Origin of the sequence: Anaerofustis butyriciformans (assembly GCF_036289385.1) — a bacterium.
GTDB classification, from domain to species: domain Bacteria; phylum Bacillota; class Clostridia; order Eubacteriales; family Anaerofustaceae; genus Anaerofustis; species Anaerofustis butyriciformans.
Window position 1 is genome coordinate 1 of the sequence record NZ_JAYFFH010000001.1, and the last position, 57671, is coordinate 57671.

The window sequence follows — 57671 nt, forward strand, 5'->3', positions numbered from 1 at the left end:
GTTTTAATACCTGCGTACAGAGACATGGACCCATATGATTTACCAGAAGAATTTTCAAACCTGCAAGCACAAGATATGAGCAAATTAGGTTTTATGCAGGACTTAATAAGAGGAATAGAGAAGATTCTTGGTAAAGAAGATGGGATAGTTGCTGAGACTATCATACTAAATGAAAATGTAAGTGTTGAAAATTTAATAAAAAGAATTAAGATGTTTCTTGAAGATAAGGACTTTGAAAGTGCCAATGAGTACTGCGAAAGAGCTCTCGATATGGATCCTGTAAATGCAAAAGTATATTTTTACAAACTTTTAATTGAATATGGTGTGTCAACATTAGATGAATTAAAAGAATGTAAAGAAGATTTTTCTGTTAGTTCAAACTATAAAAGAGTAATTCGTTTTGGTGATAACGATTTAATAAATAATGTAAATTTATATTTAAATGAAGCTATAAAAAAATTTAAAGAGGAAAAAACTCAAGAAATATATTATTCTGTAATAGAAAAAATAAAGTATGCATTTACCATAGAAGATTACAAAAAAATTATAAACGATTTAAACAAAATAATTGATTATAAAGATTCGAAAATATTATTGGAAAAATATCAAAACATACAAAACAACATGCTTTATGAAAAATCTATAGAATTAATGAAAAATGATTCTATTGAACATCTTTTTTTGGCAAAAGAATATTTGGAAAGAATTCCAAATTGGAAAGATGCGAGTAAAAAATATGAGTATTGTAATAAAAAAATAGAAAGATTACAAAAAGAAGAAGAAGTTTATAATAAAAATATATTTTATAAAGTAAGGGATAAATTTACAGATTGGTTGTTTAAAGGTGATGTATCTGGTCATATTAATACATGTATTTTTATTGTAATTTCTGTAGTTATAGGTATCAATGTTTTTATTAATAGTTATATTGAACCTAGATCATATTATAATGAAGCAGTGGAATATGCTAATAATGATGACTATTATAATGCAATGGAATATTTTGAAATGGCAGGTGAATATAAGGATGCACAAAGCCAATATGAAAAATATTATTCTATTGTGAATTATAATGAAGCTGTAATGTTTGAGGATGAGAAAGATTACGGAGAGGCTGCGGTTTTATATTCAAATGCTGGAGATTATAAAGATGCAAAAGAAAAATCTCTTGAATGTTATAATAAGGTAAAAAAATATTATAATTCAATGAGTTTTTATGATAATAATTTTATAGCTATAAAAGAAAAAAAAGAAAAATATGATAACGAAATTCTTTTTGAAAATAAAGATGATTTTTATGATTCTTATTGTTCATTTAGCAGTTGGGAAAATATAGTTTCTGTATGCATGGGAGAAAGATACTATTTAGGATTAAGATCAGATGGAGTTGTAGAGTTACAAACTCGTTATAATTATAGTGACTACGAATATAACATTGGAGATTGGACCAATGTGGTAGCTATTGATACATATGAAGATACTATAGTCTGTGTACAATCAGATGGAACTGCAAAAATCTTTACTGATAAAACTTCTATCAAAGATGCTGTTGAAGGTTGGATGAATTTAGCAGATGTTAAAGTTAGAGGAGATTGTGTGGTGGCTCTTAAAAAAGATGGAACAGTTGTATCTGACGGGTTAACGGAAAGTATAGAAGAAGAGCTTGCAAAACTAAAAAATATTTCAAAAATAGAATTTTCAAATGGGGTAATTGCTTGCTTAACAAAATCAGGTAAGGTTATTGTAGTAGGAGATAGTAATAAATTTGATGTGTCTAAATGGAAAAATATAAAAGATATTTCTCTTGGAAGCTGTCTTGTTGGATTAAAAACAGATGGAACTGTTGTTCAAACAGGCGGTGTAGGGATATCAAAAATAGATAAATGGGAAAATATTGTGGATGTATATACTTGTAATAATTATATTGCAGGATTGAAGAAAGACGGAAGTGTTGTTTTTGTAGGAAATGATTATCAAAATATGAAAAAAACTTTATCTGATGAAAAAATAAAAATTTCAAATTAGGTTTTAATTTGCGATAGTGATAGAAATTTGAGGTATAAAATGGGGTTATATAAATGTAAGATGTGTGGCGGCACGTTAAGAATAGAAGAAAATCAAGAGGTAGGAGTATGTGAGTATTGCGGTACAAAGCAGACATTACCTCTATTAAATGACGAAAAAAGAGAAAATTTATATAATGCAGCCAGTGAACTAAGAAGGAATAATGAATACGATAGAGCATTAAAGGTATATGAAAGTATCTTAGAAGATGACAGCACAGATGCAGAGGCATATTGGTGTTTAGTATTATGTAAATATGGAATAGAATATGTAGAAGATCCAATAACACAAAAAATAGTACCTACAATAAACAGAACCCATTATACATCAGTATTTGCAGATGGAGACTATAAACTTGCAATAAAATATGCAAGTGAAGAACAAAAGAGAATATATGAAGAGCAAGCAAGAGAAATAGACGAGATACAAAAGGGGATACTTGAAATATCAAAGAAAGAAGAACCTTTTGATGTATTCATATGTTATAAAGAAACGGATAAGAATGGAAGAAGAACAAGGGATTCAGTACTGGCTACAGAACTATATCATGAATTAACAGAAGAAGGATTTAAAGTATTTTTTTCAAGGATAACGTTAGAAGATAAACTTGGAAGCGAATATGAGCCTTATATTTTTGCTGCACTAAATTCAGCGAAGATAATGGTAGTACTGGGAACAAGTGAAGAGAATTTCAAATCAGTATGGGTAAGGAATGAATGGAGCAGGTATTTAAGTTTAATAAAAAACGGAGAAGAAAAAGTTTTAATACCTGCGTACAGAGACATGGACCCATATGATTTACCAGAAGAATTTTCAAACTTGCAAGCACAAGATATGAGCAAATTAGGTTTTATGCAGGACTTAATAAGAGGAATAGAGAAGATTCTTGGTAAAGAAGATGGGATAGTTGCTGAGACTATCATACTAAATGAAAATGTAAGTGTTGAAAATTTAATAAAAAGAATTAAGATGTTTCTTGAAGATAAGGACTTTGAGAGTGCCAGTGAGTACTGCGAAAGAGTTCTTGATATAGATTCCGAAAATGCACAAGTTTATTTATATAAACTTCTTTTAAAGTATGGTTTATCTAAACCTGAAGAGCTTAGTAATTGTAAAGAAGATTTTTCAGTCTGTCATTATTATAAAAAAATCATGCAATTTGGAGATGAAAATTTAAAAAATGAGGTTAGTTCATATTTAGATAATGCAAAGAATTATATAAATAATGAAATGCCAGAACATATATATAATAATGTAATAGAAAAAATAAAATGTGCAAAAGATATAGAGGATTATCAAGAAATTGTAAAAGATTTAAGTAGTATAATTGATTATAAAGATGCTAAAGTTTTGCTTGAAAAATCTCAAGAAGAATTAAATAATAAGATTTATAATAAAGCTGAGGAGCTTATAAATTCAGGTTCTTTAGATGATTACATACTTGCAAGAGATTATTTAAAAACAATTTTAAGTTGGAAAGATTCAAATAATAAATATCAACATTGTAATAAGCAAATTAATAAAATAAAAAAGATTAATATAACAAAGTCTAGATTAAAAAATATTTATGAAAAAGTAAAAGAATTTGCTGTTAATCATGTTTATATAACTATTATTATATTAATAATAATTTTTCTTTTATTTTCAAAAATAATTTTTCCTTTTTTTAATTACCAAATAGCTATGCATTATTATAATTCAAAAAATTATTATAAAGCAATGGAGCATTTTGATGAAGCTGATGGTTTTAAAGATTCATATGAAAAATATGGCATATGTAAAAAAATAATTAATTATAATAATGCTTTAAAAGCTGAAAAAGCAGAAAATTATGGTAATGCTGCATTATTATATTCAATGGCAGATGATTATAGTGATGCAAAAGAAAAATTTTCATATTGTTATAAAAAAATAGATAAGAATTTACAAGTTCTTAGTTTTAATGAGGATGAATTTATAAGTGTAAATACAAAAGGAAAGATTGTTGGTGCAAAAGAAAGTTCTGGTTATTTTTTAAAAGATTCAACAGTAAATATGTGGGAAAATATTATTTCTGTATATTTGAGTGATGATTATATATTTGCAATAAGTAATGATGGAAATTTAAATATTAAAAATTTTGATAGTTCTTCTAATAAATATATATATCCATTTGAAATTGAAGATTGGAAAAGTATTGTTTCTGTGGATATAAATAAAAATACAATTGTTGGCGTACAATCAAACGGAAAAGCAAATATTATTACAGAAAATGATACGCTTAAAGAAATTGTAACCAATTGGGAGAATTTATTAGATGTAAAAGTAGAGGATAATTATATTATAGGTCTTAAAAAAGATGGGACAGTTGTTGCAGGTGGTGTGGATAAAAGTATAAAGAATGATATTGAAGGATTAAAAAATATAGTAAAAATAGAATGCTCAAATGGAATAATTGCATGCTTGACAAAATCAGGTAAGGTTATTGTGATAAGGGATGAAAATAAAAAATTTAATGTGTCAAATTGGAAGAATATCGAAGATATAGCTCTCGGAGATGTTCTTGTTGGATTAAAATCAGATGGAACTGTAGTTCAAACAGGTGGCATAGGTATGTCAGAATTAGATAAATGGAATGATATTGTAGACATATATACTTGTAAAAATGTTGTTATAGGTGTAAAAAAAGATGGAAGTGTTATCTTTGATGGAACTAATTATAAATATATGGAAGATGTTTTAGAAAATGAAACCATATTAGTAAATAAGTAGCAAAATGTTGTATTTAAAATAAGCAATAAAAAAGAGCGTTTTTTTGCTCTTTTTTATATTATAAAATAAAAAAAGTGTACAAACAAATTGTACACTTATAATAATCAATTATGAGGATGGTGGGGGAGAATGGATTCGAACCATTGTAGGCTGAGCCAACGGATTTACAGTCCGCCCCCTTTAGCCACTCGGGCACTCCCCCAGGTAAAATGGCGACTCGGAAGGGACTCGAACCCTCGACCTCTAGCGTGACAGGCTAGCATTCTAACCAGCTGAACTACCGAGCCGTAAAATTAAAAAGACTTTGGTGACCCCTAGGAGAATCGAACTCCTGTTTTCGCCGTGAAAGGGCGACGTCTTAACCGCTTGACCAAGGGGCCTTATTAACAGTCCTTTTATATTATACATGAAAAGTTATTAAATGCAAGCTTTTTTTTCAATTTTTATGAAATTTTTTCATGTTTTTTATTTAGGTGGATTTATTGCCATAAAATTAAAAAATAATCCTTTATTTAATGTTTTATGATAGAATATAAATGTAATTTATTTTATAAACAAAGAGGTAAAAATGAAAGATTACGAACATAAAGCTGAATATTATGAAACAGATCAAATGGGTATTATTCATCATTCAAATTATATAAGATGGTATGAGAGTGCAAGGATATATTTTATGGATAAGCTTGGAATTAGCTATAAAAAAATGGAAGAAAAGGGAATAATTTCTCCTGTTCTTAGTGTAAGCAGTGAATATAAGAATATGGTTTATTTTGATGATGTAGTTTTGGTAAATGTTAAAATAAAGAAATACAACGGTATTAGACTTGAACTTGAATATACTCTTACAAATAAAGAAACCGGAGAGATTGTTAATACTGGAAGCAGCAAACATTGTTTTTTAATGAATAATAAAATTATTAATTTAAAAAAGGTTTCTGAGGAATTTCATGAAATGTTTTTAAATGCCATAGAAGAATAAAAAACGTTTGATATCATAATACAAAATGATATCAAACGTTTTTTTATTTTATATATGGAATCATATCATACGCTTTATCAAATATTAAGTCTGGGGTAGTATCAAACTTAGGTATATCTTCTTTTTTTGTTTCTCCACTTAGAACAAGGATTCCTTTTGCTCCATTATTTACTCCAGTTGCAACGTCAGTATAAATTCTATCACCTATAAATGCAATTTCTTCTCTTTTATATCCGGTACTTTCAACTATCATATCTACAGTTTCTTTAAATGGTTTTCCAAGATATTTAGGTTTTTTCTCTGTAGATTTTGTTATAAGTTCACACATAGCACCGCAGTCAGGCATAAAACCGTTTATTGTAGGACAGTTTATGTCAAGATGTGTTGCAAGAAATAAAGCTCCATTTCTTATATAATGGCATGCTTTATCTAGTTTCTCATAAGTTAAAGTAGTATCGAAAGTCATAACTACTATGTCAGGATCTTCCTCAACAAGATTAATTCCTGCATCTTTAAAACTCTTTGTTACTTTAGGTGTAGCAACTAAGTATACTTTTTTATCTTTATATTTTGTATTTAGATATTTTATTGTTACGTCTCCTGATGTCATTACATCTTTATCGGTAACATTAAATCCCATATTGTTAAGTCTTTCTACATAAGTTTCTCCTGTTCTTGAAGAATTGTTTGTGAAAAATAAAACACCTTTATTGTTCTTTCTTAAATGTTCAATAAAGTCAAGAGAACCTTCTATAAGAGTTGAACTTAAGTAGATTGTTCCGTCCATATCCATAACGAAAAGTTTTATATCTTTTAAATCTTCTTTTTTCATATGCACCTCTATAAAAATTATGTACGTAAATTATGTATGCTAATTATATCATATAAATTTATTTATTAAAAACACTATTTTCCTTTTGGTTAAAAAACATATTGTGATATAATAAACAATACACTATATATGGAGGTTTTATTTTGAGAAGATTTAAAATAGTTACTCTATTGATTGTTCTTGTACTTTTTGTATATTTATATTTTGAAAATACCTCTTTATTTATAGTTCAAAAGAATGAAATTGTTTCAAATAAGATAGACAGTAATTTTAATGGATATAAAATTCTTCAGCTTTCTGACTTACATTCGAGAGAATTTGGAGAAAACAATATAAAACTTATAAATAAAATTTATAAAATCGATCCTGATATTATAGTTTGTACGGGAGATATGATGAATTCCACAGAGGATGATGGTCATGTTTTTATAAATTTGGTAAAAAAAATATCAAAAGATTATCCTGTTTATTATATAGATGGAAATCATGAACAGCTTGTTGAATATAATAATGTTGGTGTTTATGATGAATTTATATCTTCACTAAAAGAGCTTGATGTTAAAGTTGTAAAAAATACCAAGATAAAACTTCAAAAAGGTTCATCATATATAAATATGTACGGGCTTAATGTAGATTTAGTATATTATTCTACAAAGGCAGCTTTAAAAGAATCAAATATAGAATATACTGAAGATAATTTTTCAAAGACTATAAATAAAGAAACATTTGAAAATAATAAATATAATATTTTATTAACTCATAATCCTATTTATTTTGAAGTATATGAAAAAAGCGGTGTCGATTTGATTTTATCCGGACATGTTCATGGGGGGATAATAAGGATACCTTTTAAAGGTGGACTTTTATCTCCTGATCAAGAATGGTTTCCAAAATACTACCATGGATTATATACAATTAATGATACAAATATGATTGTAAGTGCCGGACTCGGAAACGATACTGTTAATTTTAGAATATTTAACCCTTTTGAAATGAATTTAATAACTTTAAGAAGTGAATAAAAAAGACTTAATATATTAAGTCTTTTTTATTTTGTATTGTTTAATTCTTTTAATTGATATTTGGCAAATTTTAAATTCTCTATTAAAAACTTTTGTTCTGCAAATGAGCAGTTTTTAAATATTTCTTCGTATTCTTTTATCATTTCATTTTGTGCCGTTTTTATTATACTTCCTTTTAAAATTTCATCTACGGTTATTTCAAGTGTATTTGCAATGTCAACTATTGTTTGAAGAGATGCTTTGCTTTGACCTTGTTCTATTTTACTTATGTGAGTAACGGATTTATTTATTAACTTAGATAATTCTTTTTGTGTAATATGTTTATTTTTTCTATAACTTTTTATTGTTTGTCCAATATGTATATAATTTAGTTTCATTTTAAAATCCTTTATGTAATTATTAGTGCTATTTAGTATATATAATTAAATTAATACTTTTGGTTGTTATGATAGTATTATACAAAATTTATATTATAAATACAACGTTATACAATTAATTTGCCATTATTTTAAAATATACTATTTTTAATAAAATTAACCTTTATAGTTGTATTTTTCGACAAATTTTGATGTTTAAAAAATATATAATAATGTCAAGAAAAAAGGAAAGAGGTAAAAGAAATGAAAAAGATGAAATTATTTGTTATGTTTTATATGGTAAAAATGTTTGAAAGAATAGGGGATAATATGTATTTAAATATAAGGGTTGAACTAAAAAAGAATGAAAATCAAGTTGTCAATGACAGATTAGTAAATATGTATAAAAGATATTTTAAATTTAGAGCTAAACAGCTTAAAATAAAGAAAAGATATTTAGACTTGGCATTGAATATATAATTGCATATAAAAAAAGCACCTTTTGGTGCTTTTTTATTATTCAGCAGTTGTTGGAGCTGAATATGTTCTACCTAGAAATTCTTGGTCAAGAGAGTATAAACCTTTAGCATCATGACCAAATAATTCAAATTTTCTTATATTATCTTCAGCGCTTTTTTCTTCTTCCATTTGTTCTGATACAAACCAATCTAAGAACTTCATTGTTCTGTAATCTTTGATTTCGTATGCAGCATCATATATATTATTTATTAAACCTGTTACGATTTTTTCATGTTGTAATGTTTTTACAAGTGGATCCATTGGTTTTTCATATGTGTATTCAGGTTTTTCAATAGCTCCACTTGTGATTTTATGTCCGTTATCTTTTAAATATTCTCTGATCATCATTGCATGATCTCTTTCTTCTTGAGCTTGGATATAAAACCAGTTTTCAAATCCATCTAAACCGTAATCAGCATAGAAATTTGCCATATCTAAATAGATATAAGCAGAGTATAATTCTTTATTTATTTGATCGTTTAATAATTCAGCAACTTTTTTATCTAACATTGTTCTTATCTCCTTTTTTGTTTGTATTTAAATTATAATGGTTCTAATTTAAAATGTCAAGTATTTTATTTAAAAAATAATATTTTCTATAATATCATCTTTTGTTATGTTTCTGATTACCTTGCAAGGAACTCCTCCTGCTATAGCTCCTTTTGGTATATCTTTATTTACTACACTTCCGGCAGCAATTACACTTCCTTGTCCTATAGTTACACCTGCACAAATTGTAGAATTTGCACCTATCCATACATCATCTTCTATTGTTATAGGTTTGGATGTTCCAACTCCTTTTGCTCTTTGGGTTTTATCTATTGCATGACCTGAACATGCAATACATACACCCGGAGCAATAAATGCATTTTTACCAATATTTACAGGAGAGGTATCAAGTATTACACAGTTATAGTTTATTACAGCTAGCCCATGCATATGTATATTGAATCCATAATCACAGTGAAAAGAAGGTTCTATAAAAACAAGAGGATTATATGTTCCAAGTAAATTTTTTAGAATTTCTTTTCTTTTGTCTTCTTCTATTGGAGAAGTATTATTATATTCAAAACATAACATTTTAGCTTTTTGTTGAATTTTTGCAAGTTCATTTGAATGGTTTGAATTATAACCTTGTTTATTTTTTAATATTTCCATTAAATCCATATTTTGTACCCCTTAAAATAAAAAAGACCCTAAAATTGCCAAGATTTTGATCCTATCAAAAATGATAGGTGGGTTATCTGCTTACCGCTTCTGCCGTCCACTTATAGAGGCTTGACATCTACTTAAAGACCCGATATCCCTGTGTAAAAGTGTAGGTTCAAAATAATAGCATAATTTTAAGGTCATATATATTATATGATTAAATTATAAAAATATCAACCTAAAAGATATTTTGTGTATATCAAAATTTGGAAACAGAGTAAATATTTTATGCAAAATTTTTAATAAAAATGTATAAAAATAAAAAAATATAAAAAATTTTCCTTTTATTGTTGACTAATTATACATTTTTATGTATAATTAGTCAGTATTTTAAATTAGTGATTTATTTTGGAGGTATATATATAATGAAAGATAAAATAGTATTAGCTTATTCAGGTGGACTAGATACTTCAACAATAGTTCCTTGGCTTAAAAATAATTATGATTGTGAAGTTCATGCGGTATGTGTTGATGTTGGACAAGTAGATCCAAATGAAAAAGAAGATTTAGCAAAAAGAGCCATTGAATATGGTGCAGATAGTATTGATATAATTGACGCAACTGAAGAACTTGTAAATGATTATATTTTCCCAATGTTAAAATCAGGCGGAGTTTATGAAAACAAATATTTACTTGGTACATCTATTGCAAGACCATTAATTTCTAAGATTTTGGTTGATAAAGCAAGAGAACTTGGTGCAAATTGTATTTGTCATGGTGCTACAGGTAAAGGAAACGATCAAGTTCGTTTTGAACTTACAATTATGGCTTTAGCTCCTGATATTAAAATCATTGCTCCTTGGAGACTTTGGAGTATTAAATCAAGACAAGATGCTCTTGATTACTGTATTAAACATGATATTAAACTTAATATGTCAGCAGAAGAAAGTTATTCAAGAGATATGAATATTTGGCATTTATCTCATGAAGGATTGGAACTCGAAGATCCTGCAAACATGCCTGATTACAGAAACCTTCTTCAAAAAACAACATATGTAGAAGATGCTCCAGATGAAGCAGAAGAAATTGAAATTGAATTTGAAAAAGGTATTCCTGTTAAATTAAACGGAGAAGAAATGGATGGTGTTATCCTTCTTGCAAAATTAAACGAACTTGGCGGAAAACATGGTATTGGTGTTGTAGATATGGTTGAAAACAGGGTTGTAGGTATGAAGTCAAGAGGTATATATGAAACTCCGGGCGGAACAATTTTATACTATGCTCACAATGAACTTGAACAACTTGCTTTAGATAGAGAAACTCAAGCATATAAGAGAACAGTAGCAGTTAAATATGCTGATCTTGTATATTCAGGAATGTGGTTTTCTCCACTTAGAGAAGCATTAGATGCTTTTGTTGATAAAACACAAGAAACTGTTACAGGTAAAGTTTCTCTAAGATTATATAAAGGTAATATGATTACAAAAGGTATTGAAAGTCCATATTCATTATACAATGAAGAAATTGCTTCATTTGAAACAGGTGAATTATATGACCATAATGATGCAGCAGGATTTATTAAACTTTATGGACTTCCATTAAAAATCAGAGCTTTTATGAAAAAGAAAAACGAAGATAAATAGTTTATTTTACATTTAGTTTTTATCTTTCATCCTATAGACCTCTCTCTTAAATAAGAGAGAGGTTTTTTGTAGTCAAGATTAAACTTTATATTTAAAATTATTAAAAAAAATATTATCATGTATATATAAAATTATTTGAGGTTATTTTTTAATGAAAATTAGAGATTATAATTACAGAGATATTGACGGAAAATTTGTATCGGTAAATAATGCCGATAAATTTCTTTTAAAAATGGGAATTCATGATATTGAAGAACGTTTTATCGGATATGTTTATACAGATGATAAAAGAGGAATAATGCTTAGGATTTTGGGAGATATGGTTGATAAGTCAAATAGAAAATATATAGAAGAAAAGATAAAACTTGCCAATTATGATTTGATTGAAGATTTAGATATAGATATTTTAAATGAAATAGAACATATAAAGGAAGAGGAAGCAAAAAATCATTTAAAATTTGATGAAAATAACAAAACCATTTATAAAGTGAGAAATAGGAAAGAAATAGATAATCTTAGAAGCAGAATTTTTCCAGATGATATAAATATAGTTATACCTTATAAAGAAGGTTATGTTGAAAAAATTTGGGCAAGGTCTTTTGATTATATACAAAAAGAAAATATTTATATTTTATCTTTATTGAAAGACTCTGTTTATGATGAGAATTTAAAGAAAGATTCTCTTGTTGCTTGTAAATATTTTAATAACGGGAAAAGTGAAGCTTTGATTTTCTTGGGAGTTACAGAAATTTTGTAAAATCATGTATAATATTGTTATTGTCATATATTAAATAATATGTTATTGTAATAAATAGTGAAAAATTGAAAAGTTATGTTTAGGAGTAATTGTTATGAAAATGTGGTCAGGAAGATTTGCTGAGCAAAATGCAAAAGAAGTTGATATTTTTAACAACTCTCTTCATTTTGATAAAGTGCTATATAAATATGATATTAAAGGAAGTATAGCTCATGTAAAAATGCTTAGTAAACAAGGTATAATTACAAAAGAAGATGAAATTAAGCTTGTTGAAGCTTTAGAAAATTTAATGAAAGACATAGACGAAGGAAAAGTTACTTTTAATGAAGAATATGAAGATATTCACATGGCTGTTGAAAGTATCTTAACTGATAGAATAGGGGATAGTGCGAAGAGAATTCATACTTGCAGAAGTCGTAACGATCAAGTTGCTCTTGATATGAAGATGTATGTTAAAGCTGAAATAATGGAAGTTATGGGGCTTGTGAAAAATCTTATTTTTACATTACTTGAAATTGCAAAAGATAATACAAAAACAATAATGCCCGGATATACACATATGCAAAGAGCTCAAACAGTTACATTTGCGCATCATCTTTGTGCTTATGTAGAAATGTTTAGAAGAGATATGGACAGACTTAAAGATACATATAAAAGAACAAACGTTATGCCTCTTGGCGCAGGTGCACTTGCTTGTTCTACATTTGATATCGATAGAGATTATGTTGCAAGTTTACTTGATTTTGACAGCATTACTTTAAATTCTCTTGATACTGTATCTGACAGAGATTATGTAATTGAGCTTTTAGATGATTTAGCTATAATAATGATGCATTTATCACGTTTTAGTGAAGAGATTATTTACTGGGCTAGTGATGAATTTAAGTTTATCACTGTTTCAGATAAATATTCAACAGGTTCATCAATGATGCCTCAAAAGAAAAACCCTGATGTTGCAGAGCTTATAAGAGGTAAAACAGGTAGGGTTTATGGTAATTTAATGGCGATGTTAACAGTTATGAAAGGTCTTCCTCTTGCTTATAACAAAGATATGCAAGAAGATAAAGAATCAACTTTTGACAGTGTAGATACAGTAAAACAATGTTTAAGCATATTTACTGGAATGATTGATACAATAACCGTAAATAAAGATGTATTAAAAGATGCTTGTGTAAACAGCTTTATGAATGCAACAGATGTTGCGGAATATTTAGTTAAAAAAGGATGTCCATTTAGAGATGCGCATTTTGTGGTTGGTAATTTAGTTGGAAAATGTGTAAGAGAAAATAAATTCCTTCAAGATTTAACCTTAGATGAATTTAGGGAACAAAATGAACTTTTTGAAGATGATATTTACGAAGTACTTCATGTTACAACCGGAATAAACAAAAAGAATATGACAGCATCTCCGAAAGAAGATATAGTTAAAAAATACATAGAAAAAATACTTGATGAAATAAAATAAAAGACAACGTGGTGTTGTCTTTTTTTATTTCTAATATTATGGAAAAGTTTTTAATTTTGATTTATAATTATATAAAATTATATAATATTTATATTTGAGGTAATAAAATGATTTGCCCAAAATGTGGTTATGATAATAACAGGAGAAATGATTGTTGCAGTGAGTGTGGATTTTCTTTAAAAGAAAGAAAGGTAATAAATAAAAACGACAATAATATTACATATGCAGAAGTATTAACTAAACGGTATATCAGATATAAGACAATTCAAAATATTTCAGGTATGGTATTTTTAATTTCATTTATGACTATGTTTTTTGCTATTGATTCTGATTATGATATTATAGAGTTTATAGGAACTATAGGTATGTTATTGATATTACCGTCTTTGTTTTTATATATTATTTTTGGTATAGTAAGATATATACAAAAGAGGAAAATTACAAAAGAACTTGACAATTAAAAAAAGATTATTATATAAAATTTTTTATATGGAGAATAAGTTATGAAAATATTGGTTGCAATGGATTCCTTTAAGGAAAGTCTATCTTCTCTTGAAGCAGGGAATGCCGTAAAAGAGGGGATACTTAGTGTTGATGAAAATATAGATGTTGTTGTTAAGTCTTTTGCTGATGGAGGCGAAGGCAGTATAGAGTCTGTTATGGAGGATATTAACGGAGAAAGGATTGATTTAAAAGTCCATAATCCTTTGGGAGAAATAATTGATAGCTACTATGAGATTATGGATGATACTGCTTTTATTGAAATGGCAAAATGTTCTGGACTTGATTTGATACCTGAAAGCGAAAGAGACCCTATGATTACTTCGTCTTTCGGGGTTGGGGAAATGATTAGAGATGCTATTCGCAGAGGTATTAGAAATTTTGTAGTATTTATTGGTGGAAGTGCTACAAATGACGGCGGATGTGGCATGTTAAAAGCCTTAGGATATAGATTTTATGATGAATTTAATAATTTAATTCCTGCCGGTGGTGGTAAACTAAATAGACTTCATTATATTGATGAAAGCAGAGCTATGGAAGAATTAAAAGAATGTAAATTCGTTGTGGCTTCTGATGTTAAAAATCCACTTTGTGGAGAAGAGGGTGCAAGTATGGTTTATTCTATTCAAAAAGGTGCTGATGAAAAAATGGCATTTGATTTAGATTACAGCCTTAAAAGACTTGCAAAGGAAACATATGATAAATGGGGAATAGATTACAGCAATAAAGAAGGTGCCGGTGCTGCCGGAGGAATCGGGTTTGCTTTTATGGCATTTCTTGGGGGTAAAATTATTTCCGGAGTAGATGCTGTTTTAGATTATTCAAAGATAAAAGAAGAGATAAAAGATTGTGATTATGTTATAACAGGGGAAGGTAAATTTGATAGACAATCTTTTATGGGTAAAGCTGCGGTTAGTCTTTGTATAATGGCAAAGGAATATAATGTGAAAACAATACTGCTTGCAGGTAGTGTCGAAAGTGAAGATAAGCTTGACAGTGAGTTTATTGATGGATATTTTTCAATAATTCATAAACCAATGGAACTGGACGAGCTAATCGAAAAAGATACAGCCTATAAAAACTTAAAAAATACAGCAAGACAAATATTTAAGGTGATTGTTTAAAAAGCAGGTTCATACCTGCTTTTTTTGTATAAAAAAAACTCTGAATACTCAGAGTTAAAAGGCATAAAAATGGAGCTGATGATAGGACTTGAACCTACAACCTGCTGATTACAAATCAGCTGCTCTACCGATTGAGCCACATCAGCACCGCTCATATAATATACTAAATTATTTATGTTTTGTCAACTATTTTATTCTTAAACTTCAATATATATTTATAATTAATTAAAAATTTTTAGATACAATTATTAATATTATTTTACTATATGTAAGTTTTTTAATATTTATTTTTAAAATACTATTAAAGTTATTAATTGGTATTAAATATTTGCAATAGAGATAAAAAGATAACAATTATTATATAAAAAGTAAATAAAAAAACTCTGAATACTCAGAGTTAAAAGGCATAAAAATGGAGCTGATGATAGGACTTGAACCTACAACCTGCTGATTACAAATCAGCTGCTCTACCGATTGAGCCACATCAGCACCGCCTATATAATATACTAAATTATTTTGCTTTTGTCAACTGTTTTTTTTATTTTATTTATTTTTATGTTTTATTTTAAATATAGTTTAAAAATCTTGTAAAAAGTTGGGACAACATTTTTGGGAAAACATGGTATAATGATATCGTAAAAAATTATAAATAGCAGCTGTTATATATTAATCATTCAAATAAAAGAGTCAAAGTTAATTTGCTTTGGCTCTTTTTTGTTGGGAAGGAGAAGGGATGAAAAATAAAACTTTACTAGTTAATAAAAAGCGCATTGATGTAAGCGACGAAGTTTATAAAGCTTACTACAAAGAAAGAGAACATGAACGATATCTTTATAAAAAAGCGAAAGACAAAGAGTATTCATATGAAAATATGAAGGAAAATGGGATACAGTTTGAATATAATCAGGGTATGTATATTCAGTGTGAAGACGAAATAATAAAAAAATTAGAAATAAAAAAATTGAATTTAATACTTAAAGATTTAAGCAAAGATGAAAGAAGACTTGTTTATCTGTATTATTTTGAAAATAAGACAGAAAAGGAAATAAGTCTTCTTTTTAATTTGTCTCAAAAGGCAATAAATAAACGAAAAAATAATATTATAAAAAAACTTAGAAATTTTTATCAAACAAGGTACTTAAATATATAAAAATTTCCTTAAAGATATGAAAGAGAAATATTTGACAATTAAATAATCGTATATTTCAAAGTAGATTTTATATGTTGCAAATTTTAAAATCAAACGATTGCTTGTATTGTCAAAATAGAAAAGGAGGATAGTTATGGTTGAGATTAAATGTATTTCAGGCGATCCATTTTATATGGAGTCAAAGCTTGAAGAGGCTATGAATGAAGGATTTGAAATAATAGATATTACAACAAATTTGTATCATAGCAGCGGCGGAGAAAGAAAAGAGACTACAGCTTATCTAAAAAAAGTAATTAATTAGTTTAAAAGTATGAATAAATAAAAAATAAAGGCAGTTATATATAGAAATAGTTTTTAATGTTATTTATTTCATACTTTTTATATAAAACTTTTTCTTAGATATTTTAAGGAAATGAATTACGCTGAATGTCAGCGAAAACAACAGAAAGGAGATGATTTGTTTATGTTTGAAGAAACGATTGTGACAGTAAAAGAAAATCCTATTCAAAGAAAAGTTCTTATGATTCCAAAATTCAGGTTTGATGAAGTAAATGAAAAATATAAGCAAAATAAAAAAGATATTTTACTTTTGAAAGAAGAATTAAAGAAAAAAGAGAATGAGAAAAATCTTTTACTAAATGATATAAAAAATATTAAACAATCCTATGAAAAAGCTCTGATTAACTTACAGGTAAAGGAGACATTTGTGGAAGGTGGAATATTAAAAAAACAATATGAAACAATAATTCCAAAAATGACCTGCAAAGAAAATGAAAAGCCAGATTTGGCAAAAGCAATAGTTGACTTAATAAAACAAACAAAAGAAAAAGAAAAGGAGATTTAAAAAATGGCAATTAGTACACAAGGAACAAAATTAAAAATTACAGGAACAAAAGGAGAAGAACCTATCAATATTGATGTAGCGATTAAATCATTCCCTGATTTAGGAGCTGCACCGGCAGCAATTGAAGTAACTTGCTTATCAGATGATTCACAAAAATTCATCCCTGGTATTAAAGGTATGGCTGCTATGGAATTTGTTGCAAATTATGATGCAAATGTTTTTGAACAATTAGTTGGCGCAGAAGGTGAAGAATTAACATATAAAATTAACTTTGGTGAAACAGAATATTCTTTCACAGGTAAACATAACGCATTAATCGTAGGTGCTGGTTTAAATGTTGCAGTAGATATGAAAGTTGTTGTTTTACCAAGTTCAAAAATTTCAAAAAGCATTGCGTAGATAATAAATATAGAGGAGGAAACTCCTCTATAAAAAAGTATTTTATAAAATATTTTGAAAGGAAAAAACAAAATGATTATTAACAATAAAACATATACAATACCTGATTTGAATTTTAATGCAATTTGTAAATTGGAAGATATGGGGATTGCTTTAACTAATATGGATAAAATGATTTTATCTACTGTAAGAGGTTTTTTAGCACTATGTATGAATGGTGATTTTGAAAAAGCGGGAAGCGAATTGGAAGCACATCTTGAAAATGGAGGTTCTCTTGATGAAATACTACAAGAGATTAATAATGCAGTAGAACAAAGCGGTTTTTTTCAAGCTCTCAACAAGACAGCGAAGAAGGAAGCTTAACAGGTATAAAAAGAAAAGAAGAAAAATCTAATATAAAATCTTTAAAGGATTATATTGAGGAAGAATATCTCGTTAATGCACTTGCCATTGGAATTGATTATAATTTGTTTTGGAAACTTACTCCTAAGGAAGTTACATTTTTTGTTAAAGCATATGAAATAAAGAAAAAAAATGAAATTGAAAAAATCAATTTTAGTTCATGGATAAATGGTATTTATATATCTCATGCTATTGCAAGTGTTTTAGGAGATAATAATAAATATCCAGGTAAGCCTTTTGAGTTATTTAATGAAAACAAAGAAGAAGAAGTTAAAAATAATGAAGAGATTTTCAGTGCTTATGTTACTATGTTTAATAATGAATTTGAAAAGAAAGCTAAATAATATAGCTTTCTTTTTTTAGTTATTATATCTTTTGATGTATTTTATTTGATTTTTGTTTAGCTTAATATTTAAGTATTCAACAATAGAGGCATAATCTAATAGTTTGATATTTGTATTTATATTTTCAAAAGAGTTTTTTAGTGTAAAGCTATATTTTTTATTATTGTCATTAAATACAATATCAATAAATTTTAAAGACTTGATAAAATCTTCATTATTATTTATTTTAATTTTGTCTTTAGATAATATTATATAAATTTTTTCTATATTTTGGTATGTAATAAAACATGTAATGTTAGTATTATATTCAGCAGATAAAATAAGACCCATATCTGTTGCAATAATATAGTATCCGGTACAGGTGCATTTTGAACCGGTCTTAAATTCATAGATTAATTTTAGTAATCTTTGAGATTTGAATTTAGTAATTAAACTTATTATTTCATATGACGAATTAACTTCTTTTGTTTTCATTTGAATTACCTCTTGAAAGAAAGATTCTTATAATAAAATTATAATTAACCGAAATTAAAAATAAAGTATTATATGCGTTTTGTTTAAATACTCGACAAAAAAAAGTCAATTTTTTGTCAATAATAATTATTTAATTTTAAATGATATATTTTTTGTATTAATAAAGGTATTTTAAAGAATAATGATATATTTATATATTAAAATAAAAATTTATAAATGTATATAGATTATTAAAAATTTTTCTTCAAAATGAAGAATTTTTTATTTATAATAAAATTCTTTTATATTTTATTTTGAATTAATAAAAGGATTAATAAATATTATAAATCATAAATATTACAATTTTCTACATATATTTTGAATAAAATAAGTAATATCAAATCTTACAAAAATGTTATTGAATAAAGAAAATAAAATGATAAAATTAAATTATATAAAAGAACGAAATTTAAGGAGGGAATTATGGGTAAAACAAAGGAAGAAAAAAAGATAGAAAAGTTAAAGGAAAGTATTCTTTTGTGGTTTAAAAATATGAAAACATATAAAGAAAAACTATCCACGGAAAGTAATGAAAAAAAGATATCTAAATATAATAAAAAAATAGAATCATATTATAGATTTATTAAAACGGATGTCACAGAATATGTTGATTTGGGAGGAGATATAAATAATATAATATCAGATTTAGATGAAGAAGATAAACTTTTGTTAAATAAACTTTTCCCATGTGGAAATAGTGTCGATAGTATAAAAATGAGAGAAATAGTAGACAAAATAGTATTCAGAATGGACAAGGTAAAGAAGCTAAAACAGAAAATGACATTTGATCCAAATGATGATATAGAAATAAAAGTAAAAAATGATTTATTTAGAGCGTATGAATTTATAGGAACATATATAATGGCTTTGGAAGATAAAAGTCTAAGAAGTTTCTATAATGAATACTGGCAGTATACAAGGGATTATGAAAATACAAAAGATAAATATTTTACAAAAGAAGAACAAGAAATAATAGCAACAGGACTTGAATGTTCAAGGGAATATAACGAATATTTCAAAGAAAAACATAAGTTTGCACTTGGGATTTTAGATAAGATAGAAGAGACAGGAGAAAAGTTAATAGAAGTAGGAGAAAAGATAGGAGACTTTGGAGAGTTGACTCAGGCGAAAGTATGGGTAGATAACTATTATAAAGATGTGTTTCCTCAGATAGTAAAGAATATAGAAGGCGACATAAAAGGAGGGGAGCTTGAAGAAAAATCCAAAGCAATGACAAGAAGATATATAGAATTTATCTTGTCAAAAGAAGAGACTTCAAAAGCAATGGAAGAAAAGCTTTATTATGAAAGAAAAGGAGCTGAAATTATAGAAGAATTAAAAGAGGATTCTCAAAAGGCAAAAGAAAATTTAAAAGGTTTGCTTGGAAACATATCAAGTATAATGATAGATAAAATGGTAAGAGAAATGGAAAAAGAACCATATATAGCCATTTATGATATGGTAAAGGCAAATGAAGGGGAAGAGAGGGCAGCATTTATGTTCTTATATGATAGAGAACCTATAATAGAAAGTAAGATAGAAACATTTTCAAAATACAGTTTTGAAAAATTAGGATTATAAAATATAAAATTAGTTAAAAACATCAAACGAGAGTTTGGTGTTTTTTTTATTACGAATTTTTGAAAGGGGGGGTTGAATTGAAAGAATAAATTAAATAATTATTTTTTTAGCCAAAATGAAAAATAGAAAGGAGAAAAAAATGGCAAATAAAAATATTGGAAATATGACAAAAAATATTACAACATTGGCAGATAATATAACACAGCTTCAAAATAATGTGGGAGTATTAACGGGAGCCGTGGATAATTGTTTGGTAAGTTTTGGCTCTTTTGTTGGAGGTATGGGAGACATTGTAACTTCTGTATCAGAAGGTATTAATGCGGTTAAAAGTATAAAAAATACAATAAAAGATTTATATTCAAGTGTAAATAAGAGTGAGGCTATAAAATCTTTTTCAAATGCAGTATCAGACGGAACAATTAAAGCCGGAAAATATTTAAAAGATTTTAAAGGAGAATTAAATAACAGTAAAATATCTTTTTCGGATTTTGTAAGTGACGGAAAAGGAAATATTTTAAAATTTAAAGATGATATTTCAAAATTAGGAGAGAAAGCTTCGAATAGTTTTTCAAAATTTAAAGAATCAATATCTAATGTTAGTTTTAAAAGCATTAAAGACGGAATAAAGGATCTTCCAAATTTAGTATCAGATAAAATGAGCGCAGCAGGAAATGCACTTACAGCAAATGCAAGTAAGATTGGTTCCATGGCGGGTTCTCTTTTGTCAGGTGGGATTGTTGCTGCTATTGCTTTAATTGTTGCAACAGTTGTTTCTCTTATTGCTATTTTTAAAGAACTAATGAAGTCTAATGAAGAGTTTAGAGATAAAATTACAACGGCATGGAATGGTGTTAAAGATGCTTTTGAGCCTGCAATATTAGCCTTTACGGATTTTAAAGAAGCTATATTTGGTGGAGAAGGAGATGAAATGACTCCATTTGTAGAGGGGGTTTGTTCCGGAATTGAAGGGCTAATAGAGTCTATTACAGAAGCAGTTGGATTAATATCTGAAATTATTGTTGGACTTTTTGATGTATTAATTGAATTATGGGAAGAATATGGACCAATGATAACAGAATATGTAACAGGATTTTTTGATTTTATTTCAGAATTAATTTCAGGAGCCGTTGAAATTGTAAAAGGTGTTTTTGATATAATTGTTGGATTATTTACAGGTAACGGAGAATTAATCAAAGAAGGCTTAGGTTTATTATGGGAAGGTATATGCGGTATATTCTCTGCAGGGCTTGAGTTTGTAGGTTCAATCTTCTCCATGGCATGGGAAGTTATCTGCGGTATTTTCTCTGTTGTGGCTGAATTCTTTGGAAATGTATTCTCAGCAGGCTGGGAAGCAATTAAAAATGCATTTTCCTTTGTTGGTGAGTTTTTCTCGAACGTATGGAGTGGAATAAAGAATGTATTTGCAAAAGTCGGCTCATGGTTTGGAAGCATATTTAAAAGTGCTTGGAATGGAATTAAAAACGCATTTTCCGGATGTGTGAAGTTTTTTAGCAATATCTGGAGCAATATAAAAAGCATGTTCAGTAAAATTGGTACTGCAATAGGTAATGGTATATCAGGAGCTTTTAAGTCTGTGGTTAATGCAGTTATAAGTTTTGCAAGCGGTATTATCAATGGGTTTATCGGTGCCATAAATAGAGCAATCAGATTAATAAATAAAATACCGGGAGTAGAAATTCCCGTAATAGCAAGAGTTTCTTTACCAAGACTTGCAAAAGGCGGTATTGTTGATGCGGGACAAATGTTTATAGCAAGAGAGGCAGGACCTGAACTTGTAGGCTCATTTAACGGAAAAACAGCTGTCATGAACAATGACCAAATTGTTGCATCTGTTTCAAAAGGTGTATATTCTGCTGTAAGCGCTGCTTTTGGCTCAAATATGGTCGGAGGAGATTGGACAATTCAAATAGTTGATAATAACGGCAAAGTGAAATCTCAAGATATTATTACAGCTATCGAAAGAAGAAACAGAAGAGACGGTAAAACTATTATTGCATTGGGGGTATAAAAATGGAAAAAGTTATAATTGAAAAAACATATGAAGAATTTAATAACTATATAAAGGAAGGGCTTGAAAAGATAAAAAATCCCCTTCCTTTTTTAATAGTTGATACGTACGATAAAGAAGGCGTTAAAATGATAAAATACATAGATTTACAGGTTTGCCCTTCATCTTACAGTTGTGCATTAAAAGAGCTTTTATCTTCTGACAGCGGAAGAACGGAAGATACTACTTATAATAAAATGAAGCTTGGTGAATATGTTGAATTATCGGTTTCATACAGGGCAATGAGCAGTAACGACTTAAGCATTGTTCTTAATAATTTTTCGGATGAATATGTAACAATATGTTATTTTGATCCAAAGAAAAACGCATATTTAGTAGATGAATTTTATCTTGGTGAAACAAGCGTGCCTCTTTATAATGGTGCACTTGGATTTTGGGATGGCTTTTCTCTTACACTATCTCAACGAAAAGCCAATACAGATTTTGAAGAGGTTAAAAAAGATGATAATGGGGAAGTTCCAAGTGAGGAGGTTTAAATATGTCATATAAAATTGATAAGAAAACATTTGATAAAGTAATGGAAAATACAAGACAGGGAGTTGACATCTCTGTCTTTTTTTCATCGGCAGTTAATTTACCACCGATAGAAACTCCCAAAAATGGTAATACAGAATTACTTACTGAAGAAACTGTAAAAAATGAAAAAACTTCAATGAATATAACAGAAAAAAATATTATTGCAGGTTCTTTTTCTATTGATAGATATGTTGCAAGTGGGGATAACATAGAAATTGGCAGTGCCATAGCGGCAGAATTAAAAATGACTTTGGATAACCACAAAGGAAATTTTGATGATGTTGATTTTAACGGTGCAAAACTTTATGTAAGGTTAAAAGTTAAAACAGATGACGGGCTTATTTCATATATTCCAATGGGTGTATTTATGGTAGATGAACAGGTTAAAAATCAAACAACCGTAGAACTTACTGCTCTTGACGGTTTAGTAGCTTTTGATAAAGTATTTGATTTTTCTTTATATCCTAAAGGTATGAACATTAGGCAGATACTTTATGCTATTTTTTCAAAATGCGTAAATGATATTTCACCTGATGAATATTTTATAAATCTTGATTTACCTAATCTTGATTATGTCCCAAGTTCTTATCCGGAGGGAGAAGAAATAACCTGTAGACAGATTTTACAATGGATTTGTGAGATAACAGGAAGTTGTGCATATATGGATGCAGAGGGGAATTTGAAATTAGAATTCTATGATTATTTCTTTGTGCCAAATACAACAGAAGTTTTTAATATTACGCCAAATATCAGATATTCATCAGAATACTCAAACACATCTCTTACATTAAATAAACTTGTTGTAAACAGTAAAGACGGTAATGTAACAAAAGAAGTTAAGCTTACAAATGAATATACTTTACCATCTGATACAAGTGAGATTGAAGGTGAAGAAAACAAAGGAGATGAAAGTGTTAATACTCTTCTTTCTTATACTATTGAGGGAAATGAGCTTATTACATCACCTGAAATAGTTGAAAACAAAGAAGATACACCAGATGAGGGTGATGTTTCTGGTGGTGAAGATGGCTCATTAGATTTTACAGATGATGAAGAAGAGGTAATATCATATGATGAAACATATGTAAACAAGGTTATAAATGGTCTTTCTAATATGAAAGTAATAAACTATCTACCTTTTAAAGCTACAACGATATCACTTCCGTTTTTATGGCCTCTTGCAAAAATAGTTTTTACAGATAATATGGGCAATGGGTTTGAAAGTATTGTTACACACCATACTTTTAATTTGAATGGCTCTTCTGAAATTGAAGCAAAGGGGACAACAGAGCAAAAAGCTAGTTATGCTTCAGCAAATCCTCTTACAAAGCATGAATCTAACATAATAAGCAATGTTAAGGAAGAACTTAAAAAAGAGCTTTCAAAAAGAGAAAAAGACATACTTGCTTTAAATAAAATACCAGGGGCAATGCTTGGGCTTTATTCTACATCTAAACGATATGATGACGGCAGTGTTGTTTATTATTATCACAATAAAGAAACATTAAAAGAAAGTAATATTGTATATGAACTTTCGGGGAATGGTTTTAGATGGACAAATAATTACAACGATGAAGAGCCGATTTGGTCCTTTGGTTTAAGTGATGAAGGTTCGTTTATTGCAAATTACATAAGTACTGTTGGGATAAATGCAAAATGGATAAATGTTGAATCAAGCGATGAAGTAAAAGAAAATAATCCTGTTGTTCAAAGTTTCTCTTTAACAGAAACTAATTTAGATGGTGAAAATACTGATTCTTTAGAAGAAACTCAAACAGGAGCGAGTATATATTTAGCAAACGGAAATATTGATTTTAAGGTTGGAGAAAATGTTTCAACTAAGATAAATACAATGGGGCTTGAAACTTCAATGGCAAATATAAATAAAAATTTAAGAATAGGAGATTTTATGTTTGACGGAAGCGAAGGAAATCTCACAATAACATATTTACAAGGAGGAGAAGAATAATGGCAACAATAAAAGGAAATTATGCTTCAAGTAGTTATGATTTATATGTAACTTGTTCTACAAACTCTCAAAGTGTTACAAATAACAGTTCAAGTGTCACTTTTACTTTTGGAATGTATAAAGCAAGCAGTAACTCTCAAAGTTATAATTTAGACTCTCAAACATTTACTTATAAAATAAACGGGGTTAAATATACAAAATCCGTAAGTTTCGATTTTAGAAGTAAGGGGACAGGAACATATAATAAATTATTTTCTGTAACAAAAACCATAGCACATAATGCAGACGGAACAAAGACTGTATCTGTTAGTGCATCTCATCCAACAGGAATAAGTCTTGGAACAGGAAGTTTGTCGGGAAGTTATAAACTTGCGACTATTCCAAGAGCTTCTACTCCTACACTTAGTGCATCGTCAGTAAATGTAGGAAGTAGTGTTACAATTTATACAAATAGAAAGAGTAGTTCTTTTACGCATAAAATAGTATGTGCAATGGGAAGTTATTCAAAGACTATAAGTAATGTTGGAAGCAGTACATCTTTAAGTTTAGATAATTCTTTGGCAGATTATATTACTTCGGCTACTTCGGCAACAATGAAAATAACATGTACTACATATAGTGGCAGTACAAATATAGGAAGTAAGTATGTTAATTTAACTGTAAAAGTTCCAGATACTGATGAATTTAAGCCTACTGTCTCAGGTAATGAAATAACCGGTAATAATACTCTTGAAGGTCTTTTGGTTCAAAATGTAAGTACTATTGATTCTCTAATAACGGCTGATGGAAAAAATAATGCTACGATAAATACATATAAAGTTAATGTTGGAGGAAAAGCTTATTCTTCAACTTCTTCACATATAAAAGGAATTACACTTCCAAATAGTGGGGATAAAATAAATATTGTAACCAGCGTTGTAGACAGCAGAGGGTATGAAAGTACAGCTTTAAACTCAACAATAGCTGTATATCCTTACAGCAATTTAAATATTTCCAATTTTAATGTAAAAAGAGCTGAAGAGAGTAGTGGTAATTCTCTTATTGTAAGTTTTAATGCTGATTTTGCGTCGGTTAATAAGAAGAATACTTTTGAATATGTGTTATATAGAAAATTATTTGGTGCAGAAAAATATGAGGAATTTTTTAAAGGGGTTATTGTCGTAAGTGATGAATTTGAAGAAGGGAAGTTTATAGATGGGAAATATGTGTCTACTGTTGTAACCAATAAAGATAAGGTTTCTGAAAAATTTAATATTCTAATTCCTTTAGATATGGCTACTTTTCCTAATGAAAGTACTTTTGATATAAAAATTAAATATAATGATTTTTATATGAGTTCAGAAGATTATGTATTACTACAAACTGAATTTGTAACTTTAGATTTTAGAAAAGGTGGAAAGGGAATTTCTATCGGGAAATTTTGTGAAGAAGATGCCTTTGAAGTAAATATTCCGGCTGTTTTTCATAAAGGGGTAAAAGGTATAGGTTTACTTGATTATATACATCCTGTCGGTTCGATTGTATACATTAATAATAGCTCTTTTGATCCTAATATAGAATGGGGAGGAAATTGGGAAAGAATAAAAGGTAGGTTTATTTTTGGTGCAGATGATCAAACGTATAAGTTAAATAGTCAAGGAGGAGGATTAAGTCATACCTTAAAAACCGAAGAATTACCAGTCCATTCACATTCTATTACTATAAATAATGCATCATCAAGTGGAAGTATTGGCTCTGTGTTTTCTACTGGGACAACAGGCGGGACATCAGGACCTTTTACACGAACTGTTGGAACAAAAAGAAATTATCAAAAAAGTGATACAACTCCTGTAAATGCATGGAAAAGTGTATCATGGTCATATACTCATAAACATACGGCAACAAGTGCAAATGTAGGAAGTGGAAAGGCTTTTAATATTATACCTGCTTATAAAGCTGTTTATATTTGGGAAAGAATAGAATAAATCAAGGAAACCCTTATGAGGTTTCCTTGATCATGTTGGAGTTTTTAATATAAATAAGTTGAAAAAACATTATTGCCAGTCCTGAAATAAGAACGAATAAATAGAAGTTTATTCCCCTTGAAAGTAACATTGCAGGGCTTGTAAGTGTAAGAGGGAAAATATATTTGAATAGTGATAAAAATCCTCCTTCACTTGCACCCACTCCGCCTGGTAATGGAAGAGCCATTACAGATGAATAAAGTACAGCTTGTATTGATATTATTTGTATAAAATTAAACTGTGAAAGTCCGAAAGATTTATATACAAAGAATGTTACAGAATACATTGCTGTTAGTTGTATAAATGTAATCATTAAAGTTTTTATAAGTGCTTTTTTGTTGTTTTTTATGTATTTTGCGCCGCTTGCGTATTCTTCAAGTTGTTCTTTTGATTTTTCTTTAAATCCTTCAATATTTTTGTATTTTAGTTTTGTTAAAATTTTTGTTGCAAAATTTAATAATTTCTCCATTAATCTTCTATTAAAAAGTGCACATATAATAAACAAAAATGCAATTATATTTATTGTTATTCCTATAAATAAAAGATATTTTATGCTTCCTATTTTTTCCATAAAGAAATTCATATTAAGAAAAAAACCAAGAAGAGAAATAATTACAGTATTGATTTGAAAACTTGCAAGTTCTATAAGTAAAGCTACTATACTGTGTGATATTTCTATGTTATCTTTTTTCATAAAATAAACCTGCATAGGTTGTCCACCTGATGCTGATGGGGTAATTGAACTAAAGAAAAATCCTACAAGGGCATATTTTATTCCTTTTATAAGTCCTACATTATATCCCAGTATATTTAAGTTTCTAAGTATGTTTATTCCTTCACAGCTTATAAATATACACATGGCTATAATGGCAAGTAGTATATAGTTTGTATTTACGTCTTCAATAGTCTCAATTATTGATGTTAAATTTGAATCTTTAAACAACATATAAGACGTAAGAATAAGCATTACTACAAAAAATATTGTAGATTTAAAAATATTTTTTATTTTATTATCCTTCATTTTATTCTCCGGTTGTTTTAAAAATGTATCCTTCATTTTTCCATTTTGGAAGAATTTCTTTTAATGCTTCTATTGTTCTTTTTGGAGCACCATCTCTACCTCGTCCGTCATGGAGGCAGATAATATCATTGTTCTTTACTCTTTTTTCAAGTTTATTTTTTATTATTTCACTTGTCGTGTTTTTTTGCCAATCTTCTGCCATAACATCCCAAAGGAAAGGTTTTAAATTATAGGACTTCATAAGGTATATCATTGCCCAGTTGAATTGTCCCCAGGGAGGTCTGAAACTTGGGTTTTTTACGCCTAGATTATTTAAGGTATTTATTCCTTTTTGAAAGTTCGTTTTGGTTTTTAGAGGATGTTGTATGAGTGCGCTTTTGTGTTCATACCAATGAAGTCCTATTTTATGCCCTTCTTCTTGCATTCTTTTTATTATGTTAGGATTATTTTTTGCAAATTCACCTACTACAAAAAAGGATGCTTTGATGTCATTTTCTTTTAAAATATCAAGAAGTTCCAAAGTATATTTTGGATCCGGGCCGTCATCGAATGTAAGGTATATATTTTTACCATTATTTGTTATATTCTTTTTTTCTATTTTATGTTTTATCTTATAAACATAAGTTGGAATTATTCCGTATAAAATTATTAATGATATGAATATTAATATAGTATAAAATAAAATTTTCATATGTCTTTCACCTTTAAGCAGATATAATAGTTTCTAAATAATCGTTTTGAGTTTCTTTTTTTATTCTTCTCATATTTTCTTTCATTTGATTTAATCTTTTTTCATCATTGATTAACTCTATTACATCTTTTGATATGTTTTCTTTTTTCTTCCATTTAATCATTCCAATATCATTTTTTTCTATATATAAAGCATTTCCAACTTCTTGCATTAAGAAAGGATGTATTATATATAAAGGACAAAGTGCGTGAATTGCTTCAAATGTTGTTATTCCGCCTGATTTTGTTATTATTAGGTCAGCTTTATTCATATATTTATGAACATCATTTGTAAATCCCACTACATTAATATTAGGAAATTTTTCTTTCATCTTATTAAACATTTCTTTATTTTTTCCGCATATTAATGTGACATTGATAGAGTCGTTTTCGTTAAAAGTTTTTAAAATATCTTCTATTCCAGGTATTAATCCAAGTCCGCCACCCATAATTAATAATTCTTTTTGTTTTTTCCCTTTAATTATTTTTAGGTTTTTGAATGATTGTTTTACAGGTATACCGGAAATTAGTATTTTTTCTTCTTCAACACCTTTTCCAATTAATTCAATTTTAGTTTCTTTACTTCCTACAAAATATAAATTTGTTCCTTTGCCTAACCATTCGTTATGTGCTGAAATATCAGTTATATATGTATATAAAGGTATATTTATATTTTTTGTTTCTTTATATAGTGATATATATTTTGATGCAATTGGTATTGTTGAGATAATTACATCTGTATTATATTCTTCTATTAATCTATCTAATTTTTTAACAAGTGCTTTCTTTAATGGTATTGTTTCATTGTAATTTCCCGCTGTTTTATTAAAAAAGTTATATACTGTTGAAAACTTACTTGTTAGATGATTAAATCCTGAGTAAATTAAATTTGCCCATGATGGGAAAAGATAATCTACTACATCAACAATGTAAACATTGGAATTATTATTTTTTAATTTAAGTTCTTCCTTTATTGCATTTGCTGCGGATATGTGTCCCATTCCGAAGCGAGCAGTTAAAATTAATGTATTCATTTTTTCCCTCTCTTTTATATGATATGTAATTTATTTTTTAATTTCTTTAAACACAATATATCATAAAAAAAGCCTTAAAAACGGAACTTAAGAGAATGTTAATTTTTGTTAATATGTTGTTAATTTTCTTTAAAAAAACGAAAAATTTATTTATGTAAAAAATATTAAAGATATAATATAAGCCATAATAAAGCCAAAGAAATCTGCAAGAAGACAGACTTTAAGGGCATATCTTAGGTTAGTTATTTTTTCTCCTGATAAATATACATTTAAAACATATAAAGTTGTCTCGGTAGAACCCATCATTATACTTGCTGTAAGTCCAATAAAGGAATCGGGCGTGTATACTTTAAATATATCGCAAAGAATTGCACTGGCTCCTGAGCCTGAAATTGGTCTAAATATCATTAAAGGCAGTAATTCACTTTTAAAATGGAATATATTGCAAATAGGGGATAGAATAGATATTAAAAAATCGCTTAATCCACTTTCTTTAAAAACATTAACGCTTATGATGAATGTCAAAAGGAATGGAAAAATGCTCAAAGTTGTTTTTAGCCCCTTTTTTGCACCTGTTACAAATGTCGCATAAATATCAATATTTTTTATCATTCCATAGGTTAAAATACCTAGAATAATTGAAATAATTACAAAAGAAGATATGAAATTTAGCATTTACTACCCCTCTTAAATAATTTAGCCAGTATGATTCCACAAATTGTTGTAAATAGTGTTGAAAGTAAAATAGGAAGGAATACTATGGTTGGATTTTTAGATCCAAAGGACATTCTGTAAGCAAATATAGAGGTTGGGAGAAGTTGTAGGCATGTTGTGTTTAAAATCAAGAACATAATCATATCATCGCTTAGGGTATCTTTTTTTGTATTAAGTTTATTCATTTTGTGTATGGCTTCTATTCCAAGAGGTGTTGCAGCATTACCAAGACCTAAAAAATTTGCGGAAAGGTTTAAAATAACAGCATTTGAGGCTTCTTTATCCTTTTTTATATCTTTAAATAGTATATTTATAATTGGTTTAAAAACAGTATTTATTTTATCGGTTAATTTACTTTTTGAAACTATTTCCATTATTCCACTCCAAAAACACATTGTTCCGATGAGAGAAAAACATATTTTTACACTGTCCTGTCCTGCGGATGAAAATGCATTTGCAATATTATTTGTTTTGCCTGTGAAAATTCCAAAAATTACCGAAAAGAGAATAAGAAAATACCATATTTTTTTTAACATTTATTTAATTTTCCTCCTTAAAAAGTATAAAATGTGACATTTGTAACATGGCAAAATCAAAAATTTAAAATGTAAACCTTATCAAGTTACAAAAGTTTTAATTTATATATTTTATTCTGCTTGACTTTGTGTTATAATCAATTCAACAAAAAAATAAAACAAATAAAAAAATAATTTTTAAGGAGAATATTATAATGGAAGCAGTCGTATTTAGAGGACCAAATGATTTTGGTTTAGAAAACGTTGAAACACCTGAATGTCCAGAAGGTGGTATTTTAGTAAAGGTTGAAGCAGTAGGTCTTTGTGGTTCTGATATTAGAACATTTGGTTCTGGTCATAAAGATGTTACACCTCCACATATTTTAGGTCATGAAGTTGCTGGTGTAATCGAAAAAAGTGATAATGCAAAATATCCAGCAGGAAAAAGAGTAGTTTTAAATCCACTTATCAAACTTTGTGGTGAATGTTATTTCTGTAAAAACGGTTTACAAAACCATTGTATCAATAAAAAACTTTTAGGTTCTGAAATGCCTGGTGGATATGCTCAATATGTTCCAATCCCAGCTGATTGTTGTACAGATGATGGTATCGTAGAAGTTCCAGAAGGATTTAACTTAGACTTAATCCCATTAGCTGAAACATTATCAAGTGTTTACTCTACACAAGAATTCGCAAACGTAAAAGATGGTGATGTAGTTGTTGTTATCGGTGCTGGTCCTTTAGGAAACTTACATAGTGCTGTTGCAAAAGCAAGAGGAGCTAAAAAAGTTATTATCTCTGAACCAAGCGAACACAGACTTGAAATGGCTCATAGATTTGATACAACAGATGATTTCGTAAACCCTGTTGCTGGTGATTTACATGATTTCGTTATGCAAGAAACAGAAGGTATCGGTGCTGACGTTGTTATTACAGCTTGCCCAGTAGGTTCTGTTCAAGTTGAAGCTACACACTTATTAAAACCAAGAGGAAAAGTTATTTTATTCGGTGGTCTTCCAAAAGATAACTGTCACGTAGCTTTTGACTCTAACTTAATTCACTATCAAGAACTTGTATTATACGGTGGTTACGCTTACGCTCCATCAGTATTTAGAAAAGCTATCGAACTTATTACAACAGGTAAAATCGATGCTACTAAATTTATCACACACGTTATTCCTTTGAAAGATATCAAAAAAGGTATCGAATTAGTTAAAACAGGTGAAGCTATTAAAGTTGTTTTAAAACCTTGGGAATAAAATCCATAATTTCTTTTTACATAGCTGCAGTCCTTTTATTTAAAGGATTGCAGCTTTTTTGTTTTATTTGGAAAGATTGATTTGTTAGAAATAATTTAAAATTATAAAATTTGAAGTTAGATGAAATTTTTACTGAATTTAATCTGAAATTCAAAAAAATTATGTTTTAAATGTTTGAAATTATTTCCTTTTGTTTTAATATATGATTTGACTATGTAAATTAAACATTATTGATAAAAAAAAACAAATATGATATCATTATCAATAGTATCTATTAGGAGGGTAATATGAAATCTAAAACCAAACAATTAATTGCAAGAATAATTGTAGGCTTGATAGTTTTTTTTATGATAATAAGTATAATTACACCATATATTTTTGCGGCTGAAAAATTTGTTTCATATTCAAATGAAGATTTGCATATGAGTTTTGAAATTCCTTCTTCCGCAAAAAGCGATATGGAAAAAATAAGTGAAAATGCTAGAGAGTTTCCTGTAAATTTTAATTTAACGGTTAGAGTTTCATATGGTGATATTTACGAAGAAGTCTTAAAGAACAATAAATTGTCTAAAAAAGAGTTACTTAGAAAACAAGTTTATATAGAAAGTAATTTTGTAAAAGATACTTGGAATAATGAAGATTACATAAAAGATTATTTTAAAGATATATTAGACGATGCTAAAAGCAGTTATGATTATAAGATAAGTAAAACCACTATTAGTGGTATACCTGCATGGAAATGTTCTTATGAAGGGAAAAGTGTAAAAAGTGAAGGTGAGTATTATCTTACAGTTAATAATGGAGGACTTTATATTCTTCAAATAGATTCATACATGGCTGATATGTCCGAAAATAAATCTACAATAAATAAAATAATTGACACTTATAAGATAACTGATGTATATATTCCTACACAAGCAGAGCTTACTACTGTTACAAAACAAGAACAAAAAGCTACGACTTCAAATACTCAAAACACTCAAAATACACAAGTTCAAAATCAAGAAAATAATAATGGAACGTCTGTTATATTTTCTTACTTTGTCGGCGGTATAATACTATTGACTGTCTTGATATCTATAGGTATATATATTTACAGACAAAAAAAATATAAAAAGAGAAAAAAAGAAAGAAAAAATATAAGAGTAAAAAGAAGAAATAACGAAGAATTATAATTTAATAAGGAGAAAAAATGGGGTACTGGGAAAGCAGAGGTCTTAGAGGAAGCGAATTTGAGGATTTGATAAACAGAACCAATAAGGTGTACTTTGATGATGATTTGGCTGTTGTTCAAAAGATTCCTACGGCAATAAAGCCGGTTAGACTTGATAATGAAAGAGGAGTAATATCTCTTGCTTATTTTGATGAAAAAAGTACCGTTGATTATATTGGTAATATTCAAGGTATACCAGTTTGTTTTGATGCAAAAGAAATTTCGGGGAAAAGTCTTCCCATTGCTAATATACATGAACATCAAGTAAGATTTATGGATAAGTTTGATATGCAAGGCGGTATTGCATTCTTACTTGTCCATTTTAAAATTTTTGATGAATATTTTATTTTAGACATAAAAACCTTAATAAAGTATTATAATAATGCAATGAAAGGTGGAAGGAAGTCTATACCTTATGATGCTTTTAATAAAGAATTGAAGGTGTATTTAGATCATAAATATCCTATTCATTATCTTGAAGGAGTAAGCAAATATTTGCAGTTAAAGGAGAAGTAACATGATAAGGATAAAATTTGATAATAAGAAAATATTAAATATAAAAGAAGATACAACTATTAAAGACCTTGCTAGTCTAAGTGATAAAAAAGACATAATAGTAGGAGGTCTTGTTAATAATGAAGTTGAAAGTTTAAATTATCATTTTAAAGAAGATTGTGATTTTAGTTTTGTTTATCTTAATACATCTTTAGGTAAAAAGATTTATGAAAAAACATTATTGTTTTTACTTGCGGTAAGTTCAAAAAAGATTTTTAAAAATAGAGAAATTTCCATAGGATATTCTATTGGAGGCGGTATATTTTTTGAATATAAAGATGAAAGTGATTTATCTGAAGATGATATTTTAAAGTTAAAAGAAAAAATGAGAGAATTTATAGATTTTAATTTTCCTATTGTAAAATTAAAAACTACAAAAGAAGAAATGAAAGAATCAATAAATAAAAATATTTTTTTAACAAATAAAGAAGTTGTTGATTATTTAGATGATAAAAGTCTTTTAACCTTGTATGAATTAGGTGATTGTTATGGATATTTCTATGGTGACTTATTGCCATCTACCGGATATTTGAAAATATTTGATATAATAAAATACAATCATGGAGCAGTTTTGCTTGGGTGTGATAAGCGTCATCCTAATAAACTTCATGCTTTTTATGATAATCCCAAATTATTTAATGAATACGAAGCTTTTGATAAATGGTTAAAAGATGTTAATGTAACAAATATAGCATCTTTAAACAAAAAAATAGAGAATAGAGAATGTGAAGAACTTATTTTGGCAAGTGAGGCAAGACATGAGTATTTAATTGCAAAAGCAGCCGATAAAATAATTACTTCAAAAGATGAAAAAAGAATTATTTTAATATCCGGACCTTCTTCTTCCGGTAAGACTACGACATCAAAAAGACTAAAAACACATCTTATGGCTAGAGGATTAAGTCCTGTTACAATAGGACTTGATGATTACTTCTTAAATAGAGAACTTACTCCGAGAGATGAAGATGGTAAGCCTCTTTATGAGTCAATAGAAGCAATCGATATTCCTTTGTTTAATGAGCATTTAATAAGGCTTATCAGAGGAGAAGAGGTTAGCATACCTATATTTGATTTTAAAACCGGTCATAGAAGAAAAACAGGAAGGAAAATAAAGGTTGACGAGCATAGTCCAATTATTATTGAAGGTATTCATGGACTTAATGAACGTCTTACACTAGATATTCCGGAAAGTGAAAAATTTAAAATATACATTGCCCCATTAACAGTTATGGGAATAGATCAATATAATAGAATTACAACATCAAAAATAAGAATGTTAAGAAGAATTGTAAGAGACGCACATTTTAGAGGTAACAGTGCTACTGATACCATAAGTATGTGGGAAGATGTAAGAGAAGGAGAGAAGGTAAATATTGTTCCTTATAGGGAAGAAGCTGATTATATTATTAATTCAACTTTAATTTATGAAATTCCTGTACTTAAAAAATATGCTCTTCCTCTTTTATCAGAGATAAAACATGATAATAAATATTATTATGAAGCAAAACATCTTATTGATTTCTTGTCTTTATTTAAAGATATACAATCAGAAGAATTTATTCCTGGTGTATCTTTATTAAAAGAATTTATCGGAGGAAGTTTATACGAATAAAAATTTAAAGAGAATGTTACTACATTCTCTTTTTATAATTCTATTATGATTTTTATTTCTTCAAATATTGCACTTATTTCTTCCATAAATTCTTCACTGTTCCTAATATTTTTATCGCATATTTCAATAAGTTCATTTGTTATTAAATCTGCAACTTCTTCATCTTCTTTATATAATTTTTCATGGTTTTTATCGATAAGTTTATGTAATTTTTTTATGAATACGTCTTTTTGGATATTTCCATTTAAAAATTCTTCTATTGTTTTTATTACTTTATTTATCATTTTTATACTCCTGAAATTGTTTTAACTATTATATCATAAAATAAAATTAGATTGCTGGTTTTGTAAAATATTGTATATTTTTATAAAAAATAATAAATATTGATAACGTTTAAAAGTTTTATGGTATAATATATTTATAATTTATAAGACAAAAGGATGGTGGAAATTATGAAAAAGATTATAGCTCTAATTATGTCAATTTTTGTCATATTTAGTTTGACAGGATGTGGAGGAGAAAAACCAGAAGATTTTTTGAAAACATACTTAGATATTATGTGCTGTAAAGACGAAGATAAAGTATTGGAAAAATATATAAATGGTGAAGAAGTTGATGAACAATATAAAGAATACTTTGGAGATGATCTTCAATATTTTAAATCAAGTGGAATAGATGAATTTATGTTATCTATATATAAAAATCTTAATTATGAAATAATTAGCGTTGAAGAAGATGGGGATAAGGCTAATGCAAAAGTATCATTTTCTGTGATTGATTTTGGTAAGGCTTATGATCAAGCCATGAAAGATAGTGTTAAATGGTTTATGGATAATACTTCTGCTTCTGACAGTGATATTACAAATAAATTAATGGAGAATTTTACAAAAGAAATAAATAATGCAGCAAAAGAAGGTAAATTTGAACAAAAAGAAGTAACAATGATTTTGAGTAAAGATGATGAAGGTTACTGGAATGTTGATAATATGAATTCTGCAATGAACGATTTATTTGAAGAAGGAACCAATGATATAAATGATATAAATAATAATATTGAAAGTTATTTTTATTAAAATTAAAATAAAAAGAACATACATTATGTATGTTCTTTTTTTATAAGTTAAATATCATTTTATACATATTTATATCACCATATTGCTCTAAAATAATATTCCTGTACTTTTCAAAGCAGTGATATGTGTCTATACAATCTGATAAAGCTCTGTGTTTTTGGTCTCTTTGTATATTTAATTTTTTTAAAAGTGTTTCAAGTTTATGATTTTCAAATTCAGGACTTATTTTTCTTGATATTTTAAGTAAGTCTACATAATCATTACTAAGATAAAAATTTGTATTTTTTTCATAATTATCATATAAGAAATTTATATCAAAATTAACGTTTTGTCCAACTAAAATATCTTTTCCAACGAAATCATTAAACTTAAGTATTGCATCTTTTATATTGGTGGCATCCTTAACCATTTCATTATCAATACCTGTTAGTTTTTGTATTTCCTCAGAAATAGTTTCTTTTTGAGGTTTTACCAAAATTGAAAATTCTTCATTTATTTTAGTTCCTCTAATTTTAAGTGCTCCTATTTCTATTATTTCATTGTATTCAGAGTCAAGCCCTGTGGTTTCAATATCGATTACGCAGTAGTCATTTGGAAAATCAAAATATTCTTTTCCTTTATGTTCTCTATATTTTAAATAATTCATATCTTTCTCCTTTTATTTATATAAATTATAATGATTTTTCTTTTTATTTCCATAAGTTTATAATGTTTTTTACAAATTAATAATAAATAAGTTATTTAGTGATAAATAATATCTATAATATGTAAATTTATAAAATAATAAGCTTAATAAAAGATAAAAATATATGAATAAAAACCGGCTTTTCAGTATAATAATATATATAAATAAAAAAAATATAAAAAAAATAAAAAAGTATTGACAATATTTGTATGTTTTAGTATACTAATTAAGCTGTCAGATTAATTAAGTGACCCATTAGCTCAGTTGGCAGAGCACTTGACTTTTAATCAAGGTGTCCGGAGTTCGAATCTCCGATGGGTCACCATTTTTTTGTCAAAAGTGATTGAAAATTATATAAATAAATTTTAAATTTAGTATTGACAAATTTTGAATGTTCTAGTATACTAATTAAGCTGTCAAATATTAAGTGACCCATTAGCTCAGTTGGCAGAGCACTTGACTTTTAATCAAGGTGTCCGGAGTTCGAATCTCCGATGGGTCACCATTTTTTTGCCCATTTACCATATCTTTTGATATGGTTTTTTTATTTTTTTGAATAATAAACATACATAATTGAAAAGATAATATTATTAAAATCAGGAGAATAGATTTGGAAGAATTATGTATTGAACTTAATGGGGAAAGAATAAAGATTTATTCTTTTATGGATAAAAAAATATCATTAAAAAATATATTAAAACATGCACATTTTTGTAAAGATAGTAAAAATGTAAAGTTTAAAATAACTTTAATAGATAAAATATCAAAAAAGGATAAAATTATTAATTTACGTAAGGCTTTAAACTTATCTGATATATTAATAGTTAATTCTGCCAGTAAAATAAATATAAGGCATTTTAATATAAAAACAATATCATATGGACTAGATGAAAAATCTACCGTTAATGTTTCCAGTATTGATGAAATAGAAAATGATAAACCTATAGTATGTATACAAAGAAGTTTTTCATCTGTATTTTTAAAGGAATATGACCCTATGGAAATCAAAGTGAAAAGAATTAAAAATATAGATGATATAGCTACTTTTTTAGGGATAATAACTCTTAAATTAGTATTAGAATTAGATTAAATGTTTGAAATTTTATCTTGTGTGATGTATAATTATAATATAAATTTTAAGAGAGGATCGAACAATGGAAAAGAACAATACCGGAAAAATTATTTTAGCATCTGTAGTTGGTTCTGTAATGATAATTGGAGCCTTAGGAACGTATTTATATGTTAAGGATAAACTTAACAAAAAGAAACTTGGTGGAAAATTAATAAAAGTTGATTACAATTATTCAAAAGAGTTTGACGATTAATGAGAAGACTTCATAAGTTTGAAGTCTTTTTTATTTTATAGAAAAATATAATTCTTTGTTAAACTTATATTTTTATATATTTTATGATAATTTATTCTTTAATGTTTATAACGTGAGTAAGGCTAATTCATTGACAAAAAAAGCTATATTTGTTATCATAAATTTTATAATTTGTAAATTTTTAGAGGTGTCAAAATGAAAATATGGATAGTTAGATTAGTCGGTGTTTTGATGATTTGTCTAGGCGCCTTTTTTGTAAGACGTCTTGATCATGTAGACCCTGATGAAAGATATTTTAAAATATTAGCTTTATTTGCCATTCCTATGGGACTAATGCTTATAATGGCAACATTTATAAAAGTTTTTGGAGCTTAATAAATAAAAAAACGAGGTTGTAAAATGAGTGAACAAACATTGGAAAAACAATATAATCCTTCAAAAATAGAAGGCGAAATATATGAAAAATGGGAAAAAGGTGGTTATTTTAAACCTGAAGTAAATAAAGATGGAAAACCTTTTACCATAATTATGCCTCCTCCTAACATTACCGGAAAGCTTCATATAGGTCATGCTTTTGATGATACTTTACAAGATATTCTTATAAGATATAAAAGAATGAAGGGTTTTGCTGCGTTATGGCTACCTGGTGAAGATCATGCAAGTATTGCAACAGAAGTAAAGGTTGTTGATAAAATTAAGGAAGAGACAGGAAAAACAAAACAAGATTTAGGCAGGGAAGCATTCCTAGAAGAAGCTTGGGATTGGGCTAAAACTTACAGAAAAGAAATAGCAAATCAAGTAAGAAAACTTGGTGCATCATGTGACTGGTCAAGAGAAAGATTTACTATGGATGAAGGTGTAAGCGAAGCCGTAAAAGAAACTTTCGTAAGACTTTATGAAAAAGGTCTTATATATAGAGGAAACAGAATAATAAACTGGTGTCCAAGCTGTAGAACTGCTTTAAGTGACGCAGAAGTTGAATATGAAGAACAAAAAGGTCATTTATGGCATATAAAATATCCTATTAAGGATAGTGATGAGTATGTTGTAATTGCAACAACAAGACCTGAAACAATGTTAGGGGATAGTGCTGTTGCGATTAATCCTGATGATGAAAGATATACTCACCTTAAAGGTAAAACTTTGATTTTACCTCTTGTAAACAAAGAAATTCCTATTGTATTTGATGATTATGTAGATAAAGAATTTGGTACAGGTTGTGTAAAAATTACACCTTGTCATGACCCTAACGACTTTGAAGTAGGTCTAAGACATAATCTTGAACAAATAAGAGTATTTAATGATGACGGAACAATAAATGAACTTGGTGGAAAATATCAAGGTTTAACAACAAAAGAAGCAAGAAAACAAATCGTAGAAGATTTAAAAGAAGCTGGCTTACTAGAAAAAATAGAAGATCATATGCATAATGTTGGAACATGTTACAGATGTGGAACAACAGTTGAGCCTTTAACTTCACTTCAATGGTTTGTAAAAATGGAACCACTTGCTAAGCCTGCAATTGACGTTGTTAAAAACGCTGAAGTACAATTTGTTCCTGATAGATTTAAAAAGATATACTTTAACTGGATGGAAAACATTAAAGATTGGTGTATTTCAAGACAGTTATGGTGGGGACATAGAATTCCTGCATATTACTGTGAAAAATGCGGTGAAATGGTAGTAAGCAAAAATGCACCTAAAAAATGTCCTAAATGTGGCTGCTCTAAATTAAAACAAGATGAAGATGCACTTGATACATGGTTCTCTTCTGCATTATGGCCTTTTTCTACTTTAGGCTGGCCTGAAAATACCAAAGATCTTGAAAAATTCTATCCAAACGATGTTTTGGTAACAGGTTTTGATATTATTTTCTTCTGGGTAGCAAGAATGGTATTTTCCGGAATAGAACAAATGGGTAAACCACCTTTTCATCATGTATATATTCATGGTTTGGTTAGAGACTCACAAGGTAGAAAAATGAGTAAATCTCTTGGAAATGGTATTGACCCACTTGAAGTAATAGATAAATATGGTGCCGATGTACTTCGTTTCTCTCTTGTAACAGGAAATAAAGCGGGTAATGATACAAGATGGCAAGAAAGTAAAGTTGAAGCAAACAGAAACTTTGCAAATAAAATTAACAATGCTGCAAGATTTATTCTTATGAACCTTGAAGATTTTGATGTGGAAAAAGAAGTTGATTTTGATACACTTCATGATACAGATAAATGGATAATTTCAAGAAAGAATCAAATTGTTAAAGAAGTTACTGCAAATATTGAAAAATATGAATTTGGTATTGCAGCAGAAAAACTATATACATTTATTTGGAATGAATTCTGTGACTTATACATTGAATTTGCAAAACCAAGATTAAATTCTGAAAACGCAAATGACAGATTTAATACACAGTATACTCTAAACCATGTATTTATGGATATAATCAAAATGTTACATCCATATATGCCTTTCATTACAGAACATATTTACTCTTTCATGCCTGGAAAGAACGGAATGCTTATTGGAGAAAAATATCCTGAATATAGAGAAGAATATAATTTCTCAAAAGAAGAAAATGATATAAGCATTATTGTTGAAGCTTTAAGAGCTGTAAGAAATGCGAGAGCTAATATGAATATACCACCTTCAAAGAAAGCTGACGGTTATATTTTTGCAAATGATAAAAACATGGAAAATGTTTTTGCATCAAGTAAAGATATATTATGTAAACTTGCAGGATTTAAAGATATAAGTTTTATTGATAGCGAATATGACAAAGAAGAAAGTTTAAGTGTTGTATCAAGTGGCGGTAAAATCTATATACCTATGGGAGAACTTGTAGATAAAGACAAAGAAATTGAAAGACTTCAAAAGGAAGAAAATAAACTTATTGGTGAAATAGAAAGACTTGATAAGAAACTTTCAAATAAAAACTTTGTAGATAAAGCTCCTGCAAAAGTAGTTGAAGGTGAAAAAGAAAAATATAAAAAATATGAAGCATTACTTAACGAAGTAAGAGAAAGTTTAAATAAACTAAAATAAAAAAAGTGCGTATGCACTTTTTTTATTGTTTCTTTTTTGTGAATTAAAAATAAAATTATGAAAAATATAAATATAAATAGTCTTTTTATTTGCTTATTTATATAAGGCAGTAAATTAATTTGTGTTACAAATGCTCTTCACATTTTGATTAAAATGTTGTATAATAAATTAAAATAAAAAAAGACGTACGAGGTGATTAAAATGGTTAGAATTATCGGTGGTGCTGAAGGCACTGGAAAAACACAAAAACTTATTGAATTAGCTAACAGTGAAAACAAAGAAGCAAAAGGACTTCAAGTTTATATTGATTCTTCACTTAACCATTCAAGAGAAGTAATGACACAAATCAGATTTATTAACACATCTGAATTTCATGTAGCATCTCCTGAAATGTTTTTCGGATTTTTATGTGGTTTAATAGCCGGAAACTATGATATTAACCAAATATACATTGATGATATTTTAGAAATCTTAAATGCTAAACATCTTGAAACTGCAATAGCATTTTTAGATCAATTGGAAGCTCTTACAAAAGAGTATGAATGTGATATAACTCTTACTCTTGGCGCAAGAGACGAAGATGAATTAAATCTAATAAAAAAATATGAATATCAAGAAGCGTAACATTGTATACTAAATTTTCTACTAAGTTAAAAGAAAAGTACTCAGGAAAAGTTTATAAAATTCCTATAAGTATTGACACAACCTGTCCGGTAAGAGATGGGAGTATATCTAAAGGCGGATGTATATTTTGTGGTGAAAAAGGTGCAGGATATGAAAATGGTGACTGCAAAGAATCAATTACTAAACAAATAAACGATAATTTAGATATTTTTGTAAATAAATATAAAGCCGAAAAATTTATATTATATTTTCAAAATTTTACCAATACGTATATTAAACTTTCTACTTTTAAAAATAACATTTTGGAAGCTGTAAATGCATTAGATAATGTTGTTGCGGTGTCTATTTCAACAAGACCCGATTGCATTGACAATGATTATTTAAGCTTTTTGAAAGAAGTAGAAAATGAGTATCATCTTGATATAATAATCGAACTTGGTTTACAGTCCGTAAACAACGAAACACTTAGAAAATTAAATAGAGGACATACTTTAGCGGATTATATTAAAGCCGTTTTAATGATAAAAAGTTATGGTTTTGAAGTAAGTACGCATATAATTGCTTCAATACCATATGACAGCGATGAAGATATAATAGAAGCTGCAAAAATTCTTAGTATTTTAAAAACAGATAGTGTTAAAATTCATTCATTATATGTAGAAAGAAATACAATTTTGGGTAAAATGTATTTAGATGGAAAAATAAAAATGCTTTCAATCGAAGATTATGTAAGGAGAGTAGTTTTATTTTTAGAAAACTTGGATGAAAATATTGCAGTGGAAAGACTGGTATCCAGAGTACCAAAAGAAGAAGATGTCCTCTTTTTAAACTGGGATAGATCTCACTGGGTAATACAGGATATGATTCTGGATGAGATGAAAAAACAAAATACTTATCAAGGGAAAAAATATAATATATATAACAAAGGTTTGCTTGATAAGTTTAAATAAAGGAATGATATTGTGCTTGAAACAGGCGTGAATTGGGATGACTTTTTATATCCGTATAGGCAAGCTGTTGACGAACTTGTTTTAAAATTTAAAACAATAAGAGATCAAAAGATAACAGTTGGTCAGTATTCAGAAATTGAAGAAGTTCACGGAAGAGTAAAAAAAGTAAAAAGCATACTGGAAAAATTAGAAAAAAATCATTATAATATTGATGATATTTCAACAAAGATAACCGATGTTGCAGGTGTAAGAATAATATGCCAATTTGAAGAAGATATAACAAAGGTTGTCAGTGATATAATGAAAAGGAATGATATGAAGGTGGTTATAAAAAAAGACTACCTTGCAAATCCAAAAGAAAGCGGTTATCGTTCCGTTCATTTAATTATAGAATATCCTGTAAATACAGCATTTGGAGTTAAAGATATTCTATGTGAAATACAAGTAAGAACTTTAGCTATCAACTTTTGGGCTACCATAGAACATTCCCTTAATTATAAATATGAGGGGGATATACCTAAGGAGCTTTCCAACAGGCTGAAAGCAGCTGCAAAAAAAGTTGAAGAATTAGATAAAGAAATGAGTGCAATAAGAGATGAAGTAATGCACGCACAAAAAATATTTATGGCAAGTAAAAATGCCACATTAATAACAAGTCAATATATATCCTATCTAAATAAGATGGGGTATTTGGAATTAGGGAATAAATATGTTAAAATATTTAATAAGTTATCTGAAAAAGATGACACCCTACAACTTCTTCTTTTAGAAAAACAACTGGAAGCGGAAGTAAAAAAAATAGAAAACAAAGAAAACAAAGGAGAACAATAATGGCTTTAATCTCAAGTAAAGAAATTTTACAAAAAGCAAAAGAAGGAAAATATGCAGTAGGTGCTTTCAATGTAAACAACATGGAAATTATCCAAGGTATCGTTGAAGCTGCACAACAAGAAAATGCTCCTGTAATTTTACAAGTATCAGCAGGTGCTAGAAAATATGCAAAATCAGCTTACTTAACATCTTTAGTTGATGCTGCAATCAAAGACACAGGTGTTGATGTTGTATTACATCTTGACCATGGTGATAGCTTTGAAATTTGTAAATCTTGTATTGATGATGGATTCACATCAGTAATGATCGATGCAAGTAAATATGATTTTGACAAAAACGTTGAAATTACAAAACAAGTTGTTGAATACGCTCATGATCATGGCGTAACAGTTGAAGCTGAACTTGGTAAATTAGCAGGTGTTGAAGATGCTGTTAAAGTTGCTGCAAAAGATGCTACTTACACAGATCCTGAAGAAGCTGCTGAATTCGTAGCTAAAACAGGTGTTGACTCTTTAGCAATCGCTATCGGTACTTCTCATGGTGCATACAAATTCAGTGGAGAACCAAGCTTAGACTATGCTAGACTTGAAAAAGTTTGTGAACTTATTCCAAACTTCCCAATCGTACTTCATGGTGCTTCTTCTGTACCTCAAGAATTTGTTGAACTTAACAACAAATATGGTGCAAAAATCCCTGGAGCTCAAGGTGTTCCTGAAGAAATGTTAGCAAAAGCTGCTAAACTTGGTGTTGCTAAAATCAACGTTGATACAGATATTCGTTTAGCAATGACAGCTGCTATCAGAAAAGTATTTGTTGAACAACCAGAAGTATTCGACCCAAGAGGATACTTAGCTCCTGCAAGAACAGCTGTTAAAGATATGGTTGCTCATAAAATGCAAGTATTTGGTTGTGCTGGTAAAGGCTCACTTAAATAGTTTATATGAAAAATTAAATAATAAAAAAAGACCATCTTTAAGATGGTCCTTTTTTTATTTATTAAATGTTTTATTGTAAATTTCTTCTTGTTCCTTAAGGTGAGTTACATACCCAATTGGAATTTCATTATTTGTTGCTTTAATTATTTCTCTTGCGCCTTCTTCGTTAAAAGCTCCGCACAGTTCAATACAGTTTATTCCTTCTTCGTAAAGTTTTTTTGCAATGATACAAGCTTCTTTTAAATTAGAAACTCCAATTATTCTTGCATCTCCATCATGGATGTATGCTGTGTCATTTTTTGAATTAAAATTACCCATTATTAAAAATGCAAATTTCATATTTTGTTATTCCTTTCTTTTTATTACATTAACGGTGCAAATAATCTAAGTAAACTTCTGTATAATCTAAATAAAAACGGAAGTTTTGTTTTTTTGTTGTATCTTTTTGTACTTACTTCAAAAGTTTGAAGCATATCTTTTTTTATTTCTTTTATACTGTTTGTTTTATATAAGTAAACACCACATTCAAAATGTAAATAAAGACTCCTGTAATCCATGTTTGCAGTTCCTACCGTTGCAATTTTATCATCTGATAGGAAACATTTCCCATGAATAAATCCTGGTGTATAATGATAAACTTTAACTCCGTTTTCAATAAGTTCCGGACAAAATGATTTTGTAAGTTCGAAAGCACTTTTTTTATCGGGTATTCCAGGAATTACGATTCTTACATCTACACCTCTTTTTGCTGCAAGAATTAGCGCAGTGGTCATTTCATTGTCTATAATTAAATATGGCGTGTAGATATAGACATAATCTTTTGCTGCATTTAAAATGTTGATATATATATTTTCTGATAAAATTTCATTGTCAAGAGGGGAGTCGCTGTATGGTTGAACGTAACCTTCATTTTCGTACTCTTTTGCAAAACTGTAATCAGGTTTGAATTTTTCATATTCAAGCTCGTTGTCGGTAGGTCTTAGTCCGTTCCACATTTCAAGAAACATCATTGTAAAACTCCAAACAGCTTCACCTTCAAGTTTAATTGCATTGTCTTTCCAATGACCAAATCTTTCGATTTCATTTATATATTCATCAGATAAATTTATTCCCCCAGTATATCCGACTTTTCCGTCAATTACCATTATTTTTCTATGGTCACGGTTATTCATTACCATTGATAAAAAAGGAACAAAAGGATTAAAAGCTATTGTTTTAATACCTTTCTTTTCTAATATTCTTTTGTATTTTGCCGGTAATACCGTAACAGAACCTATATCATCATAAATAAATCTTACATCTACACCTTCTTTAACTTTTTGTTCAAGTATATCTAAAATAGAATTCCACATTTTGCCTTCATGGACAATAAAATATTCAATGAAAATATATTTTTTTGCTTTCTTTATTTCAATAAGCATATCTTCAAAGGCTTCTTCACCTAATTTAAAAAAGTTTGTTTTGGTGTTTTTGTAAATAGGATATGGGCCGTAGTTTTCTATATACATAATGTTTCCGGCACCATAAGGATCATCGTTTATTATTTCTTCGATAATTGAAGTATCTTGGTTTAACATTCTTTGTGTAAAAACTTGAGATCTGTTTAATTTTTTTATAAGTTTTCTTGCAGGTTTTTTGTTACCGACAAAGAAGTAAAACATTATACCAAACATTGGGAAAGCCATTATAACTATTGCCCAATCCAGCTTGTATGCAGGGTTTATGTTCCTAGTATTTACATAAGCAACCGCTATAATACTTACAATTAAAAATAATCCGTAAATTTGGTTGGTTACTTCGCTGAATTTTACCACAACGAAAAATAACATGAATACCTGTAATATAAGTAATATGCCGAAAATAACAATTCTGCTAAATAGTTTATCTAAAAATTTCATTTTTTCCCTTCTTTTAATTTCTTTGTATATAATATAACATTACAAACTTTTAAAGTCCATATTTTACATTAATTATATTTTTTATTTAATTTTTAAATAATATGTCAAAAAAACTACACTTTTTGTAACAAGAATGAAGTGTAATTTTTTGTATATGTTAATTAAATTTTATAACAAAACTAAAATTTATATTGTATAAAAATATGTAAATTTATGTAATAAAGTCAATATACCATAAAAGTTACAAAAAGTGTGAATATCGCTAAAAAGGAAATGTGGCTATGGGTAAAATTATTAAAATATTTGTTTCTTTGTTTATTATTTTCTTTATTTTTAGTATTTCTGTTTTTTTAATTAAAAGTTATAAAATTAATTTTACTTTTTACTGTGATGAAATTGTTTTTCCGATAAATATATTTGAAGAGAAATTTGTAAATGAGAATTTTGAATTTGTTATATTGAGCAGGAGAAATAAAGAGGTTGGGGTGGTTCGTTGTTTGAAAGAATGTGAAAGAGAAGTTGATATTCCAAGTTGTATTTTTTATGACAATAATTATTTTAAAGTAACCAGAGTATGTGAAAATGCCTTTTTAAATAATAAAAATCTAATAAAAGTTAATATTTCAAAAAATATAAAATTAATAGAAATAAATGCTTTTAAAGATTGTATAAATTTAGAATATGTTACTTTTTCATCTGAAAGTACTTTGAAAATTATTGAGATGAATGCTTTTTACAATACAAATATTAAAAAGATTTTTCTTCCTAAAACTTTAAAGGTTATATGTACTCAAAGTTTTTGTTCTTGTAATAAATTAAAAGTTTTAAGTTTTGAGAAAGAGAGTGAATTAAAATATATAGGGTATGGAGCTTTTATGGGATGTGATATTAAAAGGAAAGTAAATATGAATACTAAAGCATATGTTTCAAAAAATTCTTTTTATAATGAAAAAAAATTAGAAGAATACGAGCAGAATTTAAAAAGAATGGAGAAAAGAGAAGTAATCAGAAATCATATGAATATTAAAGATAGAAACAGCATTATATATAATTGTGAAAAATTTATTTCTTATATTGAAATTATAAAATCAAATATAATATTTTTATTTAAATAAGTCAAATCTCCTAAATTTTCAGAAAATTATTGACATTATATTAATTGTTATAGTACAATAATTTTTAATATAAATTAAATTATAGGGGAGAAGTAAAATGGCAAAAAAAATATTGGCAATTACGATTTGTTTAGCATTATTTCTAGGTATTAGTGGTTGTGGTTCTAATGACGGAAGTAATAAAGTATACAAAATCGGCGTTCTTCAGTTAGTTCAACATGATGCACTTGATAAAGCTAACGAAGGATTTATGAAAGCATTAGAAGATAATGGATTTAAAGATGGTGAAAACATTGAAGTTGATTATCAAAATGCAGCAGGGGATCAATCAAACTGTCAAACTATTTCTGATAGTTTTATAAATGACGGAAAAGATTTGATTTTAGCAATCGGAACACCTGCAGCTCAAGCTGTTGCAAATAAGACAAAAGATATTCCTATTTTGGTAACAGCAGTTACAGATCCTGCTGATGCGGGACTTGTTAAATCAAATGAAAAACCTGAAACAAATGTATCTGGTACAAGCGATTTAACTCCTGTTGAAGAGCAAATTGACTTATTAAAACAAATTGTTCCTGATGCAAAAACAGTTGGAGTTATGTATTGTTCAAACGAATCAAACTCTATTTTACAAGCTGGTATTGCAAAAAAAGCTATTGAAGCAAAGGGAATGACATATGTTGAAGGAACAGTATCAAATTCAAATGAAATTCAACAAGTTGCATCTTCTTTGGTAGATAAAGCTGATGTAATTTATGTTCCTACTGATAATATGGTTTCTGCAGGTATAGCTACAGTAGCTATGGTTGCAAATGAAAAAAATGTTCCTATTATTTGTGGTGAATCAGGTATGCTTGAAGGTGGTGCTTTAGCAACATATGGTATTGATTATTACAATCTTGGATATAAAACAGGACTTCAAGCTGTTAAAATATTAAAAGGTGAAGCGAAAGTTGAAGATATGCCTATTGAATATTTAGCACAAGAAGATTTAGAAATGGCTGTAAATGAAGAAGCTGCCAAAACTCTTGGTATAACAATACCTGATAGTATTATGAGTCAAATAAAAAAATAATATAAATATATAATAATTGTAATTCTTATTTAGTTTTTGGAGGGGAAAAATAATGTTAAAAAAGATTATTTCAGTATTACTTTGCCTTGGAGTTGTCCTTGGGTTCAGTGCTTGTGGCTCAGACAGTTCAGGTGATGAAGTAAAAAAAATCGGAGTTATTCAATTAATACAACATGAATCTTTGGACTCTGCTTATGAAGGTTTCGTTGCAGCACTTAAGGATAACGGATATGAAGACGGAAAGAATATTGAACTTGATTTTCAAAATGCAGCAGGGGATCAATCAAACTGTCAAACAATTTCAGATGGATTTGTAAATGACAATAAAGATTTAATTTTAGCAATCGGAACACCTGCAGCTCAAGCAGCAGCAAGTAAAACAAGCGATATTCCTATTTTAGTAACAGCAGTTACAGATCCTGCAGATGCCGGACTTGTTAAATCAAACGAAAAACCTGAAACAAATGTATCAGGTACAAGTGATATGACACCTGTTAAAGATCAACTTGAAGTATTAAAGGAATTTTGTCCTGAAGCTAAAACAGTAGGACTTTTATATTCTTCAAATGAAGCAAACTCAGTTTTACAAGCAAAGATAGCTAAAGAAGAAGCAAAAAAACTTGGTCTTACTTTAGTTGAAGCAACTGTTTCAAGCTCAAATGAAATTCAACAAGTTGTTTCTTCTGTAATTGATAAAGTTGATGCAATTTACATACCTACAGACAACACATTTGCAGCAGGTATGGCTACAGTTGCTCTTGTAACAAATGAAGCAAAAGTTCCTGTATTCTGTGGAGCACAAGCAATGGCAACAGATGGTGGTCTTGCTTGTTATGGTATTGACTATTATGATCTTGGATACAAAACAGGTCTTCAAGCCATAAAAGTTCTAAAAGGAGAAGCAGATGTTTCTACTATGCCTATTGAATACTTAAGCGGGGATGATTTAAAACTTGTTGTTAATGAAGATACATTAAAAACTTTAAATATGGAAATTCCTTCAAGTTTACAAGATAAATTGGTAAAATAGTAAAAAATTAAAGAGGTATTTAGATACCTCTTTTTTATTTATAAATATTTATTTTTTTGATTTAATATACATCATAGAAATATTATTTTTATATTGAAAAGTTAATAAAATAATAGTAAAATAAAATAATAGTGAAAATTGAGAAAATTTCATTTTTTTTAAATATTAAATTATACAAATTTCAGGGGGTATAATATGGAACTTCTTACAGGTATACTTAAAAACCTGCCGGATGCCATAAGCTTAGGTATTTTGTGGGGTGTAATGTGTCTTGGAGTATACATTACATTCAAAATTTTGGATATAGCAGATATGACAGTTGACGGAACTTTTGCTCTTGGAGGATGTGTTACAGCAACTCTTGTTGTTAACGGCATTAATCCTATTTTAAGTTTAATAGTTGCTACTATTGCCGGTATGCTTGCCGGATGTGTAACAGGATTTTTACATACTAAACTTAAAATTCCTGCAATTCTTTCCGGTATCTTGTCTATGCTTGCACTTTATTCAATTAACTTAAAAGTTTTGGCCGGTAAATCAAACTTAGCAATGCCACAACTTGGAGGAGGAAATGTTAAAACAGTAATAGACTATGTTTGTGATTTAACAGGACTTTCAAGTTCAAATGCAACATTATTGTTCGGGCTAATTATTGTAATTTTAGCAATGGTTATTTTATACTGGTTCTTTGGAACAGAAATAGGATGCGCCATAAGAGCTACCGGAAATAATGGGGATATGGTAAGAGCTCTTGGTGTTAATACAGACACAATGAAAATTATCGGTCTTATTATTTCAAATGGTCTTGTTTCATTGTCAGGTGCAATGGTTGCACAATCTCAAAGATATGGTGATGTAGGTATGGGAACAGGTACAATCGTAATTGGTCTTGCATCTATTATTATCGGAGAAGTAATCTTAAATAAGGCTATATCATTTAAAACAAAGCTTATAAGCGTAGTTCTTGGTAGTATCATATACAGAGTAATAATTGCAGTTGTTTTAAGACTTGGTATGAATCCAAACGACTTAAAACTATTAACAGCAATAATAGTTGCTCTTGCATTATCTCTTCCTATAATTAAAGGAAAGATAAACGAAAAGAAAAAAATAAAATTAAACAAAGAAATGAATGGCGGGGAGGTGTAGAAAATGCTTAAACTTCAAAATATAAATAAGACATTCAATGAAGGTACTATAAATGAAAAGAAAGCATTAATAGATATAAACTTACATCTATACCCTCAAGATTTTGTTACGGTTATTGGTGGTAATGGTGCCGGTAAATCAACAATGTTAAATATGATAGCAGGTGTTTATCCTGTTGACAGCGGTAAAATTACATTAGCTGACCACTTGATTACAACTCTTGATGAACATAAAAGAGCAAGATGGATAGGTAGAGTTTTCCAAGATCCTATGAGAGGTACTGCCGCAGACATGATGATTGAAGAAAATCTTGCTATGGCATATAGAAGAGGAGATAAAAGAGGTCTAGGCTGGGGAATTAAAAACGAAGAAAGAGATGAATATAGAGAACTTCTAAAAACTCTTGATTTAGGACTTGAAGACAGATTAAGCGATAAAGTAGGTTTACTATCAGGTGGACAAAGACAAGCATTAACTTTATTAATGGCAACACTTAAAAAACCTGAACTTCTTCTTCTTGATGAACATACAGCTGCTCTTGACCCTAAAACAGCAGCAAAAGTTTTAGAGCTTACTCAAAAAATCATAGATAAAGATAATTTAACAGCATTAATGGTAACACATAACATGAGAGATGCTATTAAATATGGAAACAGACTTATTATGATGTATGACGGACATATTATTTATGATGTTAGGGGAGAAGAAAAGAAAAATCTTCAAGTTAAAGATTTGCTTGAAAAATTTGAAATGTGTTCCGGCGGTGAGTTTGCAAATGACAGAATGCTTCTTTCTTAATATAGAAAAATAAAAAGAGTGCTTATGCACTCTTTTTATTTTATATTTATGTAAGATTTTGTTTTTAATATAAAGCTATGAATTGATATCATTTATATATGTTGTTGATTTCAGTAAAAATATTCTTTTTTAGGTATTAATGTCTTTTACAAATTTGATATGTTTATTAATAACTTAACCTTTAATTTGTTTCCCTGAAAATATTATATGGCTTAACATTACTTGAGGATATATCCATTTTCTTTTATTTTCCGGAACCTATTTCAAAATGATATTTTACTATTCCAATATCCATTTTGGTAAGAATTCCTTTTCCTCTTTTAAATGAAACACTGTTGTCTTCGTTTAAAATAATTTTGAACTTTTGTTGGTTCATTGCGGTAGGGGCAAGTAAGGCGGTATTTACGCCTTCTTTAAACCAGTTTTTTTCTTCTGTTTTTATTTCCGTTACTTCGTCGTATGATTTTGACTTATGTTTTATTCCTTCCGTTTTTCCATATCCTATTGAAATTGCACAGTATATTTTTTCGTTGTTTTTTAATTTACAAGGTGATTTCTTTTTTGAGTATGTCATTGCAACGAAACAGGTATTAAGTCCCATACATTGTGCTTCAAGAGCAATTTTTGCTCCGTAATATCCAAGTTTTTCTTCTGTATTTTCTCCTTTTTTCCCTATTAATAAAATATAGTTGCTTACATTTTCAAATTTTCCGTAATGAGCCATAAAACAGTTAAAAGCATTTGGTTCATTTGTAAAAAATTGTATGTTAAAATCATTTTTTTTGTTACATTCATTTATTATATTTTGAATTTTTTGTATCTTGTTATCTTCTATTTTTTTGTTAAGATAGCTCCTTACTGAATGTCTTTTTTGTGCAGCTTCTTTTAAGTTCATATTACTTCTTCTTTTTATATGTTTTTTTGATATTCCTGATTGTCAATGCTTTTTATGATTAAGGAAATATCGTCTATTAATTTTTTTAATTCTTTCCATTTTGAAGTTTGTGTATTTATATAATAAAAATTCATTGTGCCTTTTTTCTTTAATGAGATAATGCCGGATTCTTTGAGTATTTTCAGATGGTGGGATACGGTAGGTCTTGAAAGATGTGTCTGTTTAGTTATTTCTCCAACTCGCATTCCCGTATTTTCATTTGTGAGCATTGTATTGATTATATTAAGTCTGGTTTCATTTCCCAGTGCTATAAATAGGTTTTGGCATTTGTTTAGGTCATTTGCTATAATTTGTTTTTTTATTATACATTTATTCATAATGACTCCTTTGTTTATAATTTTAAACGGATTATAACATAAAAAACATTGAAATAAGAACATTGGTAAAGAAAATCGAGATGAATATTTTTTGAATGTAAAAAAGACAGGATAATTCCTGTCTTAAAAGTGGCAATAATTTAAGTAAACTTTGCGACTTAGGTTTGGTAGGATTTCCCGAAAATATACAAAAACGTCGCCTCTTCGCAGATACATTACTCATAGTAGTTGTCGATTGTAAAAGGTTTATTAAATGTTTTCTTCATTGTACAGTCAGGTTATACTTTATGCTTGTGTTTTATTATGGGGATGTGTTAATTGCATTATTGCGGAGGACGCCTTTACAGAAAAGGAGAAAGGTACACTCGGTATGTTTATGGATTGCTCTGTATATTTCATCATAACTGTTTCTAATTATTCCAGGTAGGGCTTATTACGACAAACACCCATAAAAAATCAAGTTGAATGAGCGTTTGTGTAATATATAATTATTGAGTTTAAAGACCGTTACTTGTTATGTGATTTATCTATATATATCGTGTGAATTATCATTTCATGCTCGTAATAATATATTATCTAAATGAATATCGAATTTTTTTATAAAAGATATTCTGTTTGATTTTTCTGATAAAAAAAGTAACACGACGATACCTCCCGATATCGTCGTATTGATTTTTATAAAAAAAGAGCGGATAACAGCATTTCAAAATTTGCTTGTTATCGGCTCTGCGTCTGTGCGTCCGGCTCTTTGATAACTGATATATTCATCTGATATACGTTAATCAGAATTTCCTGTTTGCATTTCGGACAATATAACGGGAAATTTTTTAGTTCGGTATCGCTTCGTATTTTCAACCTTGTTTTTCCTTGACACATAGGACATATTATCCATTCAGTATTCATTTTATATGCCCCAATCCATACCGGTCATTTGCAATTTTACCATATGTGGATAAATTTTACCTGTGTTCATAAGGTTTTCCGGTGTACCCTGTTCGGCAACATAACCGTCCGAAAGTACAACCACTTTGTCAGCATTGCTTACTGTACGCATACGGTGTGCGATAACAAGTACGGTTTTATCCTTTATAAGCTTTGATAAAGCAGCCTGTATCAAGGTTTCGTTTTCTGCGTCAAGGCTTGCAGTTGCTTCATCAAGTAAAATGATAGGAGAATTTTTGAGAAAAGCACGTGCTATTGAAATACGTTGTCTTTCGCCGCCGGATAATTCGCATCCGTTTTCACCGATCATACTGTTATATCCGTCCGGTAGTTTCATTGCAAATTCTTCACAATTTGCCAGTTTTGCCGCTGCAAGAACTTCCTCATCGGTCGCATCTTTTCTTCCTATTCTGATATTTTCCATTATTGTATTGTTAAACAGAGTCACATCTTGAAATACGATAGAGTATAGTGACAGCAATGTTTCCGGTTCTATTTTGGATATATCCATACCGCCAACCGTGATTTTTCCTTTATTGATATCCCAAAAACGTGCGGCAAGGCGTGACACTGTAGTTTTCCCTCCTCCGGACGGTCCGACTAAGGCAGTGACTTCTCCTTGTTTTGCGGTAAAGGATACGTCTTTTAATACTGTTTCTCCCGTATGATATGCGAATCCCACATGGTCAAATACAATGTCATATCCTTTGTTTGATAACCGATTGTTGCCTGTTTGTATAGGTTGATCAAAAATTTCATTCATACGATTTATGTTTGTTTTTGAAGAAATTACCGCAGCAAGATTTTGTAATGCACTTTCAAGGGGAGCATATAATCTTGAAGCTACAAGTAGAAACATAAAAAACAGCGGAATATCGATTTCTCCGCGAATGAGTAACGTAGAACCAACGAGAGCAACCGTCGCAATTCCAAATTTTAATATAAGCGTTGAAGAAACAACAAAAAGAGCAGTTCCGAGTTCTGTTATAATGTGACGTTTTTCTACATGGTCGATTTTTTTATCAAGCTTTCTTAAATAGCTTTTTTCTGCATTGTTTGATTTCAGGTCTTGCAGACTTTCGATACACTCCTGAACTCCGCTTTCAAGAGCAACATTTGCTGCAACGGATTTTTTGTTGAAGTACTCCTGTATGCGAGCTGAAAAAAATGTAATAGCAAATGCAATCGGCAAAACCCAAACTGCAGCAAGAGCCATACGCCAATCATAGATAAAAAGTCCTAGGGAAATCAGTGTTGTTGAAATAAGGGAACCTGCCAAAGCTGGAACGTAATGAGAAAATGTTGTTTCCAGTGTGGCACAATCGCCCATAATTGAATTTGTCAAATCGGCAAGGTCTTTTTTACCGAAAAACGATAAAGGGATTTTTCGGAGTTGTTCAGCCAAAGATATACGTCTTACACCGCTTTCCACGTAAGTTGCCAAATAGGTGGTGTTATATTGAAACCAAGTTGCAATGAATATAAGGCATAAGCAAACCAACACTCCGATTATATAAAAGACGATGAGGTTTCCGGTTACCCCTCCATTCATAGTATCAATGACAAAATAATAGAGTAGTCCAACTGGAAACATAAACGATAAATCCTGTGCAACACAAGCAATACAACCTTTTATTAAATCAATAGCCCCTTGTCTTGATAACGCAAAGCGTCTTTGAAGTATTTTAATCATGTGTTTACCTCCTTTGCAATTTTCCATTCCGCAGCTTCGGAATAATTCTTCCACATTTTTGCGAATACGCTATTTTTTTCTACCAGCTCACTGTGTGTGCCACTTTCGATGATTTCACCATTTTGCAACACATAAATACAATCGGCTTCTGTGATTGATGACAGTCTGTGTGCAATCATAATAACTGTTTTCCCCTTTGAGAGAGCCGATAAAGCTTGCTGTACCCGTACTTCATTGTCTGGGTCGGCAAATGCGGTGGCTTCGTCAAGAATCAGGATAGGTGCATTTTTCAAAATTGCGCGTGCAATGGCTATTCTTTGCTGTTCTCCTCCTGACAAGTATACGCCTTTTGTTCCGACAACCGTATTTATACCATTCGGTAATTTTTCGATAATGTCCATACACTGAGCCGCCTCCAAAGCATGGATGATTTCTTTTCGTGTGGCATCGGGTTTTGCCATGCGTACATTTTCTAGTATGGATGCTTTGATAAGATGACTGTTCTGAAAAACAAAAGATACTCTGTTCATCAATGTTTCTTTCGGAATATTGCGTATGTCAATATTTCCTATCAGTATACGTCCTTTTTGAGGGTCAAAAAATCTTGTAACGATATTTGCAAGCGTTGTTTTACCTCCACCAGACGGCCCGACCAATGCTACTACCTGTCCCGGCTTTATGGAAAGTGATATATCGTTGAGCGCATTTTTCTTTCCATCATAACTGTAACTGACGTGTTCCAATGTAATACCATTGTCTTTGGGGATATTATTTATGCGACTTTCAGACAATGGTTGTTCGTTTAACACTTCGTCAATTCTGCCGAAAGCGTCATCCACAATCATTGTATCCTCACTCATAAACATGATTTTTGTAAGTGTTGTGCCAATGACTGGAGTAATCACAATATAGAAAATAAGATTCAGTAACAGTTCATTTGTTACGCCGTTTCCGGTAAATATGATACCTCCGGCAATTAGAAATGCGAATACTCCATTAATTGCTGTTGTATAGAACAGCATAGGCATACGCAAGGATTTTGTGTATGCTATGACCCATGTTTCATAGTTATCTATTGCCTTTTTAAAACGTTTGAAAGAAAAGACCGTCTGTCCGAAAGTCTTTACTACGGGCACCCCCCTTACATATTCAACGGCTTCGTTTGACATATCCGAGAGTGCATTCTGATATTGTTCCATGCGTTTTTCCATTTCTTTTCCTGTCATTTTCATCATAATCAAAAAGCCAAGAACAACAGGAACAAGACTTAAAAGTCCCAATCGCCAGTCAAAAACAAGCAACAAGAAAAGCAATCCTATGGGAGTAGCAATTGCGCCCGCTTTGTCGGGAAGTCTATGTGCAAGGTATGTTTCCGTAGCGGCGCTGGAACTGTTTACAATTCTTCGCAGTTTCCCGCTTCCGTATTTTTCTGTTATTCCAAGCGGTAGGGACGCAATATGATGCATAAGTTCTTTTCGGATATTTGCAGCAATCCTAAACGCGCTTATGTGTGAACACATCAATGCAGTTATGTAGATAACTATGGAAACAATCGCAAACAATACGGCAAACCAACCGTATTCCGTGACATTCGCTGCTTCTGAGAA

57 protein-coding genes, 7 tRNA genes, 1 other RNA gene and 1 pseudogene (1 of these 66 running past the window's edge) are annotated in these 57671 nt (G+C 28.9%); 41 read left to right on the top strand and 25 right to left on the bottom strand.

The window, feature by feature from the left end:
* Both V2W16_RS00005 and V2W16_RS00010 read left to right on the top strand, forming a co-directional pair.
* A pseudogene (locus V2W16_RS00005) lies at positions 1 to 2025 on the top strand (hypothetical protein); the annotation flags it as partial.
* A 39-nt stretch (positions 2026 to 2064) separates the two neighbouring features.
* Positions 2065 to 4815, top strand: a complete 2751-nt coding sequence (locus V2W16_RS00010) for a toll/interleukin-1 receptor domain-containing protein (RefSeq protein WP_329379516.1) — start codon at positions 2065 to 2067, stop codon at positions 4813 to 4815.
* Positions 4816 to 4932: 117 nt separating this feature from the next.
* Here V2W16_RS00010 and V2W16_RS00015 read toward each other — a convergent pair.
* The 3 genes from V2W16_RS00015 to V2W16_RS00025 all read right to left on the bottom strand — a co-directional run bounded on the left by V2W16_RS00015 (position 4933) and on the right by V2W16_RS00025 (position 5195).
* Positions 4933 to 5017 (bottom strand) — tRNA-Tyr (locus tag V2W16_RS00015).
* Positions 5018 to 5025: 8 nt separating this feature from the next.
* Positions 5026 to 5102: transfer RNA gene (locus V2W16_RS00020), tRNA-Asp, on the bottom strand.
* An 18-nt stretch (positions 5103 to 5120) separates the two neighbouring features.
* A tRNA-Glu gene (locus V2W16_RS00025) sits at positions 5121 to 5195 on the bottom strand.
* 188 nt (positions 5196 to 5383) lie between these two features.
* On the opposite strand from V2W16_RS00025, the gene V2W16_RS00030 reads away from it, so the two are divergent.
* A complete protein-coding gene (locus V2W16_RS00030) occupies positions 5384 to 5794 on the top strand; it encodes an acyl-CoA thioesterase (protein ID WP_329379519.1) in 411 nt (136 codons plus the stop codon).
* A 43-nt stretch (positions 5795 to 5837) separates the two neighbouring features.
* Here the strand turns inward: V2W16_RS00030 and V2W16_RS00035 are convergent, their stop codons facing one another.
* A complete protein-coding gene (locus V2W16_RS00035; RefSeq protein ID WP_138269325.1) occupies positions 5838 to 6626 on the bottom strand; it encodes an HAD-IIA family hydrolase in 789 nt (262 codons plus the stop codon).
* A 143-nt stretch (positions 6627 to 6769) separates the two neighbouring features.
* On the opposite strand from V2W16_RS00035, the gene V2W16_RS00040 reads away from it, so the two are divergent.
* Positions 6770 to 7648, top strand: a complete 879-nt coding sequence (locus V2W16_RS00040) for a metallophosphoesterase (protein WP_329379529.1) — start codon at positions 6770 to 6772, stop codon at positions 7646 to 7648.
* A 26-nt stretch (positions 7649 to 7674) separates the two neighbouring features.
* Here the strand turns inward: V2W16_RS00040 and V2W16_RS00045 are convergent, their stop codons facing one another.
* The gene (locus V2W16_RS00045) at positions 7675 to 8025 is read right to left on the bottom strand and encodes a helix-turn-helix domain-containing protein (protein WP_329379532.1); all 351 of its coding nucleotides are present in this window, start codon (positions 8023 to 8025) and stop codon (positions 7675 to 7677) included.
* A gap of 243 nt (positions 8026 to 8268) precedes the next feature.
* Between V2W16_RS00045 and V2W16_RS00050 the strand changes: the two genes are divergently transcribed.
* On the top strand, positions 8269 to 8484 hold the full coding sequence (locus V2W16_RS00050; protein WP_329379535.1) for a hypothetical protein: 216 nt from the start codon (positions 8269 to 8271) through the stop codon (positions 8482 to 8484).
* Positions 8485 to 8520: 36 nt separating this feature from the next.
* On the opposite strand, the gene V2W16_RS00055 is transcribed toward V2W16_RS00050, so the two are convergent.
* The 3 genes from V2W16_RS00055 to ssrS all read right to left on the bottom strand — a co-directional run bounded on the left by V2W16_RS00055 (position 8521) and on the right by ssrS (position 9877).
* Entirely contained in the window at positions 8521 to 9033 is a 513-nt protein-coding gene (locus tag V2W16_RS00055; protein ID WP_329379538.1) for a ferritin, read from the bottom strand.
* Positions 9034 to 9102: 69 nt separating this feature from the next.
* Positions 9103 to 9690, bottom strand: a complete 588-nt coding sequence (locus tag V2W16_RS00060; RefSeq protein ID WP_329379541.1) for a sugar O-acetyltransferase — start codon at positions 9688 to 9690, stop codon at positions 9103 to 9105.
* A gap of 21 nt (positions 9691 to 9711) precedes the next feature.
* A non-coding RNA gene (ssrS, locus tag V2W16_RS00065) (6S RNA) lies at positions 9712 to 9877 on the bottom strand.
* A 220-nt stretch (positions 9878 to 10097) separates the two neighbouring features.
* Here ssrS and V2W16_RS00070 point away from each other — a divergent pair.
* The 5 genes from V2W16_RS00070 (at position 10098) to V2W16_RS00090 (ending at position 15162) form a co-directional block, all read left to right on the top strand.
* The gene (locus tag V2W16_RS00070) at positions 10098 to 11315 is read left to right on the top strand and encodes an argininosuccinate synthase (protein WP_329379544.1); all 1218 of its coding nucleotides are present in this window, start codon (positions 10098 to 10100) and stop codon (positions 11313 to 11315) included.
* Between the two features lie 151 nt (positions 11316 to 11466).
* On the top strand, positions 11467 to 12072 hold the full coding sequence (locus V2W16_RS00075; RefSeq protein WP_329379549.1) for a hypothetical protein: 606 nt from the start codon (positions 11467 to 11469) through the stop codon (positions 12070 to 12072).
* A 94-nt stretch (positions 12073 to 12166) separates the two neighbouring features.
* Entirely contained in the window at positions 12167 to 13537 is a 1371-nt protein-coding gene (gene argH / locus V2W16_RS00080; protein ID WP_329379552.1) for an argininosuccinate lyase, read from the top strand.
* 107 nt (positions 13538 to 13644) lie between these two features.
* Complete coding sequence (locus V2W16_RS00085) at positions 13645 to 13998, top strand: hypothetical protein (RefSeq protein ID WP_329379555.1); 354 nt, start codon at positions 13645 to 13647, stop codon at positions 13996 to 13998.
* 42 nt (positions 13999 to 14040) lie between these two features.
* Complete coding sequence (locus V2W16_RS00090; protein ID WP_253229485.1) at positions 14041 to 15162, top strand: glycerate kinase family protein; 1122 nt, start codon at positions 14041 to 14043, stop codon at positions 15160 to 15162.
* Between the two features lie 70 nt (positions 15163 to 15232).
* On the opposite strand, the gene V2W16_RS00095 is transcribed toward V2W16_RS00090, so the two are convergent.
* Together V2W16_RS00095 and V2W16_RS00100 are read right to left on the bottom strand one after the other, a co-directional pair.
* Positions 15233 to 15308: transfer RNA gene (locus V2W16_RS00095), tRNA-Thr, on the bottom strand.
* 267 nt (positions 15309 to 15575) lie between these two features.
* Positions 15576 to 15651 (bottom strand) — tRNA-Thr (locus V2W16_RS00100).
* Positions 15652 to 15895: 244 nt separating this feature from the next.
* Here V2W16_RS00100 and V2W16_RS00105 point away from each other — a divergent pair.
* From V2W16_RS00105 to V2W16_RS00130, 6 genes are all read left to right on the top strand, one after another.
* Positions 15896 to 16312, top strand: a complete 417-nt coding sequence (locus V2W16_RS00105) for a sigma factor-like helix-turn-helix DNA-binding protein (protein ID WP_253229484.1) — start codon at positions 15896 to 15898, stop codon at positions 16310 to 16312.
* 133 nt (positions 16313 to 16445) lie between these two features.
* Entirely contained in the window at positions 16446 to 16613 is a 168-nt protein-coding gene (locus tag V2W16_RS00110) for a hypothetical protein (protein ID WP_171020680.1), read from the top strand.
* Positions 16614 to 16724: 111 nt separating this feature from the next.
* Complete coding sequence (locus V2W16_RS00115; RefSeq protein ID WP_329379566.1) at positions 16725 to 17156, top strand: hypothetical protein; 432 nt, start codon at positions 16725 to 16727, stop codon at positions 17154 to 17156.
* Positions 17157 to 17159: 3 nt separating this feature from the next.
* Positions 17160 to 17555 (top strand): hypothetical protein, encoded by a 396-nt coding sequence (locus V2W16_RS00120; RefSeq protein WP_329379569.1) that lies wholly within the window; start codon positions 17160 to 17162, stop codon positions 17553 to 17555.
* Between the two features lie 72 nt (positions 17556 to 17627).
* Positions 17628 to 17918 (top strand): hypothetical protein, encoded by a 291-nt coding sequence (locus V2W16_RS00125; protein ID WP_138269701.1) that lies wholly within the window; start codon positions 17628 to 17630, stop codon positions 17916 to 17918.
* A 104-nt stretch (positions 17919 to 18022) separates the two neighbouring features.
* Positions 18023 to 18301: a hypothetical protein gene (locus tag V2W16_RS00130; protein WP_329379576.1), complete on the top strand. Its 279-nt coding sequence runs from the start codon at positions 18023 to 18025 to the stop codon at positions 18299 to 18301.
* Between the two features lie 15 nt (positions 18302 to 18316).
* Here the strand turns inward: V2W16_RS00130 and V2W16_RS00135 are convergent, their stop codons facing one another.
* Entirely contained in the window at positions 18317 to 18775 is a 459-nt protein-coding gene (locus tag V2W16_RS00135; RefSeq protein ID WP_329379579.1) for a hypothetical protein, read from the bottom strand.
* Between the two features lie 462 nt (positions 18776 to 19237).
* Between V2W16_RS00135 and V2W16_RS00140 the strand changes: the two genes are divergently transcribed.
* The 5 genes from V2W16_RS00140 (at position 19238) to V2W16_RS00160 (ending at position 26933) form a co-directional block, all read left to right on the top strand.
* Entirely contained in the window at positions 19238 to 20395 is a 1158-nt protein-coding gene (locus V2W16_RS00140; protein WP_329379583.1) for a hypothetical protein, read from the top strand.
* A gap of 139 nt (positions 20396 to 20534) precedes the next feature.
* Positions 20535 to 22424 carry a phage tail protein gene (locus tag V2W16_RS00145; RefSeq protein WP_329379586.1) on the top strand — a complete coding sequence of 630 codons (1890 nt, stop codon included), beginning with the start codon at positions 20535 to 20537 and terminating at the stop codon, positions 22422 to 22424.
* 2 nt (positions 22425 to 22426) lie between these two features.
* A complete protein-coding gene (locus V2W16_RS00150; RefSeq protein ID WP_329379589.1) occupies positions 22427 to 22960 on the top strand; it encodes a hypothetical protein in 534 nt (177 codons plus the stop codon).
* A 2-nt stretch (positions 22961 to 22962) separates the two neighbouring features.
* Positions 22963 to 24969 carry a hypothetical protein gene (locus V2W16_RS00155; RefSeq protein WP_329379592.1) on the top strand — a complete coding sequence of 669 codons (2007 nt, stop codon included), beginning with the start codon at positions 22963 to 22965 and terminating at the stop codon, positions 24967 to 24969.
* Complete coding sequence (locus V2W16_RS00160; RefSeq protein WP_329379595.1) at positions 24969 to 26933, top strand: DUF859 family phage minor structural protein; 1965 nt, start codon at positions 24969 to 24971, stop codon at positions 26931 to 26933. The genes V2W16_RS00155 and V2W16_RS00160 overlap by 1 nt, the downstream gene beginning before the upstream one ends.
* Positions 26934 to 26946: 13 nt before the next feature.
* On the opposite strand, the gene V2W16_RS00165 is transcribed toward V2W16_RS00160, so the two are convergent.
* The 5 genes from V2W16_RS00165 to V2W16_RS00185 form a co-directional block, all read right to left on the bottom strand.
* Positions 26947 to 27993, bottom strand: a complete 1047-nt coding sequence (locus V2W16_RS00165; protein WP_329379598.1) for a lysylphosphatidylglycerol synthase transmembrane domain-containing protein — start codon at positions 27991 to 27993, stop codon at positions 26947 to 26949.
* 1 nt (position 27994) lies between these two features.
* Positions 27995 to 28684, bottom strand: coding sequence for a polysaccharide deacetylase family protein (locus V2W16_RS00170; protein WP_329379601.1), 690 nt, complete (start codon positions 28682 to 28684; stop codon positions 27995 to 27997).
* A 13-nt stretch (positions 28685 to 28697) separates the two neighbouring features.
* A complete protein-coding gene (locus V2W16_RS00175) occupies positions 28698 to 29756 on the bottom strand; it encodes an MGDG synthase family glycosyltransferase (protein WP_329379604.1) in 1059 nt (352 codons plus the stop codon).
* Between the two features lie 150 nt (positions 29757 to 29906).
* Complete coding sequence (locus tag V2W16_RS00180; RefSeq protein WP_329379607.1) at positions 29907 to 30431, bottom strand: spore maturation protein; 525 nt, start codon at positions 30429 to 30431, stop codon at positions 29907 to 29909.
* Positions 30425 to 31006, bottom strand: coding sequence for a nucleoside recognition domain-containing protein (locus V2W16_RS00185; protein ID WP_329379609.1), 582 nt, complete (start codon positions 31004 to 31006; stop codon positions 30425 to 30427). Before V2W16_RS00185 ends, V2W16_RS00180 begins: the two co-directional genes overlap by 7 nt.
* A 194-nt stretch (positions 31007 to 31200) precedes the next feature.
* Here V2W16_RS00185 and V2W16_RS00190 point away from each other — a divergent pair, with 194 nt between their 5' ends.
* From V2W16_RS00190 to V2W16_RS00205, 4 genes are all read left to right on the top strand, one after another.
* The gene (locus V2W16_RS00190; protein WP_329379612.1) at positions 31201 to 32244 is read left to right on the top strand and encodes an alcohol dehydrogenase catalytic domain-containing protein; all 1044 of its coding nucleotides are present in this window, start codon (positions 31201 to 31203) and stop codon (positions 32242 to 32244) included.
* A 287-nt stretch (positions 32245 to 32531) separates the two neighbouring features.
* Positions 32532 to 33419, top strand: a complete 888-nt coding sequence (locus tag V2W16_RS00195) for a hypothetical protein (RefSeq protein ID WP_329379615.1) — start codon at positions 32532 to 32534, stop codon at positions 33417 to 33419.
* A gap of 17 nt (positions 33420 to 33436) precedes the next feature.
* On the top strand, positions 33437 to 33973 hold the full coding sequence (locus tag V2W16_RS00200; RefSeq protein WP_329379618.1) for a Holliday junction resolvase RecU: 537 nt from the start codon (positions 33437 to 33439) through the stop codon (positions 33971 to 33973).
* A gap of 1 nt (position 33974) precedes the next feature.
* Positions 33975 to 35624 (top strand): nucleoside kinase, encoded by a 1650-nt coding sequence (locus V2W16_RS00205; RefSeq protein ID WP_329379621.1) that lies wholly within the window; start codon positions 33975 to 33977, stop codon positions 35622 to 35624.
* Positions 35625 to 35656: 32 nt separating this feature from the next.
* On the opposite strand, the gene V2W16_RS00210 is transcribed toward V2W16_RS00205, so the two are convergent.
* Positions 35657 to 35908: a hypothetical protein gene (locus tag V2W16_RS00210; protein ID WP_329379623.1), complete on the bottom strand. Its 252-nt coding sequence runs from the start codon at positions 35906 to 35908 to the stop codon at positions 35657 to 35659.
* 168 nt (positions 35909 to 36076) lie between these two features.
* On the opposite strand from V2W16_RS00210, the gene V2W16_RS00215 reads away from it, so the two are divergent.
* Positions 36077 to 36697, top strand: a complete 621-nt coding sequence (locus tag V2W16_RS00215; RefSeq protein WP_329379626.1) for a DUF5105 domain-containing protein — start codon at positions 36077 to 36079, stop codon at positions 36695 to 36697.
* Positions 36698 to 36737: 40 nt separating this feature from the next.
* Here V2W16_RS00215 and V2W16_RS00220 read toward each other — a convergent pair whose 3' ends face one another.
* Complete coding sequence (locus tag V2W16_RS00220; RefSeq protein WP_329379629.1) at positions 36738 to 37343, bottom strand: 3'-5' exonuclease; 606 nt, start codon at positions 37341 to 37343, stop codon at positions 36738 to 36740.
* A 288-nt stretch (positions 37344 to 37631) separates the two neighbouring features.
* On the opposite strand from V2W16_RS00220, the gene V2W16_RS00225 reads away from it, so the two are divergent.
* From V2W16_RS00225 to fba, 10 genes are all read left to right on the top strand, one after another.
* Positions 37632 to 37707, top strand: a tRNA-Lys gene (locus V2W16_RS00225).
* Between the two features lie 104 nt (positions 37708 to 37811).
* A tRNA-Lys gene (locus V2W16_RS00230) sits at positions 37812 to 37887 on the top strand.
* 105 nt (positions 37888 to 37992) lie between these two features.
* Positions 37993 to 38472, top strand: coding sequence for a hypothetical protein (locus V2W16_RS00235; RefSeq protein ID WP_329379632.1), 480 nt, complete (start codon positions 37993 to 37995; stop codon positions 38470 to 38472).
* Between the two features lie 64 nt (positions 38473 to 38536).
* Complete coding sequence (locus V2W16_RS00240; protein ID WP_329379635.1) at positions 38537 to 38707, top strand: stress-responsive transcriptional regulator PspC; 171 nt, start codon at positions 38537 to 38539, stop codon at positions 38705 to 38707.
* Positions 38708 to 38902: 195 nt separating this feature from the next.
* Positions 38903 to 39082 (top strand): hypothetical protein, encoded by a 180-nt coding sequence (locus V2W16_RS00245; protein WP_329379639.1) that lies wholly within the window; start codon positions 38903 to 38905, stop codon positions 39080 to 39082.
* Between the two features lie 24 nt (positions 39083 to 39106).
* Positions 39107 to 41752, top strand: coding sequence for a valine--tRNA ligase (locus tag V2W16_RS00250; RefSeq protein ID WP_329379643.1), 2646 nt, complete (start codon positions 39107 to 39109; stop codon positions 41750 to 41752).
* Between the two features lie 201 nt (positions 41753 to 41953).
* Positions 41954 to 42376, top strand: coding sequence for a hypothetical protein (locus V2W16_RS00255; RefSeq protein ID WP_329379646.1), 423 nt, complete (start codon positions 41954 to 41956; stop codon positions 42374 to 42376).
* A gap of 2 nt (positions 42377 to 42378) precedes the next feature.
* The gene (mnmL, locus tag V2W16_RS00260) at positions 42379 to 43326 is read left to right on the top strand and encodes a tRNA modification radical SAM protein MnmL/YtqA (protein ID WP_253229463.1); all 948 of its coding nucleotides are present in this window, start codon (positions 42379 to 42381) and stop codon (positions 43324 to 43326) included.
* 12 nt (positions 43327 to 43338) lie between these two features.
* The gene (locus V2W16_RS00265; RefSeq protein ID WP_329379652.1) at positions 43339 to 44157 is read left to right on the top strand and encodes a GTP pyrophosphokinase; all 819 of its coding nucleotides are present in this window, start codon (positions 43339 to 43341) and stop codon (positions 44155 to 44157) included.
* Positions 44157 to 45092: a class II fructose-1,6-bisphosphate aldolase gene (gene fba / locus V2W16_RS00270; RefSeq protein WP_138268493.1), complete on the top strand. Its 936-nt coding sequence runs from the start codon at positions 44157 to 44159 to the stop codon at positions 45090 to 45092. The genes V2W16_RS00265 and fba overlap by 1 nt, the downstream gene beginning before the upstream one ends.
* 54 nt (positions 45093 to 45146) lie before the next feature.
* On the opposite strand, the gene V2W16_RS00275 is transcribed toward fba, so the two are convergent.
* Together V2W16_RS00275 and cls are read right to left on the bottom strand one after the other, a co-directional pair.
* Complete coding sequence (locus V2W16_RS00275) at positions 45147 to 45431, bottom strand: DUF6506 family protein (protein ID WP_138268492.1); 285 nt, start codon at positions 45429 to 45431, stop codon at positions 45147 to 45149.
* Positions 45432 to 45454: 23 nt separating this feature from the next.
* Positions 45455 to 46990: a cardiolipin synthase gene (gene cls, locus V2W16_RS00280; RefSeq protein ID WP_329379660.1), complete on the bottom strand. Its 1536-nt coding sequence runs from the start codon at positions 46988 to 46990 to the stop codon at positions 45455 to 45457.
* Between the two features lie 497 nt (positions 46991 to 47487).
* On the opposite strand from cls, the gene V2W16_RS00285 reads away from it, so the two are divergent.
* The 5 genes from V2W16_RS00285 to V2W16_RS00305 all read left to right on the top strand — a co-directional run bounded on the left by V2W16_RS00285 (position 47488) and on the right by V2W16_RS00305 (position 52157).
* Positions 47488 to 48105: a leucine-rich repeat domain-containing protein gene (locus tag V2W16_RS00285; RefSeq protein WP_329379663.1), complete on the top strand. Its 618-nt coding sequence runs from the start codon at positions 47488 to 47490 to the stop codon at positions 48103 to 48105.
* A 97-nt stretch (positions 48106 to 48202) separates the two neighbouring features.
* Positions 48203 to 49180 (top strand): ABC transporter substrate-binding protein, encoded by a 978-nt coding sequence (locus V2W16_RS00290; RefSeq protein ID WP_329379666.1) that lies wholly within the window; start codon positions 48203 to 48205, stop codon positions 49178 to 49180.
* A gap of 52 nt (positions 49181 to 49232) precedes the next feature.
* Positions 49233 to 50210 (top strand): ABC transporter substrate-binding protein, encoded by a 978-nt coding sequence (locus V2W16_RS00295; RefSeq protein WP_329379670.1) that lies wholly within the window; start codon positions 49233 to 49235, stop codon positions 50208 to 50210.
* 195 nt (positions 50211 to 50405) lie between these two features.
* Positions 50406 to 51359: an ABC transporter permease gene (locus V2W16_RS00300; protein ID WP_138268486.1), complete on the top strand. Its 954-nt coding sequence runs from the start codon at positions 50406 to 50408 to the stop codon at positions 51357 to 51359.
* 3 nt (positions 51360 to 51362) lie between these two features.
* Positions 51363 to 52157 (top strand): ABC transporter ATP-binding protein, encoded by a 795-nt coding sequence (locus V2W16_RS00305; protein ID WP_138268485.1) that lies wholly within the window; start codon positions 51363 to 51365, stop codon positions 52155 to 52157.
* A 244-nt stretch (positions 52158 to 52401) separates the two neighbouring features.
* Here V2W16_RS00305 and V2W16_RS00310 read toward each other — a convergent pair whose 3' ends face one another.
* The 5 genes from V2W16_RS00310 to V2W16_RS00330 form a co-directional block, all read right to left on the bottom strand.
* Positions 52402 to 53052: a nitroreductase family protein gene (locus V2W16_RS00310; protein WP_253229458.1), complete on the bottom strand. Its 651-nt coding sequence runs from the start codon at positions 53050 to 53052 to the stop codon at positions 52402 to 52404.
* Between the two features lie 14 nt (positions 53053 to 53066).
* The gene (locus V2W16_RS00315) at positions 53067 to 53429 is read right to left on the bottom strand and encodes an ArsR/SmtB family transcription factor (protein ID WP_329379678.1); all 363 of its coding nucleotides are present in this window, start codon (positions 53427 to 53429) and stop codon (positions 53067 to 53069) included.
* 717 nt (positions 53430 to 54146) lie between these two features.
* Positions 54147 to 54332: a cysteine-rich KTR domain-containing protein gene (locus tag V2W16_RS00320; protein WP_138268483.1), complete on the bottom strand. Its 186-nt coding sequence runs from the start codon at positions 54330 to 54332 to the stop codon at positions 54147 to 54149.
* Between the two features lies 1 nt (position 54333).
* Positions 54334 to 56064 carry an ABC transporter ATP-binding protein gene (locus V2W16_RS00325; RefSeq protein ID WP_329379680.1) on the bottom strand — a complete coding sequence of 577 codons (1731 nt, stop codon included), beginning with the start codon at positions 56062 to 56064 and terminating at the stop codon, positions 54334 to 54336.
* Positions 56061 to 57671, bottom strand: partial view of an ABC transporter ATP-binding protein gene (locus tag V2W16_RS00330; RefSeq protein WP_329379682.1) — the 3' portion only. 165 nt of this gene lie beyond the right edge of the window; the window shows 1611 of its 1776 coding nt (coding positions 166-1776); its start codon lies beyond the right edge, outside the window — the gene reads right to left on this strand; the stop codon is at positions 56061 to 56063. Before V2W16_RS00330 ends, V2W16_RS00325 begins: the two co-directional genes overlap by 4 nt.

Bases quoted from the DNA above. Each gene is read 5' to 3' on its own strand.
- V2W16_RS00155 (WP_329379592.1), top strand. From the start codon at position 22,963: ATGTCATATAAAATTGATAAGAAAACATTTGATAAAGTAATGGAAAAT.
- V2W16_RS00245 (WP_329379639.1), top strand. From the start codon at position 38,903: ATGAAAATATGGATAGTTAGATTAGTCGGTGTTTTGATGATTTGTCTA.
- V2W16_RS00035 (WP_138269325.1), bottom strand. From the start codon at position 6,626: ATGAAAAAAGAAGATTTAAAAGATATAAAACTTTTCGTTATGGATATG.
- cls (WP_329379660.1), bottom strand. From the start codon at position 46,990: ATGAAATTTTTAGATAAACTATTTAGCAGAATTGTTATTTTCGGCATA.
- V2W16_RS00290 (WP_329379666.1), top strand. From the start codon at position 48,203: ATGGCAAAAAAAATATTGGCAATTACGATTTGTTTAGCATTATTTCTA.
- V2W16_RS00200 (WP_329379618.1), top strand. From the start codon at position 33,437: ATGGGGTACTGGGAAAGCAGAGGTCTTAGAGGAAGCGAATTTGAGGAT.
- V2W16_RS00090 (WP_253229485.1), top strand. From the start codon at position 14,041: ATGAAAATATTGGTTGCAATGGATTCCTTTAAGGAAAGTCTATCTTCT.
- V2W16_RS00240 (WP_329379635.1), top strand. From the start codon at position 38,537: ATGGAAAAGAACAATACCGGAAAAATTATTTTAGCATCTGTAGTTGGT.
- V2W16_RS00305 (WP_138268485.1), top strand. From the start codon at position 51,363: ATGCTTAAACTTCAAAATATAAATAAGACATTCAATGAAGGTACTATA.
- V2W16_RS00300 (WP_138268486.1), top strand. From the start codon at position 50,406: ATGGAACTTCTTACAGGTATACTTAAAAACCTGCCGGATGCCATAAGC.
- V2W16_RS00165 (WP_329379598.1), bottom strand. From the start codon at position 27,993: ATGAAGGATAATAAAATAAAAAATATTTTTAAATCTACAATATTTTTT.
- V2W16_RS00275 (WP_138268492.1), bottom strand. From the start codon at position 45,431: ATGAAATTTGCATTTTTAATAATGGGTAATTTTAATTCAAAAAATGAC.
- V2W16_RS00115 (WP_329379566.1), top strand. From the start codon at position 16,725: ATGAATTACGCTGAATGTCAGCGAAAACAACAGAAAGGAGATGATTTG.
- V2W16_RS00250 (WP_329379643.1), top strand. From the start codon at position 39,107: ATGAGTGAACAAACATTGGAAAAACAATATAATCCTTCAAAAATAGAA.
- V2W16_RS00210 (WP_329379623.1), bottom strand. From the start codon at position 35,908: ATGATAAATAAAGTAATAAAAACAATAGAAGAATTTTTAAATGGAAAT.
- fba (WP_138268493.1), top strand. From the start codon at position 44,157: ATGGCTTTAATCTCAAGTAAAGAAATTTTACAAAAAGCAAAAGAAGGA.
- V2W16_RS00160 (WP_329379595.1), top strand. From the start codon at position 24,969: ATGGCAACAATAAAAGGAAATTATGCTTCAAGTAGTTATGATTTATAT.
- V2W16_RS00145 (WP_329379586.1), top strand. From the start codon at position 20,535: ATGGCAAATAAAAATATTGGAAATATGACAAAAAATATTACAACATTG.
- V2W16_RS00215 (WP_329379626.1), top strand. From the start codon at position 36,077: ATGAAAAAGATTATAGCTCTAATTATGTCAATTTTTGTCATATTTAGT.
- V2W16_RS00185 (WP_329379609.1), bottom strand. From the start codon at position 31,006: ATGTTAAAAAAAATATGGTATTTTCTTATTCTCTTTTCGGTAATTTTT.
- V2W16_RS00135 (WP_329379579.1), bottom strand. From the start codon at position 18,775: ATGAAAACAAAAGAAGTTAATTCGTCATATGAAATAATAAGTTTAATT.
- V2W16_RS00110 (WP_171020680.1), top strand. From the start codon at position 16,446: ATGGTTGAGATTAAATGTATTTCAGGCGATCCATTTTATATGGAGTCA.
- argH (WP_329379552.1), top strand. From the start codon at position 12,167: ATGAAAATGTGGTCAGGAAGATTTGCTGAGCAAAATGCAAAAGAAGTT.
- V2W16_RS00310 (WP_253229458.1), bottom strand. From the start codon at position 53,052: ATGAACTTAAAAGAAGCTGCACAAAAAAGACATTCAGTAAGGAGCTAT.
- V2W16_RS00125 (WP_138269701.1), top strand. From the start codon at position 17,628: ATGATTATTAACAATAAAACATATACAATACCTGATTTGAATTTTAAT.
- V2W16_RS00120 (WP_329379569.1), top strand. From the start codon at position 17,160: ATGGCAATTAGTACACAAGGAACAAAATTAAAAATTACAGGAACAAAA.
- V2W16_RS00140 (WP_329379583.1), top strand. From the start codon at position 19,238: ATGGGTAAAACAAAGGAAGAAAAAAAGATAGAAAAGTTAAAGGAAAGT.
- V2W16_RS00030 (WP_329379519.1), top strand. From the start codon at position 5,384: ATGAAAGATTACGAACATAAAGCTGAATATTATGAAACAGATCAAATG.
- V2W16_RS00325 (WP_329379680.1), bottom strand. From the start codon at position 56,064: ATGATTAAAATACTTCAAAGACGCTTTGCGTTATCAAGACAAGGGGCT.
- V2W16_RS00150 (WP_329379589.1), top strand. From the start codon at position 22,427: ATGGAAAAAGTTATAATTGAAAAAACATATGAAGAATTTAATAACTAT.
- V2W16_RS00085 (WP_329379555.1), top strand. From the start codon at position 13,645: ATGATTTGCCCAAAATGTGGTTATGATAATAACAGGAGAAATGATTGT.
- V2W16_RS00320 (WP_138268483.1), bottom strand. From the start codon at position 54,332: ATGAATACTGAATGGATAATATGTCCTATGTGTCAAGGAAAAACAAGG.
- V2W16_RS00295 (WP_329379670.1), top strand. From the start codon at position 49,233: ATGTTAAAAAAGATTATTTCAGTATTACTTTGCCTTGGAGTTGTCCTT.
- V2W16_RS00010 (WP_329379516.1), top strand. From the start codon at position 2,065: ATGGGGTTATATAAATGTAAGATGTGTGGCGGCACGTTAAGAATAGAA.
- V2W16_RS00180 (WP_329379607.1), bottom strand. From the start codon at position 30,431: ATGCTAAATTTCATATCTTCTTTTGTAATTATTTCAATTATTCTAGGT.
- V2W16_RS00060 (WP_329379541.1), bottom strand. From the start codon at position 9,690: ATGGATTTAATGGAAATATTAAAAAATAAACAAGGTTATAATTCAAAC.
- V2W16_RS00205 (WP_329379621.1), top strand. From the start codon at position 33,975: ATGATAAGGATAAAATTTGATAATAAGAAAATATTAAATATAAAAGAA.
- V2W16_RS00315 (WP_329379678.1), bottom strand. From the start codon at position 53,429: ATGAATAAATGTATAATAAAAAAACAAATTATAGCAAATGACCTAAAC.
- V2W16_RS00045 (WP_329379532.1), bottom strand. From the start codon at position 8,025: ATGAAACTAAATTATATACATATTGGACAAACAATAAAAAGTTATAGA.
- V2W16_RS00195 (WP_329379615.1), top strand. From the start codon at position 32,532: ATGAAATCTAAAACCAAACAATTAATTGCAAGAATAATTGTAGGCTTG.
- V2W16_RS00075 (WP_329379549.1), top strand. From the start codon at position 11,467: ATGAAAATTAGAGATTATAATTACAGAGATATTGACGGAAAATTTGTA.
- V2W16_RS00190 (WP_329379612.1), top strand. From the start codon at position 31,201: ATGGAAGCAGTCGTATTTAGAGGACCAAATGATTTTGGTTTAGAAAAC.
- V2W16_RS00175 (WP_329379604.1), bottom strand. From the start codon at position 29,756: ATGAATACATTAATTTTAACTGCTCGCTTCGGAATGGGACACATATCC.
- V2W16_RS00170 (WP_329379601.1), bottom strand. From the start codon at position 28,684: ATGAAAATTTTATTTTATACTATATTAATATTCATATCATTAATAATT.
- V2W16_RS00055 (WP_329379538.1), bottom strand. From the start codon at position 9,033: ATGTTAGATAAAAAAGTTGCTGAATTATTAAACGATCAAATAAATAAA.
- V2W16_RS00220 (WP_329379629.1), bottom strand. From the start codon at position 37,343: ATGAATTATTTAAAATATAGAGAACATAAAGGAAAAGAATATTTTGAT.
- V2W16_RS00050 (WP_329379535.1), top strand. From the start codon at position 8,269: ATGAAAAAGATGAAATTATTTGTTATGTTTTATATGGTAAAAATGTTT.
- V2W16_RS00070 (WP_329379544.1), top strand. From the start codon at position 10,098: ATGAAAGATAAAATAGTATTAGCTTATTCAGGTGGACTAGATACTTCA.
- V2W16_RS00105 (WP_253229484.1), top strand. From the start codon at position 15,896: ATGAAAAATAAAACTTTACTAGTTAATAAAAAGCGCATTGATGTAAGC.
- V2W16_RS00255 (WP_329379646.1), top strand. From the start codon at position 41,954: ATGGTTAGAATTATCGGTGGTGCTGAAGGCACTGGAAAAACACAAAAA.